This window comes from Terriglobus sp. TAA 43 (genome assembly GCF_000800015.1).
GTDB lineage: Bacteria > Acidobacteriota > Terriglobia > Terriglobales > Acidobacteriaceae > Terriglobus.
The window spans coordinates 2,478,088-2,535,758 of record NZ_JUGR01000001.1 but is presented as its reverse complement, the minus strand read 5'-3'; the positions used below and the strand labels follow the sequence as shown (position 1 = coordinate 2,535,758).

The following is a 57,671-nucleotide window of genomic DNA, read 5'->3' as shown; positions in this document are numbered from 1 at the left end:
CAATGCGCGAACCGTTGTAATCCAGCACCTGCTCCTGGTCGCCAAAGCCCGCAGGCCATGCCAGCAGAGCGCGCACCGGAGAGCCGTTCACCTTCGCAGTGACAGTGGCCTTCAACACGTAGGTGCTGTCAAAGCTGAAGGTCTTCTCCACATCCACGTTGCCCTGTGTGTAGTGGTAGGTCAGTGTCTGGGGAGCGGTTAGGTTGCCCGTGGCAGAAGGCACAAACAGAGCCTGCTTCAGGCCAGCCGTGGTGCCCGCGTCATAGGTGTGCAGCGACATGGGGAAGCCAAACTCGTGGCTCGCCTTCGCGTTCACCAGGTCCAGCGGAGCGCCGTAACGGCTCTTGAACTTCTTCAGAACCCACGATCGAACTTCCGCGCCGCGGTTGCTGAAGGTGATCTTGTACAGTTCGTTCTCAACGGTCGTGGTCTGCTCAGCAGCAGCGGAAACCGTGTTGCTGGCGCCACTGGCCGCAGGAGCCTGCACGGCGTTCGCGTTGAAGTCAGCTTTGCTGCCCGTCGGCGCACTTACCGGCGCGCTCTGGCTCTGTGTCTGCGCCGTGGGCGGCTGCAGCGGCTGCTTCTGCTTCGATTTATAGAACTGAAGCCCGGCAAATACGCCGAACATGACGACCAACATTACGAGGAAGGTGGTGTTGCTCTGCGAGCCGCCGCCTCCCTGATTAGGGTTCTTGATCTCTGCCACGTTTTCCTGTCTGGTTGGCGCGCCGGGTTCCGCGCCAAAGTATCCATTTCTCATTCTAAATCGTGAGTAATTCCCACGCTTTCCCCCGTCTAAATCATTGACGCGTGCTATGAAAGAGGCAGCATGAGCGTGATCCTCGTCGTCGGAAGCATCAACCTGGACCTGGTCAGCACCGTGGACCGCATCCCAACTCCCGGTGAAACGCTGCTGGGAAGCAGTTTTGCCACCATTCCCGGCGGTAAGGGAGCCAACCAGGCCGTCGCCGCCGGACGGCTGGGCGCTGCCGTCCACATGATCGGCCGGGTCGGAGCCGACAGTTTCGGGGAACTACTGCGGAATGCTCTCATCGTGGAAGGAATCGACACCTCCACCGTCGTCACCGTGGCAGGGCCCAGCGGCGTGGCCGCCATCACCGTGGCCGCCGACGGCACCAACAGCATCGTCGTCACGCCCGCAGCCAACGCCACCCTGCAACCCGCGGACATCGCCGCCGCACGATCCGAAATTCGCAAAGCCTCCATCGTCCTGGCCCAGTTGGAAACGCCGCTGGAGACCGTCACGGCGCTCGCAAAGGAGTGCTGCGAGGCGAAAATCCCCTTGATCCTCGACCCTGCACCCGCACAGCCGCTTCCGCTCGAGCTGCTGCGCTCCGTCACCTGGCTCACACCCAACGAATCAGAGACGCGCACCCTGCTCGGCCGCACCACCGTCATGACAGAAGCCAAAGCCGCCGAACGACTGCTGGCTCTGGGCGCGCGTAACGTCATCCTGAAACTCGGTGCGCGCGGAGTCTATCTGGCAGGCGCGGACGTGCCGACCCCTGCGTTCGTTCCCTCGCCCGACCTTCGCGCTGTCGACACCACCGCCGCGGGCGACTGCTTCAACGGCGCCTTCGCCGTCGCTCTCACCGAAGGCCGCGCGCCGGTAGAAGCTGCCGCCTTCGCCTGCGCCGCCGCGGCACTTTCCATCACCCGGACCGGAGCGCAGACAGGCATGCCCTACCGCTCCGACGTGAATAAGCTGCTGCGCTCGCTTGCGTAATCCGAGCGGCTATTCCTGAACCCTCATGCCGCTGGGCGCACCCAGCGTCGCATAGCTCAAAGCACCCAGCAGCGTCACCGCGGAACACACCGCAAACGCCAGCGTAAAGCTGTGCGTGCGATCTACGATCATCCCTGTCACCACTGGAGCCACCGACGCAATCAGGAAGCTGGCGAAGTTCTGCAGCGCACCCAGAGCAGAAACCAGGTGCGACGGGCTAACAGCCTGCACATAGCCCCATCCGCTGGTGCCGCCAAACTGAATAAACCCAAACGCAACGCTGATGCTGATCACCGCAGCGGGCAATGAATACGCATGCGACGCGAAGAACGACGCGGCTGCGCTCAGCACCATGCCCACAATGATCTGTGTGCGATGAATCGAGGTTAGCTTGTAACCGCGTGCAGCAAATGCATCGGCCAGAAAGCCGCTGGCCAACATGCCGAACGCACCGGCAAGAAAAGGAATCGCCGCAAGCCACCCACTCTGCGACAGCGACAGATGCCGCTCCGTCTGCAGATATCCCGGCAGCCACGCAATGTAGAGCCACGCGGTGTAATTCACACCGCCAAAGCCCAGCATCATGCCCCACACCGTGCGCTGCGTCAGCAACTCACGATAAACGCTGCCCGTGGGAATAGCTGTGAGCGTTTCATCGCTGTACATCGTCGCCGCACGCGGACGATGCAGCAGCAGCCACAACACCGCAACGACCAATCCTGCGGCACCCAGCACCTCAAACATGCCGCGCCAGCCAATGCGCAACATCAGCAGCGTAAGCAAAGGTGGCGCAGCAGCAAGCCCAAACGTCTGCGACGAACTCATCAGCGCCGTGGCGCGTCCGCGAGTACCGCGGCTGAACCATTCCCGAACACTGCGAATGCCGCTGGGATAAAACGGAGCCTCACCTGCTCCCAACAGAATGCGCAGAATGATGAACACGGGAAACGACGTAACGAAGCCAGTCAGCAGTTGCGCCAGGCTCCAAACCGCAAGCCCAATGCCCAGCATCATCCGCGTCCCCAGCCGATCCAGCCACGCCACCAACCCAAGCTGCGCAAACCCATACGACAACGAGAAGGAAGACAGCAGCCAACCCATCTGCGCATTGTTCAGGTGCAGCTCACCGCGCACAACGGTGTTCGCAACCGACAGCGACGAGCGGTCAAAGAAGTTCACGATGCCCGCTGTAAAAAGCAGGACGAGCGTAATGCCCTGATGCGCACGAAGGCTGCGTTCCCTGGTTGCAAATGCGGTCAAAACGGCAGCCTCGTCTACGTTGGGGTCGAATCCACCCTAACGCACAGCGCGGTTCGCGTACAACGTAGACACGTAACCAGCGCCAAAACCATTGTCGATATTGGTCACCGTAATGTTGGGCGAACAACTGTTCAACATGCCCAGCAGCGCCGCCACACCACCAAAGGCCGCACCATAACCAACGCTCGTAGGTACCGCAATCACTGGCACGGCAACAAGCCCACCCACAACAGAAGGCAACGCACCTTCCATGCCTGCACAGCAGATGACTGCATCCGTCTCGCGAATCGCATTCAGATGCGCAAGCAACCGATGCAATCCCGCAACACCAACATCCGTGAATCGTGAAACCGTCGCACCAAAGAAATCCGCAGTAATGGCAGCTTCTTCTGCAACACTCAGATCGCTCGTGCCCGCACAGACAACGGCAACACGTCCGCCGCTCTTCTTCGCACCCTCGCCACACGTAATACAGCGAGCGCGTGCGTGATACTTCGCATCGGGAACCAGCTTCAGCGTCGCTTCAAAAGCAGCGGCATCCGCACGAGTAGCCAACGCGGGCGTCCCGCTGGCATGAATACGCGCAAGAATAGCGGCGGTCTCTTCCGAGGTCTTTCCCGCAGCAAATACCACTTCCGGCAGACCACTGCGGAGCGAACGATGATGATCCACCTTCGCGAACTCAAGGTCTTCAAAAGGCAGTGAAGCCAACTTGTCCGCAGTCTGTTCCGCGGTCAGCTTGCCTGCTTCCAGTTCACGCAGCAGATGAAGAAGTGCATCACGCTGCATGATTAGCCTTCAAGAGCGAATCAATGGACAACAGCGCATTCATGCTGCCGCTGCGATAGCCTTCCGTGTCCAGCGTGACATACGTGAACCCCGCAGCCTTCACTGCCGTGGTGATCTGCGAAAGCATATCCAGTGACAAAGCCTTTACCAATTCACCGCGCTCAATCTCTACACGCGCTAACTCGCCATGGTGCCGCACACGTAGCTGACGGAACCCAAGCGTTAGCAAAGCCTCTTCCGCTTCTTCCACTTGTCGCAAAGCTTCTGCGGTCACAGGGCGACCATACTCAAGCCGTGAAGACAAGCAAGCCGATGCAGGACGGTCCCACACTTCCAATCCAAAATGCTGCGCCAACGCGCGAATCTCCTGTTTACCCAGTGAAGCATCGGCAAGCGGAGCCACCGCATGATGATTCGCCGCAGCACGCTGTCCCGGACGAAAGTCACCACTGTCATCGCGGTTGCGACCGTAGGCAATCGTCGTAATGCCGGTCTCGCTCAACATGCGTTCCATCGTGAGAAACAGTTCGTCCTTGCAATGGAAACAGCGCGCACCATCGTTACGCACATACTCCGCGCGATCCATCTCGCTGGTCTGCACCACGCGCAACGGAATGTTGTTGTCTTCTGCGAACTTGATTGCGAAAGCAAGATGCGTACGCGGCAGCGAAGGCGAATCGGCAATCACGGCAACCATCTTGTCGCCAAGAACCTGGTACGCCTCCCAGGCAAGATACGCGGAGTCCACACCACCGCTGTACGCCACGGCCATGCGATCATACCGGCGCAGCTCCGCGTGCAACTGTTCACGAAGCTGCGCCAGTGCGGTATCCATCGTTACTTCGCCTCAGGCAGATCGCGCGAAAGGTCCTTGCGCGACGGGTTATCCAGCTTTTCCTTCGTAGCCCACAGACCCGCAGAAGGTGTGCTGATGTAGAACACCTCTTCGCCATCCGGCATCGTGTTCCAGCCTTCCTTCATCACTGCAGGGTCATAGCGCTTCTGCATCTCTTCGCAGTCCGCGTAACCATAACCCACCTGCTCAATCTCTTCCTTCGTGAGATGACCCGGCGCGTACGTAATGTGAAAACGGCCTTCGCTGCTGCCGTGAATCAAGTGAGCTACACCATGCGGAATTTCCTGCATGTCAGCTTCTGTCTTATAAAGAGCCAGCGTGCGCGGCGTTCCCTTGTAGCCATACTTGCGGATCAGCGCATCCACTTCCGGCTGCTCACCAAAGCGCTCCACACCAGGCGCAATGATCAGCAATTCACCACCATCGGCAATCACCATGCGCGTACGGTAAACAGCCTTGTTCGCCACCCACGTCGCGCGGAACTCATCCGCCTGCATCACCGCAACGACCTTCTTGATCGGCTTATCGAACAGCGTAATGTTCTGTTCGCGGCTCTGCTTTGCAGCCTGCAGATACGTATCCAGATCGTCGCCCACAAAGATGCCGCTGGTCACCAGCTTATTGTCCGCATCGCGCTGCATCACAATCTGCAGATACACGTCAGGCAGATTGTGCAGATGCTCGTTCTCGCTCCAGTTGTAGCAGGCGCGCAGCGGAGTAATCAGGCAGCCAAGGTTGTTCTCAATGCCATACACCGCAGCCGCAATATGCGACGCGCAGATAGTGTCCTTGCCACCCAGACCGATGTAGTAGTTCTTGTTGTGATTCGCAAAACCAAGCACTTCATGCGGCACCACGTGACCCAGGTTAATGATCAGGTCCCACTGCTCATCCATCAGCTTGCTGTTCAGATCAACGGGAATATCCCAGTCCGCCGCGCCGTCCGTGGTTTCCTTCACCAGCGCAGCAGGAATGGTCGCCACCTTGGTCACACCGTTGCGCCAATCGTGCGGGAAGATGCGGTCATTCGGAATCGATCCGAACATCCACTTGTTCTCCGCCTCGGTGTGCGGCACATGCTGGCCCAGCGTGGGAATCACTTCCACATGCGCGTCCGGCAGCGCGTTGTAAACATACTCGGTGATCCAGCCAACGCCGGAGTGTGCGCGAGTAAGATCGGGCGGCAGCAGCAGAACGCGCTTCAGATCCTTGTTGATGCGTGTGCGCGCTTCACTCAAAAGGCGGTCGCAGGCTTCCTTAATCTGTGCGTCCGAGACGTGCGGTGCTTGTACGGTAAACCAGGCCACGGTGACTTTCCTTCAGCGGCGAATGCCGCACTTTCCAACTGATTTGGAGAGCTCGGTGGAAGCCGAGCCCCTTCAAGAAATGTTCTTTCTCAGCAATACGAAACGCGGGAGAAAGAGGTTCCGTCTATCCCAGGAACAGGTGCTTGATGTGACGGTCAAAAAGATTCGTCGTTACATTGCGCGCCACAACTTCTTCATTCGCTTCCAGCGCATCAATGTAGCGATTGCCCATCTTCGCCGCCACCTTAAAGCCAACATGCAAAAGCTGGCGCAGGTCTGCGTTGTACTGCGGATCACCCTCAACATGACGCAACGCGCGAACATACTGCTCGCTCGTCCATCCGTTCACCGTCTCCGGCGTCGGCAGGTTTTCCGTCTTAATGTCGATCACTGTGGAATACGGAGCGCAAAGCTCATCCGCATGCGCAAATGCTTCTGCGTACACTTCCTTCGCAAGCGCCAGCGCATCGCCACCGGCCTCCGCCAGTCCAATCAATTCTTCCAGCCACGTCGTGCCGGCAGTCTTCACATGAACGCCCGCGCCCGTGTCTTTCAACGACTTGCGAATCGGCTCATAGATGCTGAACTTATCCGACCCCGAATGCACACTCAGCTTCAGATTCGCTGGCAGCCCATACGTCTTTACTGCATACGCAATGGTCGCAATGTCCTCGCGGAACTCCTTCTCAAACTGAGCCACATTGCCCACATAATCCACACCCTTGTTGAAACGGCCTGTGAACTTCGGAGCAATCGTCTGAATGGGCAGCTTCTCATCCGCAATCGCGGCCAGAATAATCAACAACTCTGGCGGCGTCTGTGGATTCTCGGTCTCATCCATTGAGATTTCCGCAACGAAATCCTCAGAACCTTTCTTCGCCACCACTGCCTTGTAGATCGCAGCAGCTTCCTGCACAGCAGCCAGGAAGGTCTTCGCAGTCTTCTCAACAAACGCCTTGTCCAGCGAGAACGGCTTCTCAATACCCGGGATGGTGATCTCACCAATGAGTTCCGGATGACGTTCTACAAACTGCGCAATTTCGTTCTCATCGCTCTTCTGACCAATGTTGTCCGCCACGTCCAGCGTGAAGAAATCGCACGGCGCAACAAAGCGTTCATAGGTCTTCAGATTGATGTGATCCGCATCGGCGAAGTAGGGCTTCGTCCAACCCAGTTCCTTCACGGCAACATCAATCGCAGCACGCGTCTGGCTGGGCTCCGAACCAATAATCAAATGCTCACGGTTCGACTTGTTCCACACCGGCGTAATATCCGCACCGGCTTCAGCGGCCATGATGCATGCCTGCAACTGAGCCTTTGCCTGATGTGCGAAACGATCGCCCATACCGAGCGAAAATTTAGGTAGCTGCATGTTTCCTCTCCCGGCTATTCAGCTCTTAGCCTTTAGCTCTTGTTGTCTGCGCTCATCCGTTCTGCGCATTGATTGAACACGTTCTTACGTAAAAGATTACTGATTCACACCACTTGCAAGAAATCCACCGTCCACCACAATCGTGTGTCCGTTGGTAAAGCTGGCCGAATCACTTGCAAGATAAATCGCTGCGCCAACAAGCTCTTCCGTCTTACCAAAACGATCCATCGGGCAACGCATACGCAGTTCCTGTCCTCGCGGCGAACCATCCAGCAGCGCCGCGTTCAACTCAGTGCGGAACACACCCGGAGCAATGCCGTTCACCGTCACGCCATGCTTTGACCACTCCACAGCAAGTGAACGCGTCAACGAAAGCACAGCAGCCTTGCTTGCTGCATAGCCTGCCACTTCGCTCAACGCAACAAAGCTGTTCAACGAAGCAATGTTGATGATGCGGCCATACTTCTGCTCAATCATCTGCTTGCCAAACACCTGGCAGCTACGCAGCATGCCGGTCAGGTTGGTATCCATGATCTGGTTCCACTCTGCTTCCGGATACGTCAGTGTCGGCTGGCGCTTGATAATGCCAGCAGAGTTGATCAGAATATCGACCTTGCCAAACTCCTTCAGCACAGCAGCCAGCAGGGCTTCAATCTGTGCACGGTCGGTCTGGTCGCACGTTTGACGGATAGTTTTGCGACCTATCGATTCAATCTCTGCGGCAACGTCATTCACCTGCTCTGCGCGACGTCCGGTGCTCACCACATCCGCACCAGCCTGCGCCAGGCCAATCGCCATCGCACGGCCAATACCACTGGTGCCACCAATTACGACCGCAACACGGCCTTCAAGACTCAAAGGATGTTTCATGCTCCCAACCTCTCCGTGGTAACAGGTACGTCCGCTCGGCGCAGGCCGGGCGCAAAAATCTGCAGGCAAACAAACGCAACCATGTAAATAGAACCCGCAAGGATAAACAGTGTGTTGTAGCTGCCGGTCAGTTGCAGAATGCGTCCTGCCTCAACCGATAGCAGCGTGCCAAGAATGGAACCCACCATGCCAGCCAGGCCCACTACAGAACCAACAACGCTGTTCGGGAAAACGTCAGAGGCGCAGGTGTACACATTCGCGCTCCAACCCTGATGACCAGCAGTTGCCAGGCTCAGCAGCGCCACTGCAGTCCACATGTCGTTCACATGGCTGATGTACAGCATGGGCAGCGAAAACAGCGCGCAGAAGAACATGGCGCCGTAGCGTGCCTTCGCACCGCGCAATCCAAATTTCTCGAACAGCGCGGGCAGCCAGCCGCCCAAAATACCGCCAACGGTTGAAGTCAGATAGACCACAATGATGGGCAATCCAAGGTTCTTCAGGTCAACATGAAAGCGCGAATCCAGGTAGCCGGGAATCCAGAACAGATAGAACCACCAGATAGGATCGGTCAGACCCTTGCCCAGCACAATGCCCCACGTCTGGCGATACGTCAGCAGCTTCAGCCACGGAATATTCGCGGCATCCATCTGCTCAGCGTTTTCTTCGTAGATGTGGCGCAGCTCTTCGCCCGTAAGCGTCGGGTGTTCCTTCGGCTTGCGATAGTAGAACCACCACCAGATGATCCACGGCATACCAATTAGTCCCGTGAAAAGAAACGCGGCATGCCAACCGTAATGAATGGTGATCCACGGAATCGTGAGCGGGCAGATGATCGCTCCTGCTGTCGCACCGGCATTAAAGATGCCCGTAGCCAGCGAACGTTCACTACGCGGAAACCAATCGGCAACCGTCTTGATCGCAGCAGGGAAGTTACCGGACTCACCAAGACCAAGCGCAACACGCGCAATGCCGAAGCCGGTTACCGTGCTGACAAAAGCATGTGCCAGCGCAGCCAGACTCCACACCGCCATCACCAGGCTGTAGCCCAGGCGCGTCCCAACCTTGTCGATCAATCGTCCAACGCCAAGCAGGCCAACGGCATAGGCCACCTGGAACATCGCAATGATGTTGCCGTAGCCCTCTTCGCTCAGGCCAATGCTGTGTTGCAGCGTAGGCTTCAACAGGCTCAGGACCTGGCGGTCCATATAGTTGATCGTGGTTGCCACAAACAACATGGCGCAGATTGTCCAGCGGACATTCCCCACGTGCGTCCGGCGTTGGCCGGGCGACAGGTCAGCAGTCGGTTCCAAGGGGCTCACTCGCGCTCCGAAAAAGGGCGTTCAGATATGCCGGACAAGCTTACAGTGATTTGCGCGTTATTGGCACGCCCTTTATAAAAACGCTTCGATAAAGATATCAGGCTGCAAGTGGTCTGACCACTCTGTATGTGTACGCCTGCTCTCGAGCCACTGTCAAACGTTTTTGACTACATTCAGCTTCACAATGCCTCGTTCTGTGTGCAGAATGGGTGCTGACCATGTCAAACACCGCTCACCGTCCCCCAGCCGCCGACCGCCAGATCGCTATGCGAGTGGTGGAACGCATCCGCGAGGCGCTGCAGGATGGCACATGGAAATCAGGCGATAAACTACCGCCCGAACGCGAATTCGCAACAACCCTCGGCATCAGTCGCTCCAGCCTGCGCTCTGGCCTGGGCTATCTCGCGGCGATGGGCCTGCTGCAGGTGCGGCATGGTGTGGGCGCATTTATCTCGGAAGCTCCCACGCAGTTCGGTGCGGCATCGCTGCCGTTTCTTGATGCCCTGCACGGTTACGACATCCATCAGCTGTTCGAAGCGCGGCGCATTCTTGAAGGCCACATCGCATCGCTCGCCGCCGAACGCACCACAGAACGCCACCTGCAGCAGATGGCTGAAGAGCTGGAAGAAATGGAAGCCTCCATCGACCAGCCACACGAGTACCTCATCCACGATGTTCGTTTCCACCGCATCGTTGCGCAGGCCGCGGGCAATTCCATCCTGGCCGCCATCATGGAAAGCCTGACCGGCGCGCTCTACGAAGTGCGTCGCTCCACCACCGAGCAGATAGCCGATCTGAACGTGACAACAAAATTCCATCGCGACATCTACCGCGCCATCCGCAGCGGCAACTCGCGCACCAGTCGTGCAGCCATGGAAAAACATCTCACCAACGCAGAAGCCGACGACGACCTGCCTCCCAAGCCCAAGGCAAGAAAGCGTACCCCGGCAAAATCCAAAGCCAAAACGAGCACTCCAGCGTCACGAAGCTGACCCGTCGAAAGAACAAAAATGATAGCCCGGGCCTAGCCGGGCTATCTTGCATTGCAAAAGACGAACCTACAGCCGGTAAGCCTTCTTCACCAGGTTCACCGTCAGATCCTGAGCCAGCTCAAACGCCTCATCCTCTTCAATACGGTGTTCCGCCACCAGCCGCGCCAGGAACGCGCAGTCAATACGGCGAGCTACATCATGCCGCGCCGGAATGCTCAGGAACGCGCGCGTGTCATCGTTGAAGCCAACCGTGTTGTAGAAGCCTGCGGTTTCCGTAGCTGTTTCGCGGAAACGCATCATGCCTTCCGGGCTATCGTGGAACCACCACGGCGGTCCCAGGCGCAGCGCGGGATAGTGTCCGGCCAGCGGTGCGAGCTCACGGCTGAAAGCGGTCTCATCCAGCGTGAACAGGATCACGGTCAGGTTCGCCTCATTGCCAAACAGGTCCAGCATCGGCTGCAGAGCATGCACATAATCCGTGGCGGTAGGAATGTCCGCACCCATGTCGCGGCCAAACTTCTCAAACAGAATCTGGTTGTGATTGCGCATGCTGCCCGGATGAATCTGCATGACGAGCCCGTCTTCGACAGACATCCGCGCCATCTCCGTCAGCATCTGCGCACGGAAGACTTCTTCATCATCCTCATCCGCTTCGCCGCTCAGGATCACATCGAAAAGCTGCGCGCACTCTTCCGGATCAAGGTCGGCAGTGCGCGCCGTCGGATGCCCATGATCGGTAGCCGTCGCTCCCAGCGATTTGAAGAACGCACGACGATTGCGCAGGGCATTCAAATAGCCTTCCCACGTCTCGGTGTTCTCGCCAGTAATCTCACCCAGCTTCGCAATGTTCTCGCGGAAGCCCGCAAACTCAGGATCAACAACCGAATCCGGACGGAACGTGGGGACAATGCGTCCCTTCCAATCACCCTTGCGCAACGTCTGAATATCCGTCAGCGGATCAATCGCAGAGTCAGTCGTCGCCAGCACATCAATCTTGAAGCTCTCAAACAACGCACGGGGGCGGAACTCCGGCGTCTGCAGCTTCTCAGCAATGGTGTCGTAATACAGGTCCGCCGTCTTTGAAGACAGGCGCTCCGTCAGACCGAACTGCTCCTGAAACGCATAGTCCAGCCAAAGGCGCGAAGGCGTTCCGCGAAACAGATAGTAGTGGTCCGCGAAAATCTTCCAAACCTTGCGAGGATTCTCAATGACCGCCTTGCCAATCTCCAGGTCTTCCAGCTTCACGCCCTGGCTGTACAGCATGCGGTGGACATAGTGATCCGGCTGAATAAACAGCTTCGACGGATCAGGAAAGGCATCATTCGTGGCGAACCAACCGGCCTGCGTGTGTCCATGCGGGCTTACGATCGGCAGATCGCGCACCGTCGCAAACAAGCGTTGCGCAATGGAACGAGTGGTTGGATCTGCCGGAAAAAGGCGGTCGTCGTGCAGCAGGGGCATCGAGGTGGTCCTCCTGGAATATTCGCGGCGGCAGCCTCACCGTCACGCGGGCCATACCATCATCCTCCCAAAAACGTTTCGATACAAACACAACAGATTTTTGTGAAAACTATAGTGGATCATGGAACCATGCCCGCCCATGAGGAAGCCGTCGTCCGCCAGCAACTCCGTTCCCTGTTTGACACTGCCGTAGCGGCCGCCAATCCTCACGTCGTCCTCGCATCCTCTCTGCCTGAACCGCCCAAAGGCCGGTGCATCGTCGTAGGAGCAGGCAAAGCCTCCGCCGCCATGGCCGCCGCCGTCGAAGAGGCATGGCCGCAGGTCCCAATGGAGGGCGTCGTGGTCACCCGCTACGGCCACGCCGTCCCCCCCCGCCACATCCGCATCGTGGAAGCGTCGCACCCAGTACCCGACGCAGCCGGTATGCAAGCCGCCGAAGACATCCTCGCCGCCGTCCAAAATCTGTCACCCGACGACCTCGTTCTGGCGCTCATCTCCGGTGGCGGATCAGCCTTGCTAACGCTGCCCGTCGAAGGCGTCGCCCTCGAAGACAAGCAAGCGGTCAACGCAGCGCTCCTCGCATCCGGCGCACCCATCCACGCCATGAATACCGTGCGCAAAGCGCTCTCCCGCATCAAGGGCGGCAAACTGGCGCAGGCCGCTGCACCCGCCCGCGTGGTCACACTCGTCATCAGCGACGTCCCCGGCGACGACCCGGCCATCATCGCCTCCGGCCCCACCGTCCCCTCCGGTACCACCGCAGCCGACGCATTGCGCATCATCCGCGAATACAACATGGAAGTCCCATCCAGTGTGCTCAGCGTGTTGGAATCGCAAAGCGAAGAAGCCCCCAAAAGCTTCCAGGCAGACGTCCGTATGATCGCCTCGCCGCTCCAGGCCCTCCAGGCCGCAGCCGCCAAAGCAAGAGAATTCGGCTGGAACCCATTGATCCTGGGCGACGCCATCGAAGGCGAAAGCGCGCAGCTCGGCACAGTGATGGCTGGCATCGCAGCATCCGTTCGCCATTACGGACACCCCATCGTAAAACCGGCCGTCCTTCTCTCCGGCGGCGAAACCACGGTGACGCTGGGCCGCGAAAAGCCCGGCCGAGGCGGCAGAAACACCGAATTCCTACTCTCACTCGCCATCGCCCTGAAAGGCGCGCCCGGCACCTATGCCATCGCAGGCGACACCGACGGCATCGACGGCTCTGATGACGCCGCCGGAGCCATCGTCACCCCCGACACGCTCACTCGGGCAAAGCAGGCATCTGCCATCGCGGCTGACTTCCTTCGCCGTCATGACAGCTATTCCTTCTTCGCTACCATCGACGACCTCGTCATGACCGGCCCCACCTTGACCAACGTGAATGACATTCGAGCGGTTCTAATCCTCTGACTCTGGTCTGACCTCTCGACAGATTTGATTCGATTCATTCGTTTTGTCGACAAAACAACCACATTTTCCCCATGCATCCGTTGAGGGCAGTTTCGTACCCCGGAACCTCTCCAAAAAACTTGCAAAAAGCATGTTTCTTTTCTTCATTTCGGTGTGATATAAGTCCCGCCGTCGAAGAGAACTCCGTTCGTTTGCACTGAAAGCCTCCCACGCTGATCGGGGAGAAGTGCATCGGCGGGTGTCCCAGCGGCAAAAAAATATCGCGGATTTTGAAACGTCTCAGATCGAAAAAGAATTAATCCGCGCAAACGTTGTCATAGTGCTGAACACGGAGAGGCCAACATCACCATGCATGGACCAAACAAGAACATAGGACCCCGCGTCCCCGCACCGGACTCCGGAACGACGAAAGAGTCCACCTTGAATCAGATCTCCCATAACGCCATCCTGCGTACATTCCGACGTAGCGCATTCGCCCTCATGCTGGCGGCCGCTCCCGTCGCCCTGCTTTCCGTAGGCGCACCTTCCGCATGGGGCCAGGCATCTGCATCCACCGACGCCGCCGGCACCGTTACGGACGCAACCGGTGCGAAGGTCCCGGGAGCCACGATCCACCTCATCAACAACGGCACGAAGGCCGAACGTACCACCAAGTCCAACGGCTCTGGCGACTGGTCCATTCCTAACCTGCCTCCGGCCAACTACAGCATCCGCGTAGAGAAGGACGGCTTCAAGACTTCCGTCATCCCGTCTTTGGATGTTCAGATCGGCCAGACTGCCAATGGTTCTGTAACGCTCGCCGTCGGCGGCACCAATGAAACGGTTGAAGTCAGCACGCTTCCGCCACAGCTCCAGACGCAGGAAGCCACAGTCGGCCAGGTCATCGATCAGAAGCAGATCAACGACCTCCCATTGAACGGCCGTAACGTGTTGCAGCTCGCCACACTGGCCCCAGGCGTCTCGCCGCCGCAGAGCGGTCAGCAGGGTGGTTCAGCCGCGCAGACCGGTACCGCGTCATCTTCCCGCAACCTGTACATCACGGTTGATGGTGGTCGCGGTAACTCGACCAACTACGTGCTCGACGGTACGTATGTCCGTTCGGTTCGCTTCAACAACATGTCGTTGCTGCCCAACACGGATACGCTGCAGGAGTTCAACCTCCTCCGCTCCACCTTTTCCACGGAGTATGGCCAGGGGCAGGCAGTGGTTTCCATGGTCACCAAGTCCGGTACCAACAAGATCCACGGATCGGGCTACCTGTTCGCGCGTAACGGTATCTTCGATGCCCGCAACTACTTCCAGCCTGTCTCCAGCGGACCCAAGCCGGACTTCCATCGCTGGCAGTTTGGTGGCACCTTCGGCGGGCCCATCATCAAGGACCATCTCTTCGTCTTTGGTGGTTATGAAGGTCAACGTTCGTCCAAGCAAAACCTCTACACGGCTCTCTTTCCCACGCAGACCGAACTCGCAGGTACGTGGGACGCCAACAGCACCCAGGTTCTAACGCCGAGCGGTGGTTTTGGTTATAGCCACGTCAACCCTACCGGTTTCGGCGTGACGAACAAGGTGGCCACAGTCCTGAATCCAACGTATCCGGCGGTGACTTCGGACGCGGCGACGATCAACGGCTCCGCGAACTACGGCCTCACCTTGCCGTTCACTGATAACTACGACTCGTACACTGTTCGCGGCGACTGGAACGTTACCTCAAAGAACTCTCTTTTTGGCCGTTACGCCAACTACAACGCTAGCCAGGTCACTCCGACGGCAACTGGCAGCTCCACGTCAAACCCGCTGCTGGGCCGCAACGCGGTCTTCGGTGATACGTACCTGGTCACGAACAAGATCGTGAACGAAGTTCGTGTCGGTTGGAACGAGTTCTACAACATCACCCTTGGTGTGTTGCAGAGTGCTGGTCCCAACGGTAACTGGGCATCCGCAGAAGGTCTGACCAACGTCACTGCTCTCACCTCGCCGCGTCAGAATGGCCGTGCAAGCTTCGGCATCGCCGGCTTTGGCAACGTGGGCGATGGATCGGGCGATCAGGGTGGTCATGAAAATGTGATCAGCATCGGCGACTCGATTTCCGATGTTCTTGGTAAACATACCCTCAAGGCGGGTTTCCAGTTCCAGAACCGCCGTCTCTGGCAGATTGCAGATAACAACTCTCGCGGCGCTGCTACCTTCGATAACTGCACCGTTGCGTCCTACGCGATCGATCCGACGACCGGTAAAGCTTATGTTCCCACTGATCCGAATGACACGTCCCATGGTGCATCCGGCGGCAACTGCCCGGTCGGTAACAAAGGCTTCAACCTCAATGGGACCTTCTACCTTTACAACAAATTCCAGAACTATGCTCGTGGCCTGTGTACCTCGGGTTGCAACGGCAACGCGGGTACTACCCTCGGACATTATCGTGACAACACTTATGGTGTCTTTGTCAGCGATATCTGGACGATCACTCCCAGGTTGACTGCAAACCTCGGTTTCCGCTGGGAATATAATCAGCCCTTCCACGAACAGAATGGCTTGGAAGGATCACTCGATCCAACCACTCATCTGGTTACCTTTAGCAAGATTCCGGCAAACATTCCTCAGGCGTATCTGAATGCGGGGATCATTGACACGCAGCACACGTATCAGCCGGGCATCATCCAGCCTTTCAAAAAGGGTTTCATGCCCCGTGTTGGTCTCGCGTATGAAGTTCATCCCGGAACCGTTGTCCGCGCCGGTTACGGTATCTACTTCGACAACCTGAACACCAACGAACTGCAGTTCACACGGTATGCAGCTCCGCTGTACTTCCAGCAGGCGTTCAGTAACGTAACTACCAATCAGCTCTATCCGGATCCGCTCACGACGACGCAGATTCCTTCGCCGTTCTCGATCTTCCCATTCAACAAGCAGCCACTCACCCAGGAATGGAACGCCAGTCTGCAGCAGGATCTCGGTCACGGCCTGTTGATGGAAATGGCCTATACCGGCAGCAACTCCCACCACATGTGGAAGCGGTATGACCAGAACATGTGTCAGCAGTATCCGTTCGTCGTCCCGACGAATATCTCCGTTTGCACCCGTGCTAACCCGAAGTTCGGCAACGGCATCCTGACCAGCTCCACTCTGGGTGCAGCCAACTTCAACGGTGGTTCCATCAAGGTAGAAAAGCGCCAGAGCAACGGCCTCTACTACCTCGGCAGCTACCAGTGGTCGAAGAACCTCGACAACATCTCGGGTGAGGCTGGCGCAAACGACTCGTCGTACGCAACCACCACCGCATTCGATCACTCTTACTCGAACTTCGACGTTCGCAACCGCGCTGTCATCTCGGGTGGATACGAACTTCCGTTCGGTAAGGGTAAGTCCTTCCTGCAAGGGAAGGCAGCCACTGCAGTGCTGGGTGGTTGGACCTTCCAGCCTGCAATTCAGCTCCGTACGGGTTACCCGTTCAACATCACGGGTTCGGGTTGCAGCTTCGCCTCTTACAACACTTGCCGTGCCTTCCTCGCGCCAGGCCGCACAGTTGCCAGTTCCTTTAAGGGTTCGAACCGCGGCATCAGCAGCTGGTTTGACCCAACCGCTTACTCGCAGGATCCAAACACGGCCACCGTCTGCGCGCCCGGCGCAACCTGCTCAGGCGTCGCTTCCAACGGACAGACTGTATCGCTCGACTGCACCAAGAGCGCTATCTACTGCTCTGCAACTCGTCCTCAGCCGTTTCTTCAGGGCTGGGCCACACGTAACACTGGCCGCGGACCCGGAACGGTATCGTTCGATCTCTCTGGCATCAAGAACATCCATGTGACAGAGCGCTTGAACCTGCAGTTCCGTGCCGAGGCCTACAACATCATCAACCACGGCATCTTCTCCAACCCCTCGGGCGCTCTGGCTACCCCGACTTCGGTGGGCAAGATCACCGGCACCTCGATGGACAACCGCAGTCTGCAGTTTGCCCTCAAGGCGATGTTCTAACCATTCACGTCATAACTCCTCAGGGGCTTGGCAGAAAATCTGTCAAGCCCCTTATTTTGCAACTCTTTCTGAATCAATCAATTAGACGTGGCATGTTTCCCGTTCCGGATGTTTACAATAGAAGAAGGTTCGGATCCGCAGACACCTGCGCCAGCCTCCCTCCTGCGTAACTCCAATGGAATGACGATTTTGCCCGTAACCCCAACGGGAAGACGATTTACGCCCACCCTCCGGCGTAAACCGTTTAGAAAGACGATTTTAGAAAAAACAGGGGGGAGGGGGTACCCATGCGCACTGCCATCGCCATTCTCTTTCTTGCAACGTCCGTTTCCATCGCCGCCCAATCTGTCCCGAAGGAACTGGAATCGCAACCAACGCGTCCGCCCGTCACCGGACCACACGGTGAAACCCTGATCGGCATGCCCAAGTTCCACGAGCCGCTGCCCTACGATATCGACGCACACACCGGCTACACCCAGATCTTCGACGGCGCCTCCCTCAAGGGATGGGACGGTGACCCCACCATCTGGCGCGTGGAAGACGGCATCATGATCGGCGAGACGCTGCAGGACAAGCCGCGCGGTAACAGCTACATCGTTTACACCGACAAGAAGACCAAGGACTTCGACCTGAAGCTCCAGATGAAGATAGAGAAGGGCGGCGGAGGCGGCATCCAGTACCGCTCCCACGCCGGGACCCCTTGGACGCGTCCACAACCAGCTGCAGCAGGCCCCAACGGCACACCAACCAAGTGGCTGCTCACCGGCCCGCAGGCCGACTTCTGGTTCCCTGTGGGGAGAGCCGCGCAGCAGCACACCGGCCAGTGGTACTCCGAGAACACCATGCAGGGCATCCTGGCCTACCGGGGCCAGGTAACTCAGGCCCTCCCCGGCGACGCCAACCGCCTAGTAGCCAACATCGGCGACCGCCAGGGCCTGGGTGGGTATGTGCGCACCAACGAGTGGAACGATTATGAAATCATCGCGCGCGGCGGCGTGATGATGCACATCATGAACGGCCAGTTGATGGCCATCTTCATTGACGACAACCCAAACGATGCCAACAACCAGATCGGCAACATCGGCTTCGAGATCGAGTCGCAACCGTGCAAGATCAGCGTGCGCGATATCTGGCTGCGCACCTTCGACCAATAAGCGTCGTATGCTGGTGCTCGTGTAGCGAACCCAAGTGTCGTCAGGAGAGGGAATGAACAGGAGAGACTTTCTGGGAGCGGCTGGCGTGTTGCCCTCCGCTCTCGTCCAGCATTCGCAGGGCATCACGCATGTAGACACCGTGCGCACTGGTCCGGCACTCAAGAGCTCCGTGGTGAAGTCCTCCAGCCTGCAAGCCACTGGCGATAGTCCCGGTGCGAAGGCGAAGACACACTTCAACGGCCCCACGCGACAGCTGGCAGCATTGGCATCAGGAATGGTGACTCTGGAACCCGGTGCACGCCCGCATCCGCCGCATCGTCATCCGGAAGAGGAGCTAGTGATCATCGCGGAAGGCAACGGCGAAATCGTAGTGGATGGTGTCACCACCCACGTAGGCCCCGGCGACATGATGTACGCCGAAGCCAATATGCTACACGGCATCGTCAACACTGGCACCACCCGCATGACCTTCTACTTCACGAAGATGCTCGCCAGGAATGCCTGAGCGATCGCAAACATTCAGTGATGTCGGGACTCATCAAGCCGCGGCCTTACGGCTTGTCGTGAGTTCACGCCAGTTGAAGTAGATGTCTGGGAAGAATAGATAAGCCGCGAAGAGGCTCACGAGGATCAGGAAGAATCGCTCATCGCTGAGATGTACCCACGCAGGCACAGGGTTTGCCACGCGCGTGAAGATGAAGTTCAGCGTGAACAGGTAAGAGCGCACCATCCATTGCCGATGCGCCTGTATCTGTCGATTGTGAGTAGTCTGATAAGCGGCGAAAGTGCATGCTGCCCACAGTAATCCGCCAACACCATTCGCAATGTTCGGCTCCAGAAGATATGCCGTGGGGGCCGCGACCGCAATGCAGATCACATACACGCGACCCATCACACGGTGCCGCAGCAAGTGCCGCTGTCGGAAGCGCGTAGAGAACAGGAACGGACCTAACACCGTCGCCGTTACTCCGGAGACGGCGTGCGGAATCAGGATCACGAGTTCTTTCAGAAATCGGGCCCGCGCATGAAGTGGATCGGAGCCAAAGAAGGTTGGATAGTCGGTGTAAGCCAGAACACTGAGTCCCATTAGACCCAGTAGTATCCAGAGATAATGATGCGGACGCAGACGACGTATCGGTGTTGCGTGAGCAGCCGATGCTGGAAGCGTCGCCATGAGAGGCAGCCTCGATTTGAAATGGCGGGGGCTGCCAGTGTAGCGCGGAATAGCTTGCTTCTTAGCTGTTTATTTCCAGTGAATGAGACCGTTCCATCAGAGATGGAAGGCGCGATCCGCACCCCACACCAACGCCAATGTCATCACCGCAATCACTACTTCGCCGATGACACCTACCATCAACGGGCGCACACCCTGCTTGCTCAGATCACGGAAGCTGGTACGTAAACCAACACCTGCAAAGGTCAGTAGAAACGCCCAGCGCGAGAGATTACCAAGCGCTACCAGGTTTGTCTTGGAGAAAAACTGAATGCTAGCCAACGTGGAAATCAGTAGAAAGCCAAGAACGAATTTCGGGAACTTCTTCCACAGAAACGCAACTTTGTTTTCTACGCCTGAAGCTTGTCCCTTCGATGCCCAGTAGATGGCGTAGCCAAGAACCACAAAGCCAATCATGGCGTTGCGACATGTCTTCACCAGAACAGCGACCTTACCCGCAGCATCGGAATACAGCGCGCCTGCAGCGGCGGTCTCCGCGGTATTGTCCACGGCGAGACCAGTCCACACACCGTAAGCCTGATCGCTCAGGTGCAGCGCATGACCAATGAGCGGAAACAGGAACAGCGATACCGCACCCAGCGCGAGGATCGCGGCAATGGCATAAGACGAATCTTCCTCATCGGCGTCAATCGCGCCCTGCGTGGCGATGATGGCCGACACACCACACACCGAAGCTCCGACGGACAACAACGAAACCAGCTTGGGCGCCAGACGGAACCGCTTGCCCAGCCATGTCATGAAAGCCAACGCGAGAATGATCTCAACAAACACCAGTACCAGCGCCAATCCACCAAGCTTCAGGATGTCGCCCATCAGAAAGCGCGCACCCAACAGCACAATGCCAAGCTTCAGCCAGAACTCGTAGGTGGCTACTCCGCTGCGAAAGATTTTCGGTACGCCAACAGTGTTGGAGATCAACAGACCGATCAGGATTGCCCACAACACATACTCGATGTTCGGCAAGACAAGATGGTGCGCCTTGCCGTAGCGAGCAATGAACTGCTCTAGAAACTTTCCTGCGTAGCCGACAGCAAATAGCAAAAGGATGCCGGGCAAAGTGCGGAACAGATTCACAAGCGGGCCAGAGGTATCAGGAACTGCACGAGTATTCGACAAGAGTGGTCTCCTGAACCTTTACCAGGGCACAACGTTGAGCACGCCGAAGCGAACCAGTAAAGCCAGCGCTAATGCAAGCAACACGGCCCAGGTGTCAGCAGAAATACGTTGTGAAGGAGTTGTCATGGGTTCTATGAAGATACGGCTGCCACCTAACGTTATGCAAACATCTTCACGCGGGAGGCAGGTTCATGCGCAGGCGATTCGGTCAGTAGTAGGCTTGCTGTCTAAGTCTTCACTCAGGGAGTGCTGCCGTGAATCGCAAATGTATGAGGTGGGTTTCATGCGTCGTAGCCGGATTATTTGCTATTGCACCTTCTGCTGTTGCTCACCGCACTCTGCCTGCAGATACGGCGCAGCCGGTAAACATCACGGTGAATCTCGACCAAGCCATAGGCGCGTACAAGCCGATTTATGCATGGTTCGGGTACGACGAATCAAACTTCACCACGATGCATGACGGTCGCGCTTTGATGAAGGAGCTCCACGATCTCAGCCCTGTGCCAGTTACGATCCGTGCTCATCACCTGCTGACCAGCGGAAGCGGTGTACCGGAGCTGAAGTGGAGTTCCACTGGCGTCTACAGCGAGGATGAGCACGGAAAGCCGGTATATAACTTCACACTGCTCGACGGTATCTTCGACGCGTATCGCGATGCGGGTGTGAGGCCGATGGTGGAGCTTGGCTTCATGCCGAAAGACCTTGCTGCAGATGTGCCGGGACGCTCCGAAGCCTACCAGGTGCACTATCCGGCCAGCACCATCAGCGGCCGCAGCAACAATCCTCCGAAGGATTATGTGAAGTGGGGTGAGTTGTGTCGCACCGTCACCGAGCATCTTGTGCAGCGCTATGGCCGTGACACCGTGCAGCAATGGTACTTCGAGGTATGGAACGAACCCGACATTGATTACTGGCACGGTTCGCCGCAGGACTACTTCAAGCTGTATGACTATGCCGTTGCTGGTGTTCGTGCTGCTCTTCCGAATGCAATCGTTGGTGGCCCTGCGACTACTGGTCCGCGCTCCGATGAAGCTTACGCATTTCTCAAGGGATTTCTGGATCATGTTCGCGATGATCGTAGCGCAGCCGATGGCAAGACCATCCCGCTGCAGTTCATCAGTTTTCATGCAAAAGGGCAGCCCGTTATTCAGAATGGTGAAGTCACGATGGGCATCCGCAGCGAACTGCGCGATGTAGACCGCGGTTTTTCACTCATCGCAAGTTATCCGCAGTTCAAGGCATTGCCCATCATTCTGTCTGAGGCTGATCCAGAGGGTTGCGCAGCTTGCTCCAGCAAAGTGAATCCTGCAAACAACTATCGCAATGGCACGCTATACCCAGCCTATACAGCAGCAGCGTACAAGCGGCTGTTCGATCTTGCGGACAAACATGGCGTCAACCTCATCAGCATGTTGAGCTGGTCGTTCGAGTTTGAGAACCGCGACTCGTTTGAGGGCTTTCGCGATCTTTCCACTAATGGTGTGGATAAGCCGATCCTGAACTTCTTCCGAATGGCTGCGAAGATGAGCGGCACACGCGTGTCAGCCACCAGTAGCGCTGAAGTTGCGCTCGATAAAGCTCTCGCTGATGGAGTTCGTGGTAATTCCGACATCGCAGCCATGGCTACCCGAGATTCTCACAGCGCTGCCACGATGCTGTGGAATTACAACGACGCTGCGGCATCTACAACGACAGCATCAATCCAACTCACGATCGCGCAATTGCCCAGCGCGGTACATGCCGTGCGCGTAACGGAATATCGCATTGACAGTACGCACAGCAATGCCTACACCGTGTGGCAGCAACTTGGATCTCCTGCTTATCCCACACCGGATCAGCTCCGCAAGCTGAAGTCTATAGATGGTCTTCAATCGATGGGCCCTGCGCATCGTGTCGCGGTGAAGAACGCAACGCTAACGATGAATGTTTCGCTGCCTGCTCAGAGTGTGTCGTTGTTTCTCTTTGATTGGTAACTAGTTATCGGAGGGCTTTTCGATGTGGTCGATTACGACCACGGGCACTTGCGCCTTGCCGCGCGTCAGTTTCAGCCCGAGCTGTTCCTGGATGGCTGTGAAGAAATCCGGATCGTTGCTGGCGCCGGATGCTGTTGTATCCATGTTCTGCGGAGCAAAATGCAGTTCGAAATCATATTGCCCCACATCGCCTGACTGATCTACCACTAGGCCGCCCGCAGGCATGCTCAGTAGGTTGCCGATAAACGAGACTGGTATGCCCTTTCCGGACATATGGCCGCGATCAAAGTTCGCTGAGCCATGCGCCGGATTCGCAGCCGTTTTCATCTTCAGGCCACCCTTCGCCACAGTCAGCAGAAACACACTGCGTTCCCGTAGTTCTGTGTGCACCTTCAAGTGAAAACGATCTTCCAGCAGCGCCTGGTCCATCAGCATTTCGCCGGTGTACTGCCGCGTGGCAAATGCCTTCGCGGTATCTGGAATGGAGAGGCTCGTGAGCTTCTTTTATGCCGCCGCATCCTCCGGGGCCACGCGCGCTTCCACGTCATACTTCGTATCCTTTGCCCAGTCAGGAAGACCCTCAATCAGGTCTTTCGTGGGAAAGATGGTGAAGGTATATGCCGCTGCAATGAAGAAGTCCATGGTCATGGCATGTTGCGATAAGCCATTCGCCACGTTGTGTTCGAAGCCATTGTCAGCATGCGCCGGGTCTGTGACATGAATGGAGGTGGTCTCCCACGGCACTGGCGCACCGCCCGGCGGTGTTGCCGATTGTTGCGCAGGAAGCGCGGCAGCGAACAGAAGCGGCAGCAGACAGACAAATCTCATGCCCATTGTTTTACAGGATGATGGCCGTCAATCGCCGTGGGCCGTGTACGCCGCGGATGCGCGTCATCTCAATGTCGCTGGTAGCGGATGGCCCTGCGATGGTGGTAATGGGCGAGGTGCGATGTGTGATGCGTTGCAGTGCTTCTGCAATCGTCTCCACTACCTGGTCGCGCCACAGCACGCAGATGTGATGGTCCGGTAGCAGCGTTGCAGCACGACGGCCCTGCTCATCGCCATGTTCAAGAATGATGGTGCCGCTCATCGCAATGGCCACGGTGCACGGCGTAAGGACAACGCGAGGTTCCTCCAACGGCTGCAGGGGCAGATCGAAATCACGGCGTACTTCCACATCATTCTGGGGCAGCCATTCCTGGGGAACGCCTGCGGGGACTAGGAGAAGCGTCTCGTTTGCCTCGCGCATGGCGTGGGCAACAGCGTTTGCAATACCTGCTTCATCCGTGAAGACAAGTTCCGAATCATAATCGCGTAGTCGGTCGTAGAACAGCTCCAACGTCTCTTCGCGATTCAGTTTCGCGGTGCGCTGATAGTTGCGCGGGATGCGTGCGTAAGCTTCTTCCGGCGAATCGTCGATCAGCGTTTCCACATCAGGATCAGCGGCAAGCTGGCGGCGAATTGTGTCCAGTACTGTAAAACGTGCGTCATTACTCATCGCCCACTCCACTGCTGCCATCTCCGCGATCCGTGTGGCTTCGCTTCCACCATTCGCGGAAGCTCTGCTTCGGCAATGCGCGAAGATCCCGATACTGCGTCCATCCTGCGGCCATGCCAGGAAGGTTCACCAGCTTGCCATCTTTTTCAAACAGACCTTGTCCGGTACGAGCAAGACGTTGTGCAGCTTCGTATTGCTTCGGATGTTCGAAGAGATGCGCGGCCATCTTCATGCCCATGCTCTCCTGCGAGAGCTTGCCTGACAGCGTGTTCTGATCCTGTGCAACGATCTTCCCGCGCAGATGAATCAGCGTCTCTGGAATGTTGATCTTTACGGGACATACTTCATAGCACGCACCACACAGCGACGAGGCGTAGGGCAATGAGCGTGAATACTTCATGCCATTCAACTGAGGTGAAAGAATCGCACCGATGGGGCCGGAATAAATGGACCCGTAGGCATGGCCACCTGTCTCGCGATATACAGGGCACTGATTCAGGCATGCACCACAACGGATACAGTTCAACGTTTCGCGTTCACGCACGTTGGCCATCATGCGTGTGCGGCCGTTGTCTAGCAGGATCACGTGAAATTCCTGCGGCCCATCGGCCGGAGTTACACCCGTCCAGATGCTGTTGTAGGGATTCATGCGCTCGCCGGTCGCGGAGCGCGGCAGCAATTGTAGAAACACTTCCAGATCGTCGAACTTCGGGATCACCTTCTCAATGCCGATAAGCGTGATCAGCGTCTTTGGCATGGTGACACACATGCGACCATTGCCTTCGGATTCAACGACGCAAACACTACCTGTCTCTGCAATCGCAAAGTTCGCGCCGCTAATGCCGATGCCAACTTCCAAAAACTTCTTGCGCAGATAATGGCGCGCTGCTCCGGTTAAATCCTCGGCCTCAGTGCCAAGTTCCGTAAGCCCCATATTCTGCAGGAACAGTTCACGCACCTGATGGCGATTCTTGTGCAGCGCCGGAACGACGATGTGCGATGGTTCATCTTTACCCATCTGCACAATCATGTCGGCCAGATCGGTCTCCCACGGCGTTATGCCTTCGCGCTCCAGAGCACGATTCATCCCGATCTCGTCGGAGGTCATGGTCTTCACCTTGATGACCTCAGGATGTTCCACCGCGAGTCGCTCCGCTGCTTTACGGATCAGGCGGATGGCGATGGTGTTCGCTTCATCGGCATCGCGAGCCCAGTGCACCTGTCCACCAGCGCGGATGCAATTGCGTTCAAACTCTTCCAGATAATGCGGCAGGTGCAACAGCGTATGTGTCTTGATTGCGTGCGCGGATGTGCGCAGATCCTGCCAGTCCGGCATCTCTTCCACGCGAAGCGCGCGCTTGTTACGGATGACATTCGTGGCATGGCGCACGTTGCGCCGCGTCTGGTCGTCCTGCAGCAACTCATGCGCAAGGATTGGGAACGCGGGTTTCTCTGCGGTGTGACCCACACGAACGCTCATGCGGTGGCTCCTTCCCATGCCAGTGCTTCAGCGGTCAAAGGATTCTTGCGTGTGCTGTTCAGAATTTCGGCAAGATGCACCGGACGAATGCGATCGCGCGAACCCATCTCGCGATGCAGGCCACCATCAATCTGCATCAGGCAGGAATTGTCCAACGCCGCCACAAACTCTGCATTCGACTTCTTCACACAGCCGATCTTGTCCGCCAGCATGGCTGAAGACACTTCCGCATTCTTCACCGCAAAGGTTCCGCCGAAACCGCAGCACTGATCGCTGCCTTCCATCGGCGTGTATTCCAGGCCTTCCACGCCCTGCAGCAAACGGATCGGACGGTCGCCCACGTTGAGGAGTCGGAGCGAATGGCAGCTTGGGTGATACGTCACGCGATGCGGAAAGTATGCGCCCACATCGGTGATGCCCAGCTTGTCTGTGAGGAGTTCGCTGAACTCAAACACACGCGGCAGAAAACTCTTCACGTCGCCCATCATGTGCAGGTCATTCGCGTCGTGCGCCATCAGTTCATAGTGGTCGCGCATCATGGCCACGCAGCTTGCGCTGGGCACGACGATGGTTTCCGCATCAAGGAACTCATGCAGCAGCTTTCGCACAATGGGCAATGCCTCAGCGTGGTAGCCGGTGTTGTAATGCATCTGGCCGCAGCAGGTCTGGCTAGTGGGGAAAACCACCTCGTGGCCCAGGCGCTCCAGCAGGTTGACCACGGCCATGCCCGTGCGTGGGAACAGCGTGTCGTTGTAGCAGGCAATGAACAAATGAATGCGCAAGGCAGTTTTTCCCTGATATGAAACGATTCAGTCCGTACAGAATCTTTCACCAGCCATGCTACTACCGGATTGTGTCAGGCGGCTACGGCCCCGGTTTGCAACTTGCGCACATCCGGGACGCACGTTAGGCTCATGGCGTTCACTGACAGGGTATTTGCGCGCAGCGAAGGAGAAATGGATGCGTATCCATCACCGGATTTCTGTTCTTGTAGTCAGTCTTGGGGCCGTTCCTCTGCTTACGAGTGCGCAACAGCAACCCGCCGCTCCGACCGTACATGTCGACTGGACAAAGACCGTCACCGTATCGCGCACTACGCCCACCCTGCAGGTGGTTGTGAATCCGCAGTTGCTGCGTGGCGCAAAGTTGCACGACGGTTCCTTCGCTGCATTGAAGCTGCTGGGCGCGGATTATGTGCGGTATGTTCCGTGGCTTCCCTACCCCAGGCAGGCGGTGGCAGAGCTTGAGCCACCCACAAAAGAACAGACAAGCTGGGACTTCCAATACATTGACCCCACGCTGGACGACTTTATGCAGGCGACCGCGGGCCACAGCGTCATGTTGAACTTCAGCACCATGCCCGCGTGGTTGTGGAAGACGGAAAAGCCTGTAACGTACCCGACTGATCCCAACCAGGTTTTCTGGGATTACACCAAGGGGACGGAGATCGTAGATCCCACCTACAAGCAAGCCGCTGATTACTACGCGCGCCTGTTGAGTTGGTACACCAAGGGCGGACTCACCGATGAGAACGGCAAATGGCATGCCAGCGGCCACCACTACAGGATCGCGTATTGGGAGGTGCTCAACGAAATCGACTTTGAGCACCACTGGACGCCGGAGGGATACACGAAGTTCTTCGACGCCGTGGTGGAAGCCATGCGCAAGGTACAGCCGGATCTGAAGTTCGTTGCGATTGGCGCTGCAGCACCCCGCGATGACGGCGCTATGTGGGAATACTTCTTGAATCCGAAAAACCACAGGGCTAGTGTGGATGTGGATTTCATCAGCTATCACTTTTATGCGACACCGCCACGCGGCGAACCCATTGCAGCTATGCAGTACACGTTTTTCGATCAGGCCGACGGCTTTCTTACGGGCGCCAAGTTCATTGAGCAGATCAAGCAACGCCTGACACCCGCAACGAAGACCGATCTGAACGAACTCGGCGTAATCTTGCCCACGGACAACGACAGCAACAATGGCAAAGGCTCAGTGGCGGAACCTGAGGGCTACTGGAACCTTGCATCGGCGCTGTATGCGTATCTCTATGTGAAGTCGGCGCAGATGGGGATTGACGTGGTGGGCGAATCGCAACTCGTTGGTTACCCCACGCAGTATCCGTCCGTCAGCATGATGAACTACAACACCGCCCAGCCCAACCCGCGCTTCCGGACGCTGAAAATGCTACATGACAACTTTGGGCCCGGCGACAAGCTCGTTGCTACCACCAGCGCAGGTAGCGATATGACGGTGCAGGCGTTCGACATGTCGCGGGGCAAGAAGATTCTCGTGTTGAACAAACGCGCGGTTCCGCAGACGTTGAATCTTGGCACTGACACTGCAAAATCCATCACATACGTAGCGCCCAGCACAGGTGATAATCCTCCAGCAATGAAGGCCGTCAGCGGCAATGAGATTGCGCTGGAGCCTTTTGAAGTTGCCGTGATCGATGTACCGTAGCAACGGACTGCTTACAATGGACGGCAATGGAAACCACGGCCTTCGCCACTTACCCAAGTCTTCGTAACCGCTCCATCATTGTTTCAGGTGGTGCCAGCGGTATTGGTGAAGGCATCGTAGAGGCGTTCGCCGCACAGGGCGCGCAGGTGGCGTTCCTGGATATTCAGGATGAAGCAGCGCAGGCGCTCATCGAACGCATCGCATCCGCTCGCCACACCCAACCCACGTATTATCACTGCGACCTTACAGACGTCGCGGCATTACGCAGCGTTGCCGCTCAAATTGAACAAGCGCACGGCACTGTCGATGTGCTGGTAAACAATGCAGGTAACGACACGCGCCATCGCATCGAAGATGTCACGCCCGAGATGTGGGATGCGGCCATGCAGGTGAATCTGCGGCACCAGTTCTTCCTGTCGCAGGCAGTGTTGCCGTCCATGCAGCGTCAGAAGCGCGGATCGATCATCAACCTCAGCTCTATCTCGTGGATGATTCCGTCCACAGGACTGCCCGCGTACGTTACGGCAAAGGCTGCGATCGTTGGCCTCACACGGACACTGGCGCACGAAGTAGGCAAGGACAACATCCGCGTGAATGCCGTGCTCCCTGGAGCCATTCTTACTGAACGGCAGAAGCGCCTGTGGATGACACCCGAGTACACCGCAGAAGTCATGTCGCGGCAGGCGCTAAAACGCCATCTTTATGCTGATGACGTTGCCCGCACGGTGTTGTTCCTTGCTGCAGATGACAGCTCAGCCATTACGAATCAAAGTTTCGTTGTCGATGGCGGTTGGGTATAGCCAGAGTCCCGACTATACCCCGCAACCGAAGTAGTTCCTCATCCGAATGTGAAAGAGAAAGCTTGCACGCCAGGGTCAAGGAACTCAATCGCAAACGTGTGATCGGTAAGCGCACCATTTTGGCGAATCAGTTGATACAGTCGATGCTCCATCACTACGCCATTGCCCTGAGCGTCAGTATCCACGCCGTGATTCGCGCCTAAGGGCTTGCCATCCATGGTCACGCGATAACGGACCGGTTTGCCAGCGGTACCGGGCCCAAGAACAAGATGCAGATCGCGCGCATGGAAGCGGAAGACAATCTTCCCGCCCGCAGATTGCAGTACTGCGCTCTGGCCATGATCGTTCCACATACCCACCAATCCCCAGTCGTTCAATTGCAATTTTCCGGGCTCAGCATACAGGTGTTCTGTATCGCGCTTGATGCCTCCCGGTGAAGCAAAATGTGCGGCACGAGCATAACCAACATAGGTCTCGGGCGATTCGATCTCATTCGTATTCGCAGCGGCCTGCACACCCTGCCCATGCACATTTGCGATACCTGAGGGCATGGACGTTGCATTGGCTTCCTTCAGCAGTTGTTGAATCCAACGCTCAGACTTGTCATATTCGCCCTCGCCGAAATGTTCAAAGCGAACCTTACCCTTTGCATCGATGAAGTAATGTGCGGGCCAATACTGATTGTGGAATGCCGTCCAGATGGCGTAGTTGCTATCGACGGCGACGGGATACGTGATGCCGAACCGCTGCACGGCTTTCTCCACGTTCGGCTGCAGCTTTTCCTCATCAAACTCGGGACTGTGGACACCAATAACTACCAGACCGCTGTCTTTGTACTTCTCAGCCCAGGCGCGGATGTAAGGCACGGCACGGATGCAGTTGATGCAGGAATAATCCCAGAAGTCGACGAGGACCACTTTGCCTTTGAGGTCTTTCGCTGTCAGAGGCTTCGAGTTGATCCAGCCAGTGGCCTTAGCGAGCGAAGGGAGCGGTGTGCTGCCCACGATGCTTGGCGCGTCCAGTTCCTGTGCGTGTGCCGTTGTAAACACGCCAAGCGCCAAAGTAAACGCGGTACTAATAACTGCAAGTCGAAACATGCTTCGCAGCGAAGAACTTAACATCGGTCTTGATCCTTATTGCCGTTCAAAATATCTACTCAATAGGTTGGATCGGACACACGCTACCTCACATGTGCGTGACTCCAAGTGGTTTACCGAAGTGTGCGGTCCGCTTCTCGAATCGGCATATCGTTGATGCTGGCCTCACGCCGCTGCATCAGCCCTGACGGTGCAAACTCCCACAACTCATTTCCATAGCTGCGAAACCATTGTCCGCTATCGTCGTGCCATTCGTAGTGAAACTTCACCGCCATCCGATTGTTCCGAAATCCCCAAAGCTCTTTCTTGAGTTTGTAATCAAGCTCGCGGTTCCACTTGCGGCGCAGAAACTCCACCACTGCCTCACGCCCGGTCAGAAACTCCGCACGATTTCTCCACTGCGTGTCCTCGGTATATGCGGCAGCAACCCTTTCAGGATCGCGGGTATTCCAGAGGTCTTCTGCAATCTGCACCTTCTGCGCAGCCAGGTCTGGATCAGTGAACGGCGGAACGATCAGTGTGCTCATAATCTCTCCTGCGGAATGAGATGTCGGATCAGGACAGAAGACGCATAAACGAGCGTGCGAATACTTAAGTTTAAACTTGACAAATATTCCTTCACGTCGCGTAATGGTAAAGCAATGACTTTACTAATTCAGGAGAATTGCAATGAATAAGGGCGCAATTACGCTCGGCACGTTCACCATCGAAAGGCACTACCCACATCTACCGGAAAAGGTGTTTGACGCATTTCGAGATCCCGTTAAGAAGCGTCGTTGGATGGGAGGCGAGGACGATCCGAATTCCGCGGCGCGCAAACATCACGGACAGGACTTTGAAATTGTCAGCTTTGAGATGAATTTCAAGGAGGATGAGTTCGAGCGGTGGACCTTCCGCGTTCCGGGAGGCGAACTGATGCGCAACGACACCCGCTATCACCGGATCATTCCCAACCACAGCATCGTCTTCGTGTACACGATGGATTGTGGCGACCACCGCATGTCTTCTTCGCAAAACACCGTTGAATTTATTCGAGAAGGACAGGGCACCAAGCTTGTATTCACTGAGCAGGGCGTATATTTCGACGATCCAGAAGCTGGTCGCGGTCGCGAAATAGGCACAAACGACGTCCTCAGCAAACTAGGTGAAGAATTGGATAGGAACGGCTAATGGGAACCGCACACGATTATGCTCGCGTCTTCAATGCGCTTGGCGATCCGACTCGGCGGGTCATCGTCGAGCGCGTGAGTGAGGGGCCTGTTTCGGTCTCTGATCTTGCGAAGCCACTCAAGATGACCTTGGCAGCGGTCGTTCAACACATCCAGGTGCTTGAGGCCAGTGGTCTTGTCCGCACAAGGAAAGTCGGTCGTGTGCGAACCTGCTCGCTCCGGGCGAAAGGGTTTGCTCCAGCGACTGACTGGATGGCTGCCCGTAAGTCTCTCTGGGAGAAGAAGCTCGACCGATTGGGAGCACTTCTTGATGAAGAGGAATAACGAGAAAGCGCATCACGCCACATGCGAAATCGCGGTAGTGGCATGATGCGCCTTCTGTGTGTTTTTCAAACGCTGTCGATACCGATCGACTACGCGCTGTAAGCCGAGACCCTCTGCGTCTGCGTGCCCAGACCTTCAATACCCAGCTTCACCACCTGTCCGGGCTTCAGATACACCGGTGGCTTCTGTCCCAGGCCCACTCCCGGCGGTGTGCCTGTGGAGATGATGTCGCCCGGCTGCAGGCTCATGAACTTGCTCAGGTAGCTGACGAGATGGGCCACACCGTAGACCATCGTTTTCGTTGATCCGTCCTGGTAGCTATGGCCGTCAACTTCAAGCCACATCTTCAGGTTCTGCGGATCGGGAACTTCGTCCTTCGTCACCAGCCATGGGCCGATGGGACCGAAGGTGTCGGCGCTCTTGCCCTTTACCCACTGGCCGGTGCCCTCAAGCTGGAAAGCGCGTTCGGACAGATCATTGATCACGCAGTATCCGGCAACGTAATCCAGCGCGTCTGCTTCGGAAACGTAGCGGGTTTCACGGCCAATGACCACACCCAACTCAACTTCCCAGTCGGTTTTCTCCGAATCCTTCGGGATGACGATGCCGTCATCTGGGCCGCAGATAGACGATGTGGCCTTCATGAACAGCACGGGCTCCTTAGGCACTTCCATGCCCGATTCGGCGGCGTGGTCGGCGTAATTCAGGCCGATGCACAGGAACTTGCCCACGCGGCCCACGCAGGCCCCCATGCGTGTCCCGGCAGCAACGACGGGCAGGCGGTTCAGGTCCAGCGCAGCCAGCTCCGCCAGCGCCTCCGGACGCAGGGTATCGCCAGCAATATCCGGCACAATGCCGGTCAGATCACGCACGGTTCCATCCGGAGCCACAACGCCGGGATGCTCTTGTCCCGGACGGCCATAACGAACAAGTTTCATGGTCGGTCAGCTTTCCTCTGCCAACCAATGTACTTTGCAACGGCATGGCCTTGCTCACGGTCACCATGAAAGCGCAGGGAATTTGTCCGGCCCCGCGGACGCGCCGTAGAAATTTGCGCGTAGAATTGAGACGATTCAAAATTCACACCGCGACCGTGGCCAACTCCACTTTCGCTGTGCGATGATGCGGCGTCCGCGGACTTTTGGGTAAAGACGGCGTGGCCTTCTTTGCCAGTCTGACGGCGCTTGGAATGTTGAGAAGGGACCTCATGGAAAGCACTGCAAAGCTGAAGTTTCTGGAAGACCGCTGGGACGACGCCGTTGCGTCAAAGCTCGATCCTGCGGAACTGCTCCGTTATCGCTCGAACCTGCTCGGCTCGGACCTGCGCTTGACCAACTTTGGCGGCGGCAACACCTCCTCGAAGCTCGATGAGATCGATCCGCTCACCGGCGACACGGTGAAGGTGCTGTGGGTGAAGGGTTCCGGCGGCGACCTGGGTTCCATCAAGCGCGCGGGCTTTGCCACGCTGTACCTCGACAAGCTGCTGGCGCTGGTGAAGCGCTACCGCGGCGTGGAGCTTGAGGATGAGATGGTGGCCATGTACCCCCTCTGCACCTTCAACAACAACCCCACACCCGCGTCCATCGACACGCCGCTGCACGGCTATCTGCCCTTCCCGCATGTTGACCATCTGCACCCCGACTGGGGTATTGCCCTGGCTGCGTCGGCCAACGGCAAGGACAAGATGGAGCAGTTCAACGCAGAGTTCGGCCACAAGATCGTGTGGGTTCCCTGGCAGCGGCCGGGCTTTGAACTGGGCATGATGCTGGTGAAGGCAGTCGCTGACAATCCCGGCTGCGACGGCATCGTTCTGGGCGGGCACGGCTTGTTCACGTGGGGCGAAACGCAGCGTGAGAGCTATCTGAACACCGTCACCATCATCGACCAGATCGGTCAGTTCATTGAAGCGCACAACCTGAAGAAGGGCGCACCGGCATTCGGTGGAGCGAAGCATACAAACCACGCCGAGCGCGAGGCTCTGGCAGCGCAGTTGATGCCGATCATCCGTGGTGGCGTCTCGCAGAAGCAGCGCCTCATCGGCACCTTCAGCGACAAGGAAGATGTGCTGGAGTTTGTGAACTCCGAGTTCGCAAAGAAGCTGGCGCACCTGGGCACCTCCTGCCCGGACCACTTCATCCGCACCAAGATTCGCCCCATGTACGTCGAGTGGGACGTGAAGGGCGGCGACGTGGAGGGTCTGAAGAAGGCCATCGCTTCCACTCTGGAAACGTATCGCAAGGAGTACGCGCAGTATTACTCCAACCATGCTCTGCCTGAGTCGCCCAAGATGCGCGATCCCAACCCGACGGTAGTTCTGATTCCCGGCGTGGGCATGTTTAGCTTCGGCAAGAACAAGGCAGAAAGCCGCATCACGGGCGAGTTCTATACCAACGCCATCCACGTGATGGGCGGCGCAGGCCAACTGGGCGAAGGCAAGTGCCCGCCGGTGCTGCCGCAGTCTGGTCCTGCTGCGGACACGTCGGCGTTCGCAACGGAAGAGAACTACGTTGCACTGCCGCCCAGCGAAGCTTTCCGCATCGAATACTGGGCGTTGGAAGAAGCCAAGATTCAGCGTCAGCCACCCGAGAAGGAACTCAGCCGTCGCATCGTGATGGTTGTCGGTGGGGCTTCGGGCATCGGTCGCGAGACGGTTCTGCTTGCAGCACAACGTGGAGCACACATCGTCGTTGCCGACCTCACGCAGGAAGGCGCAGACAAGGTTGCTGCGGAGGCGCAGGCGATTGCTGGCAAGGAAGCGGCCATTGGTGTCACCATCGACATCCGCAACCGCGAGAAGATTCGTGAAGCGCTGAACAAGGCGGTTGCAGCTTTCGGTGGTCTCGACATCCTGGTGAACACCGCGGCTATCTTCCCGTCGTCACCCACGGGCGCTATCAGCGACGCGCAATGGGGCACCACGCTTGAGATCAACGTGACGGCCAACTGGCTGCTGGGCGATGAAGCGAACAAGGTCTTCAAGGCACAGGGTCTGCAGGGTTCGTCCATCGTGCTCACCAGCTCGGCCAACGCCGTCGTACCGAAGAAGGGAAGCGAGGTCTACGACATCTCCAAGGCGGCGCTCAGCCACTTGGTACGTGAACTTGCCATCACCTTCTCGCCTGACGTGCGTGTGAACGGCATCAGCCCGGCGACGGTTGTGAAGGGGTCGACGATGTTCCCACGTGACCGCGTGAAGGCTTCGCTTGCCAAGTACAACATCGCCTTTGAAGAGAACGATAGCGATGACGACCTGCGCAACAAGCTGGCGGAGTTCTACGCACGTCGTACGCTGACGCATGTCCCCATTGATCCGAAGGACAACGCAGAGGCAATCCTCTTCATCGGCGGCCCCAAGGCTCCGGTGACCAGCGGCCACCTCATCCCTGTGGATGGCGGGCTGCCGGAAGCCTTCCTTCGTTAGTTCGGAGACCTAACCAAAACGAGGAGCGTGGCCATCTGCCACGCTCCTCGTGTCTGTTCCCCTTATGGAGAAGCACCAAGTGACACCCACCGACACACGCGCACTCGTCGCCATCGACCTTGGAGCGGAAAGCTGCCGCGTCTCGCTGCTGCGCTGGACCGCGAATGGCCCGCAGAGCACACTGGTGCATCGTTTCCTGAATAACGCGGTGGAAACTTCAGAAGGGCTCCGCTGGGACATTACAAACATTGAAGCTGGCCTTATCGAAGGCCTGAAGAAGTGCGCAGACATTGCCACGGAAGGCATCCGTTCCATCGCCGTCGATGGCTGGGCAGTAGACTATGCTCGCCTCGACGAAAACGGCGCGGCCATTGGCGATCCGTACTGCTATCGCGATGTGCGCAATATTGCCAGCGAGAGAGCTGTTCACGAGATTCTCCCCGCGTCGCAGATGCGCGTGCTCACTGCCATCGGCATCATGCGTATCAATACGCTCTACCAGCTTTACGCGGACAAGATGGCGGGCTTGCCGCAGACACGATGGCTGCATCTTCCTGAGTACATTCTCCATCGGTTGGGTGGTCAGGCGGTCAGCGAATACACCAATGCCACGCATACGCAGCTCATTGATCTGCACCGTGGCGAATGGGCCACTGGCATCTTTGAAAAGCTCGATCTTGATCCTGAGATGGCTTCGCCCATCGTGCCGCCAGGAACCATCGTAGGCAAACTTGCCGGGCCGCTTGCATCGCTGCCTGCATTCCGCGATACGCAACTGATCGCGCCCTGCTGCCATGACACAGCGTCGGCCATCGCAGGCATTCCCGACGCTGCAGAGGATTGGGCCTACATCTCCAGCGGTACGTGGTCGCTGGTGGGAACGTTGTTGAAAGAGCCGAACAACTCGCAACCCGCACGCGACGAAAACCTGACCAACTTTGGTGGCGCGGGTGGACGGATCCTCTTCCACAAGAACGTGAACGGCATGTGGTTGCTGCGCAACTGCCTGGACGCGTGGCGTGCCGCCGGACGTGACTGGAGCTTTGAACAATTGCTGCCGCTGGCCGAAGCATTGGGCAAACCGCAATACCTCATCGATGTGGACGCGCCAGACCTTCTGCTGCCCGGCGACATGCCCGCGCGCATCAACCGGCAGCTTGAAGAGAACGGCCATCCCACACTTTCGCCTTATCCCGAAGATGCACCGGGGATGACCGCGCTCATCCTGCACAGTCTCGCCTTCCGCTATGCAGAAGTACTGGATGCCATCGCATCCATCACCGGCAAGAAGCTGAAGAAGGTCTACATCGTGGGCGGAGGCAGCCGCAATGAAGTGCTGAACCGCCTAACGGCGCAGGCGACCGGACTGGAAGTTGTCCGCGGCGCCGTGGAGTCGTCCACGCTGGGCAATTTCGCCGTGCAGATGGCCGCATTGGAAAACTCCGCCGACGCACAAAGCATTGCGGAATGGGCGTCTGCACTGCGGACAGCCTTCTAAAAGCGAAAACCAATGAGGTGCGAACGCCATGTTCGCCCTTCTTTCGAGCACCAAATGTGGCTTTGGTGCTCTGAGACGCTACAATTCCCTTCTGAATGGCACCTACGCAAAAAGAGCTGGCTAAGCTGGCAGGCGTCTCCGCCGGAACGGTTTCGAATGTTGTCAACGGCGTCCCGGGCGTCAGTGAAGCAGCGCGCCAGCGCGTGCTTGCGGCCATCCGTGAACTGAACTATCAGCCGAACCTGATCGCACGCAGCCTCCGCACCAATCGAACGCATACCCTCGGCATTGTTGTGCCGGACATCACTGTGCCGTTCTATCCGCACATTATTCGCGGCGCCGAATCCGCTGCGCGTGAAGCGGGTTACTTCCTGATGGTGCTCGATAGTGAAAACGATCAGGAACGCGAAGGCGCCATGCTGGAACTGCTGCGTTCACAGCGTAGCGAAGGCACCCTGCTGGTAGCCGCGGGTGGCCACGGTTGGACAAAGGAACAGGCCACAGCTGTGACCGCACAGGCACCGCTGGTCTGTCTTGATCGTCTGCCGGAAGGGTTGGCTGTAGATTCCGTCTGCGTAGACGATGCGCGCGCGGCGGCCATGGCCGTCTCGCATCTGGTGGAGCGTGGACATCGTGAGATCGCCGTCATCACCGGCCCACCCACGCTGCGCAACGAACAGGCGCGCCTTCGCGGCTACCGCACCGCCATGCAGCACCATGGTCTTCAGGTTCGCGAACGTCTCGTCTGGCAGGCCGGTTTCCAGCAGGGTGAAATCGCGCGCGTCTGTCAGGAAGGCCTGCTCGGATCTCGGGAACGTCCTACCGCCATCTTCGCCACCAACGGCGTCACCGGGCTGGGTATGTTGAAGGCGCTGTATGCGCTGGGGCTGGAAACACCGCGTGATGTGGCAGTGGTTTGTTTTGATGAACTCAACGGCGAGGACTTTTTTCGTCCCGGCATCACCACCATTGTTCAGCCCGCAACAGATATCGGCGCACGCGCCGTCCAGGTTCTTTTGCGTCGCATTCGCAATAGCGGCGAAGCCCCGTTGCCGTTGGAAACAGTTCGCCTGCCAGCGACGCTGGTGGTGCGAGAATCCAGCAGCGAACCCCATGCAGAGCGCGGAACGGCGCGTCCCCGTAGCAAAAAGCGCGGATAAAACGCGATACACTGGACGCGTCGGAATAACCGCTGCAATCTTACCGTGAAGTTCTCCGCTTGCTTGCCAGGCGGAGGCATGGTGCATTGCATCGCTTGGCCCGCTGACCGCAACGCACGTCCGCGCCCCGGGTCTTCATTGTTTGTAACTTCTTTTTACGGGTGACTGAGAACACATGAAGCATGCAAAGCCGGTACTACTTAGCTTGACGTTTGGCCTTCCGCTGCTGGTCTGGGGCGTTTCTCTGGGCAACGCGGTTTCCGCTCAGTCTGCGGCAGACCAGATGCCCGCCGGTCCCGGTAAAGACATTACCGTGGCCACCTGCACCAAGTGCCACTCCATCACCAACATCACCGGCCAGCACAAGGACCGCGATGGATGGACCGCTACCATCACCAAGATGGTGGGCTACGGTGCTACCGGCTCCGATGAAGATTTTCAGGCCATTCTGGACTACGTCACGAAGAACTACGGTCTGGATAGCGCTGGCGCGGCCGCACCCGCTGCTGCTGCAGCACACAAGATTGCTGTGAACACAGAACCGGCAACCCAGCTTGTTACAGATCTGGGACTGACCGACGACGAGTCGAAGGCACTCGTGGCCTATCGCGATAAGAACGGTAACTTCAAAACGATTGATGATCTGAAGAAAGTGCCGGGCATCGATGCCGCGAAGTTCGATGCGCACGCTGCCGATCTGCAGTTTTAATCAAAACAAGCGAGTAAAAGAAAGGCTCGGCATATGCCGAGCCTTTTTGTATGGGGTGAAAAATCGTGATCTCTAAGCGCCTGAACCTGCTTTGAAGATGTCTTCCGCGTAATAGTTCTCCACCTTCGCCTGATCGCGCAACATTTCGATGTAAGCGCTGCGCAGTAGCTGGCTACGGGTGTTGCGAATCTGATCGCGAATGCTCTGTTGAACCGCAGGATTGTTAAGATCGCGCTGCCCTGCTGCTTCGCGGCTTACCAGATGGATGATCCAATACCCAACCGGTTCTTTTGATCCGGGACGAGTAATTGGCAGGATAGGCGTGTTCTCACCAGCCTTCAATTGGCTCACAGCGTTCCAGATCTGCGGATCCTGCCGTAGTTGGGATTCAGGAACGAAGCCCATGTCCCCGCCATTCGAAGCCGTCTGCGCATCCTCGGAGTAGTTCGCTGCAACCGCACTGAAGTCCGCACCACTATCCAGTTGCGCCTTCAGAGTGGCAATCTTCTTGCGCGCATCAACATCGTTGTTTGCCTTGCTACCCTGCAGGTTAGGCGAAGCCGAACCCTGTGGCAGAGGCTGGCTCGATACCATCACTTGCGCCAGATGAATCTTGTTTTCAATCAGGTTGTAGTCCGCTTTGTGCGAGTTGTAAAAGCTGGAAACTTCGCCGTCGGTCACATTGATTTTGCTGTTGATCTCTTTATTGAACAGCTTTTCCAGCGTCAACTGCTTACGCAGGTCGCGGCGAACCTCATCCAGCGACCGACCACTTTCCTTGAGCATCTGGTTGAACTGCTCTTCGGTGTAGTGGCTCTTCATCTCCGTCAACTTGGCGTCCACTTCTTCATTAGTGGCCGTCAGGTTCATCTTGGCAGCGCGCTGTTCGGTAATCTCCGCATCGATGAGCGTGCGGAGGATGGTCAGCTTGTCGCTCTTTGCCTGTTCTTCCGTGATGGGCTGCTGGTCCTGCTTGCCGCGCTCCTGATCGTCGTAGGTGCGGTCCAGCTCAGAACGCATGATGGCATGGCCATTCACGCTGGCGACCACGTCCGCTCCGTGTTCCTTCTTACACCCTACGGTGGCAACAACGGTGAAAAGACTGAGGGCAGAAAATACCCAGGTGGCGCGATGTGCGGTCTTTAGAAGCATCCGGTGCAATGGTAACGCCTTCGCGCCCGGAGCGCACGATTGCGGCAGAAGCTGTGCAGATTCACGAAACATTATTTAGCCGCCGGAGATTCGGTGGAGGCCGCGGGAGCGTCCAGCGAAGGTAGTGGAACTGCCGGTGGAGGCGTGACTCCCTGAGCCAGCAGGGCGTCATCCACGGCACGATAGACAAACTCGATTGGCACCGCGCCGGTGATCATTTCGCCATTGATGAACAGGGCTGGAACGCCGTTGACACTCAGGCCCTCGCCTTCCTTCATATAGGCCTTCACAGCGGTTTCATCCTGCTTCTCCACGCAGGCATTCAGGCGTTTCATGTCCAGCTTCTGCTTTGCCCCTTCATCCAGCGCGGCGCGGTCCAGTTGCTTCAGAGCCACGGGCAGCGTCTTGTTGTTGTCCTTGGTCTTTGCGTCGGGATCAATGCCGATCGTATCCAGATGGCTGTGCATGTCATCCACGTAGTTCCAGTAGGCTTTGTCGCTCTGGTCTGCCAGGCAGTCGGCGTTTACTGCGGCGTGCAAGCCCCAGGGATGAATCTGGGTTAGAGGGAAGTCCTTATATACGATGCGGACGTTGTTGCCATACCGATTCGTGATGGCCGGAAACATCTGTGCATGCATGCGCGCGCAGAAAGGGCATTCCAGATCGTCATAGACCACGATCTTGACTGGAGCTTTTTCGCTGCCGCCGCGTGCAGGACGGCCTGCATCGCTGGTCAGGGTCGCGGGATCTTTCGACAGGTCGAACGTGTTCATCTGCGCCAGCGACTGATTGTCTTTGCTGATGAGGAAGGCCATGGGCTTGAGGGGCTTGCCATATTCGCCAATGGACACCGTGATCTGGTCGTAGCCGGAAACGGGGCTCGGGTGGCGATCGTTCACCTTCACTTCATAAGTAAAGGGCAACTGTGCCTTCGTGCGGATGAGCAGAGCGATGCGACGCGTTAATTCCGGTGACATCTTCATGGCATCCGCGCCCGCTTGGGCACGGCAACCGCTGCTAAGAATGGTGCTGGCAGCCAGCAGAAGAATTGCGGAAAGACGCGTAGTGCGAGGGAACATCGACATCCTTTCATTATCTCAGGCCTGTTAGACGAACCACTTTTCACAAGGGCACAACGGTGGGATGGTAGCCTAAGGCGAAAGATCGGAGTCTTTACGCCATCATGAATGACGCCTTGAAACCGACCGTGTCCCTTGGAGAGCGCGTGCGCGCTCACATCGCTATTGCGCGGTTGGATCACTCCATCAAAAACCTTTTCGTCCTTCCGGGCGTGATTGTCCCCCTCAGCTCATACCCCGCGCTGCTCGATCGCGACCTTATTGTTCGGTTGGTGCTGGCGTTCTTTTCCATCACATTGGTGGCGTGCAGCAACTACGTCATCAATGAAGTGCTGGATGCGCCTTTTGACCGTCTGCACCCCACTAAAAAGAACCGTCCGGCAGCGCGCGGCCTGGTGAACATCCCCGTAGCCTATATTCAGTGGCTCTGCATGATGCTGGTGGGACTGGCCATTGGCTGGTTCTTCATCGGCAAAATGTTCACCCTGGTGGCACTGATCCTGTGGATCATGGGCTGCCTGTACAACTTCCCGCCGGTTCGCACCAAAGACAAGCCTTACGTGGACGTGCTGACCGAGTCGGTGAACAATCCTCTGCGTATGTTGTTGGGCTGGTATGCAGTGACGTCCGTGCTGGTGCCGCCGGTTTCGCTGCTCGTCGCATACTGGATGATCGGCTGCTACTTCATGGCGCTGAAGCGGTTCAGCGAGCTCAACGAGATCGGCGACCGCGCAGTGGCTGGATCGTATCGCAAGAGCTTCCAGCACTACACACCGGAACGCCTGCTGGTGTCGGTGTTGTTCTATGCGTCGACTGCCATGCTCTTCCTGGGTGCGTTCATCATCCGTTACCGCATGGAATTGATACTTGGCTTCCCGCTGGTGGCCTTCACCATGGCCATCTATCTGCAGATTGCGTTCAAGCCGCAGTCGGCCGTGCAAAATCCGGAAAAGCTGTACCGTGAACCGTTGCTGATGGCGTCGTTCGTTGCCACGTCGCTGGTGATGGCGATTCTGCTCTTCATCCGCATGCCGCGGCTTGAGGAATTCTTCAATCCCACGCTTCCCTCTTCGCCTGCGGTGACCGCACCCGTTCCCCAGGCGCAGTTGCGAAATGATATGGGCTTCAACGGCGAGGTGGCATGACAGCAGCGTCTGAGACCCGATTCAGCCGCACCCTGCTAGTTGTTCTTCTCATCCTTACGGCGGCCAGCGCGCTCGCCTGGGGTCACTATCGTCCGCCTGATCAGGATGAATGGTTCGTCTTTCAGACGGACACAGTCTCTTCCATCAGCAAGCTTGTCGAAGTCCAGCGACATTACCCCATCTCGCTGGACCCGCTCTTCTACCACCTGCTGGGTCACGCATCGACGTCGCTCTTTGGCGCAACAGCGTTTGCTATCCGCCTGCCTTCGTTGCTTGGTTTTTTGCTGATGCAGATTTGCCTGTATGCCGTAGCGAAACGCATCGCGGGAAACTTCACAGGACTCGTTGCTGCGGCTGTCCCTGCAATTACTACAACGCTCTTTTACGCACAGCAAGCGCGACCTTACGGTGTTCTCCTTGGCCTCGGCGCTTTGTTGCTACTCGCCTACCAGCACAGCACACGCGATACGCGGCGGACCTATTGGTTGATTGCCCTTGCTGCATCACTGGCACTTGCGTTGAATACGCATTATTTCGCGATCCTGCTTCTGCTGCCGCTGTATACGGCTGAACTCGTACGCATCATGCAGCGTCGTCGTATTGACTGGCCCATGATCTTCGCCATTGTGGTCGGCTCTGCAGGGGCTTTGCTTACGTTGCCGTTTCAAAAGGGCGCAGGAGAATTTCGGAAGCACTACTACAACGTGGGCAAGATTGGGCTACATGCCATCACGCAGTCGTACCGTGCACTCTTCATCAATTACACGACGTATTCGTTGCGGACGCAGCACATCCTCATCGCGCTGCTCGTGGTAGCGGTGCTAATTTTTGTTGGCGCGCTCCTGGTGCGTTTTCGCGCGAACGATCCGAACGTGCCGCTGGCGGAGAAGGCATTCCTTCTGGTGCTTGCGATACTTCCCTTCTTCGGTTTTCTGCTGGCACGCTTCGTGACGCATTCCATTGAGGTGCGTTACATTCTGCCAGCAATACTGGGACTTTCCGTTCTCATTGCAGTTGCGGTCACACCGCTCGGGCGCAATGCATTTCGTGCGCGTGCTCTGGTTGGAATCGTGTTGGTGCTGGTTGTCGGCGCGGGTTTTTCACGTGCAGCAAATGCGCGGCTGCAAAGACCGACGCGTGAGATGTTGACGATTGCACACGCGGCGGAGCAGCCCGGGCCGATCTACATTCAGAACATGGGCCATTTCGATGAGTTGGGAAATGCTATCGCGGATCCCACGGTGCGCAGTCGCATTGCTGTCGTCTACTCTTCGCCGCTTGAGATTGCACTCGCGCATCACGATACGCAGTCGCTGACCGCGGAACATATGCGGTATTTCACCGGCTACCATGTCGAACGATACGAAGATCTCCGCAGCCAACCCGGTCCTCATTTGATGATTCTGTATCGCGCTGGCGGATGGGATTGGCTGGGTGCAGCATTGCTACAGGACCATGTCACAATCACACCGCTAGGTCCCGCATTGGGAGGCGAGCTCGTTTCCGTCACCTTCGCTCAGAGCTCTCAACCTTGATGCTTCTGAAAAAGACACGCAACAACTGGTAGGAAAAAGTGAACCGCGGCAACTGAACAGTTGCCGCGGTTCGCTTTGTTTGACGAGTGACTACGCTTCCACGGTCTGGGCCTCGTGTCCGGTGACATTGAACGCCAGATGTTCTCCCTTTGCTTCCACTAGCACGTGGTCGCCGTGGCGAACTTCACCATTGAGGATCTTGATAGCCAGTGGATCCTGCACCAGTCGCTGAATCGCACGCTTCAACGGTCGCGCACCATACGCTCGGTCATACCCCGTTGCGAAGACCAGATGCCGTGCTTCCGGCGTCAGTTCCAGCGTGATCTTGCGATCCTTCAGCAGGTTCTCCAGCTCATGCAGACGCAAATCAATGATGCGTGTCAGTTGATCCTCGCCCAGCGCATGGAAGACAACGATATCGTCCACGCGATTCAGGAACTCAGGACGGAAGTGTTTCTTCAACTCTTCCAGTACACGTCCTTTCGCATCATCAAAGCCTTGCGGACCCTCTGCCCATGCGGTTGTTAGAGCGCTTGCACCAATGTTGCTGGTCAAAATAAGTACAGTGTTTTTGAAATCCACCGTACGTCCCTTGCTATCGGTTAAGCGGCCATCGTCCAGAACCTGCAGCAGCACGTTGAACACATCGGGATGCGCCTTTTCGATTTCGTCGAACAGCACAACCGAATAAGGCCGGCGACGCACCGCTTCGGTGAGCTGGCCACCCTCGTCGAAGCCGACATATCCCGGAGGTGCGCCAATCAACCGCGCCACCGCATGCTTCTCCATGTACTCGCTCATGTCGATGCGCACCATCGCCTGGTCGTCATCGAACAGGAACTCAGCAAGCGCACGCGCAGTCTCCGTCTTACCCACGCCCGTGGGCCCGAGGAAGATGAACGAGCCAATCGGTCGTTTCGGATCACTGAGACCTGCACGCGAACGACGGATTGCATTTGCAACAACCACCAGTGCTTCGTCCTGACCGATGACGCGCTCTTGCAGACGCTTCTCCATCTGCACCAGCTTCTGCACTTCGCCTTCAAGCATCTTGCTGACAGGGATGCCGGTCCACCGCGAAACAATCTCCGCAATGTCCTCTTCATCCACTTCTTCTTTCAGCATGCGTGCGGAAGCGCCTGCCTTGATGGCATCCTGCTCACTTTCCAGCGACTTCAGTTCTGCTTCAGCCTTCGGAAGATCACCATACTGAATCGCAGCCGCACGCTCATAGTTGCCGCGACGCGTCTGGTCTTCTGCTTCAAAGCGCAGATTCTCCACCAGCTTCTTCAGGTCGGTGATGCGGCCAATTGCTTCGCGCTCATGCTGCCACTTTGCGCGCAGACCACTCGCCTTCTCGTTCAACTCGGCAAGTTCACGCTCCACATCTTCCAGTCGAGACTTGCTGTTGTCATCTGTCTCGCGCGCAAGCGCCGTCTTCTCAATCTGAAGACTCATCACGCGACGATCAATCGCGTCGATCTCTTCAGGAACTGAGCCGATCTGGATTGCCAGCGAAGCCGCGGCTTCATCCACAAGATCAATCGCCTTGTCTGGCAGAAAGCGATCGCTGATGTAACGATGCGAAAGTTCTGCCGCAGCAATAATGGCGGAGTCCTTGATGCGCACGTTGTGATGCGCCTCGTACTTCTCCTTCAATCCGCGCAGGATGGCGATGGTGTCCTCAACGTTCGGCTCACCTACATACACCTGCTGGAAACGCCGCTCCAGTGCCGCATCCTTCTCGATGTACTTGCGGAACTCATTGAGCGTGGTCGCACCAATCGCACGCAGTTCACCGCGCGCCAGCGCAGGCTTCAGCATGTTGCTTGCGTCGACAGCGCCTTCACTCGCACCCGCGCCGACAAGAGTGTGAAGCTCGTCGATGAACAGAATGATCTGCCCATGCGACTCTTCGATCTCCTTCAGCATCGCCTTCAAACGCTCTTCAAACTCGCCGCGATACTTCGCACCAGCAAGCATGCTCGCAAGATCAAGCGAGATGAGACGCTTGTCTTTCAATGATTCAGGGACGTCACCGCTCACAATGCGGCGCGCGAGTCCTTCCACAATCGCTGTCTTACCCACACCGGGTTCGCCAATCAGAACAGGGTTGTTCTTCGTACGACGCGAGAGTACCTGCACCACGCGACGAATCTCTTCATCGCGGCCAATAACGGGGTCCAAACGTCCTTCGCGCGCCTGCTTGGTCACATCCTTGCCGTACTTTTCCAGCGCCTGGAATTTGCCCTCAGGATTCTGGTCCGTCACGCGCTGCGTTCCACGTACGCTGGTCAGCGCCTTCAGAATCGCATCATGCGATGCACCGAGCGCGTTCAACGCGTCACGCGTCGGGTCGCCCTTCTGCTGCGCCAATGCCAGCAGAAGATGCTCCGTCGAAACAAACTCATCCTTAAAGTTGTCGGCTTCCTTGAACGCCTGCTCCAGCACCTTCGTCAGCGCCGCACCAGCATTGGGGTTCTGCTGCACTCCCTGGATCTTCGGCAAACGCTCAATTGCGGCATTCACGTTCGCCAGCAGCTGCTGCGCCGGCACGCCAATTTTCTCCAGCACTGGCAGCACGATGCCTTCACGGTCTTCCAACAGAGCCGCCAACAGGTGCAGCGGCATCACTTCCGGATTGCCGTTTTCCGCGGCCATCTGCCCAGCGGCCTGCACCGCCTCCTGGCTCTTGACCGTCATCTTGTCCCACTTGATCGCCATCGAACTGTCTCCTGTTACTCGAAATATTAGGCGTTACTGTCCCCGGAAAAATCGGGGTTGCCGGGACAATTCACGGCAACCCCACAGCACTCAACGCGACCTGCTCACCTCCGCGGAGTGCAAACTGCATCGCCGTCTTACGCGGCTTTCTGCTCGGCTGAGGCGGGCTGGTTTTCCTTCGCCTCAATCTGATTTGCAGCGACCGAAACTTTGATCTGTTTCGGCTGTGCGGTTGCCTTTTTCGGCAACTCAATCACCAACACGCCGTTCTCGCTCTGTGCCGTCACCTGCTCCGTGTCTACCGATTGGGGCAGGGTAAAGCTACGTACGAACGACCCGAACCGGCGTTCGATGCGGCGGAAGTTGTCTTCCTTCTGCTCACCAGCCCAGGCACGTTCGCCCTTTACGGTCAGCACGTTGTTTTCCACGCGCACATCCACACCCTCGGGCTTGATGCCGGGGATCTCGAAGGTCAGCGCCAGTTTCTGCGCGTCCTCATAGATATCGACCGCCGGAACGAACGAACCAGCTTGCAGGCTCTCGCCCTCCGTTGTTTGCGGACGGGAGAAGTCATGAAAGATGGAGTTCAGCCGGTTCTGCAGCGCGGCTACATCGGAAAACGGTGTAAAACGGGTGATCGTCATTTCTCTATCTCCTTAAATCTGCATAACTTGCGAGGCCAGTAGCATCTCACGGGGAGTCGGGCCTCTGTACTATCTGATGCAGATAGTAGCATGAAGTTGCAGATTATATGAGCGCGATACGCTCATATATAGAGAAAAATTTAACGGCTGGCAGTCCTGAATAACTGCCAGCCGCCACATCCCCCGGGAAGGTTTTGTTTTCTTACAGTTTGAAAATGGAGTTGGAAAAGGGGGTTGCGGGTGGGGGAGCGTCCTTATCGTACTGAATTGGTGCAAACGGACGCGGATGTTCATCGGTTGCGTGTTCTTCGTGCTTGGTTGCGGTCACCGTATGCAGCGAGTTGTGCTTTTTGCCGATTTTGCGCGACAGATGGCTGTGGTTGGATGAGTTGTGCGAGAGAAAACTCATGGGGATAACCTCCTAACGTCCTCGATCTACGTCAGAGGTGCTCGTCTGAGCGGGTCCAAGAGGGTGCGGTCGAGAGCGGCAATACCAACCGGGGTCGGCCAGGCCCAGAGGGGCGGGCTGAAGGCGAATGACACCTCCCTGCCGCGCAGCATACGCCTGCCGCGCGATAATCGGCAAGCCGTACCCGCTATTTTCCGACTTTTGGAGGATGTTCCCGTTCTACTTACGGCTGGGCAGGGGATCCTTCTTCACTTTCACCACAAAATAGGTGAAAGAACCACCTTCGGGAATGATCAGTTGGTGAGCGATCTCTGGATCAATGTGAGCTACCGCACCCGCCTTCATAACCTTGGAAACACCGCCAGCCACGCCCGTCCCCTTTTGTTCGCCGGGGGCCGTGGTCCTCGCGTTTTCCAGGTGCCCTCCGCTTACCAGCGTTGCCTCACCCGCAACGGCGACGAACACATCCACCCAATCGCGGTGCTGTTCAGCTTCGCCTGTCTTTGCGCGTGTCGTAATTCCCAGGGAGTGGTTTCCATATCCGCCCAGGGGTTGCGGATACACGCCCATCTCTGCCTTTGCCGCGTCTGTTGTCGTGGCTTTGGTCCAGTTCTGCATTTGTTGGTCGGTGAATACTTCCGCGGAGGTGAAGGGTTCACCGGTCAGCTTGATCGTGCCTTTCTTTCGAAAGCCTGCAATGCGATGAAACGTCAGGTAGTTCGCATCGTGAAAGTTGTGTGCGGTCCCCTGGTCATCGTCGAACGCCGTGCGTGAGGCTACGATGATGTCGCTGCCATCGAACTGCCAATCGACATACTGAAAGCCATGCACACGCGACTCGGGGTGATGCAGCACAATCTCGCGAGGCGTCCATTGCGTCAGGTCGGGGGAACTCATCAGGGCCAGGGTATTCCGCACACTTGCAGGGGAACTCACGGCCATGGCTTCTCCCGGCAGCGCGGGGTTTGACAGCGTCCAGTACAGCTTCGACACAGGATCGAAGCGAATGGAAAACTTCGTTGCGCCACCGGGAAAGTTCACAAAGCGATTCAGCTTCATGCGGTGGTCGGTGAGTTTCAGCACGGCGGCGCGCGACGCGTTGTTCACGCGCAGAATGTCCAGCATCGAACCGTCACGGTCAACTACGGCATTGCCTTCCAGCCACGTATCGCCGAAGTCGCCTACGGGAAATGACAGCCGATCTGCCATGGTCCAGCTTGTGGGTTTGGTGAGATCGCTGTCCACGGACGCCCACATCATGAATGCCTGGAAGGAACCCCACGGCCCTTTGGGGTGGAATTCAAACGCTCGGTAGATCTTGCCGTCATGAATCACCACAGGCACCGGCGCCGTATGGTATCCCGTGTCTTCCGTAAGAAAGTGGGTATCGCTCCATGTTTTGCCATTGTCGTCTGACTCGCGGATGACGATCCGACCGTACTCGTAGCTGGTGCCCATCAGATAGATGTGGTTCTTCAGCACAGACAGGTTCGACCAGAACTGATCTTTTACCTCGGCGACTTTCGTCCACGTTACGCCACGGTCATGAGAAAGGAAGATTCGCGATACGGCAGATACGGTGCTGGTGGATCCGGGGCCGAACAGGTCATGCGACGCGATGTAGTCACCATTCGGCGCAATGACAATAGAAGGGGAACCAACATATTCGCGGCTCGCAACCGGCTGATGGTCAATCACCACGCCCGGGACTTTTTGGCCAAAGGCAGTGGTGCTCAGGACAAGAAAACCAAGCAGGGCGCGAGTACGGAATCGCATGACGGCTCCTCAAACAAATAAGCGGCCCTCTTAAGAGAGCCGCTGCAGACAATAGAAGTGAGAGTACCGCCTCTTGGGACAAGAGGCTATGGTAAGCAGAACAAAGCTGTCCTTACTGGTTGCCCAGGAGCTGGAGAAGCTACAGGATGTAGCGGCTCAGATCCTGGTTCTTCACAATTCCTGCTACCTGTTGCCGAACGTATTCGCGGTCGATCAGCACCACGCGTTCCACGCCGCCTTCCACCTGCCGTTCCAATACTGGCAGAGGATGTGCGTTTTCCGGCTGTGCGGCGCCGCGGGGCTGCTGCACGGTGCTGGGTTCCACCTGGGCGACGACGCCGTTCACGGCAGGCTGCGCGTTCTTGATCAGGTCCGGCGCCTGGAAGCTGATCTCATCCAGAACGCGTTCCATGATGGTGTGCAGGCGGCGCGCGCCGATGTTTTCAGTGGTTTCGTTCACATTGAAGGCAAACGATGCCATCTCTTCCAGTGCATCGGGCTGGAACTCCAGCTTCAGGCCTTCGGTTTCCAGCAGAGCGATGGACTGTTTCACCAGCGACGACTTCGGCTCTGTCAGGATGCGGATGAAGTCTTCCACGGTGAGCGACTGCAGCTCCACGCGAATAGGGAAGCGGCCCTGCAGTTCGGGGATCAGATCGCTGGGCTTGGAAACGTGGAACGCACCCGCCGCGATGAACAAAATGTGATCCGTTGAAACGAAGCCATACTTCGTGTTCACGGTGGTGCCTTCCACAATGGGCAGAATGTCGCGCTGCACGCCCTCACGACTGATATCGGGACCATGGCCGCCTTCGCGTCCGGCGATCTTGTCGATCTCATCCAGGAAGACGATGCCCGAATCTTCCACGCGCTCGATGGCAGTGCGTGTCACCAGATCCATGTCGATCAGGCGGCCTTCTTCCTCACTGATGAGGTACTCGAAGGCTTCGTTCACCTTCATCTTCTTCTTGCTCTTGCGTGGCCCAAAGAGTCCGGGAAGGATGTCCTTCAGATTGACATCGGCATCTTCGGCACCGCCCACGCCTACGATTTCAAACTGTGGCTGGTTGCGATCGCGCGCATCCAGTTCCACGATCTGGTCGTCCAGCTTTCCTTCGCGAAACTGCTGGCGGAGCTTCTCGCGTGTGCGCTCCTGTGTATGCGGTTCTTCCGGTTTTGGTTCAGCCGACGCATCAAAATCAATCGCAACGGCAGGCGTTCCCGCAACATGGACGGGCTTGTCCTGCGCAGCTTTCAGCGTTTCAGGAGCAGGCGGCAGCAGCAGGTCCAGCAAACGCTCTTCGGCGTTGCGTTCTGCCTTGTCCTCCGTCTCTTCCAGCTTCTCTTCGCGCACCATTTCAATGGCGGTTTCAACCAGGTCGCGCACGATGGATTCCACATCGCGACCCACGTACCCCACTTCAGTGAACTTGCTGGCTTCCACTTTTAGAAACGGCGAATTGGTTAACTTAGCTAACCGTCGCGCAATCTCTGTTTTACCCACGCCCGTCGCGCCAATCATGATGATGTTCTTCGGCATGATTTCGTCGGCAAGCTCAGGAGGCAGTTTCTGGCGACGCTGACGATTGCGCAGTGCAATGGCTACCGCGCGTTTCGCAGCGTACTGGCCCACGACATACTTATCCAGCTCCGCAACGATCTCGCGCGGCGTCATCTCTTCCAGCGCGACGGCCTGGTCTTCTGCAATTCCGGGAAGGTAAATGGCCATTAGAGCTCCTCCACGGCGATGTTGCTGTTTGTGTAGATACAGATCTCTGCGGCAATCTTCATGCCTTTTTCGACGATTTCGCGTGCGGAAAGGTCTGTGTTTTCAAGCAATGCCTGTGCTGCAGCCTGCGCGAACGATCCGCCAGAGCCGATGGTCATGATGGCGCCATCGCCGGTCATGTCCGGTTCAATGACGTCGCCATTGCCGCCCAGCAGGTACATGTGTTCCTTGTCGGCGACCAGCAGCAGCGCTTCAAGCTGGCGCAGCATCTTGTCTGTACGCCAATCCTTGGCAAGCTCTACAGCGGCGCGCGGCAGATTTCCGGCAAACTGCTCCAGCTTGCCCTCAAAGCGCGAGAACAGCGAGAACGCATCCGCCGTCGATCCCGCGAATCCGGCCAGCACCTTGTCCTGATACAGCCGACGCAGCTTTTTAGCGCCTGACTTCATCACGGCTGAGCCAAGAGTCACCTGTCCATCGGCGGCCATGACGACCTTTCCGTTGCGACGAACGCAAAGGACGGTTGTGGACCGAATGCGGCGTCCATCTCCCGTGTCGTACGGGTGCATCGCGGGCTGTGCGGAGTGCGTGGTTTCTGTCATGGAATCGCTGCGTAAAGACAGCTCAGAACGAGTGCCAGAGGAAGTGTGCATCACTCACCAGTATACGCCCGCAACAGCCCTAAATCACTGGCTCCGCCTCGCCGTGAGTCACCTTCCGCGCCAGCACCATCAGCACCACCACCAGCAGCAGCGCGCTGAAGTACATGTAGCTCTGGATGATGTTCCATCCGTGATACGGCGCGGCCTTGTTGAACGCCAGCCACGCATTCATGGTGAACAGCGACGCCACGCCCAGCAGCCAGGGACGCTTCTGCTGCCAGCATCCATAGGCGAACCATACCCACGCGAACGCCCCGCAAACGATGCCGTAGTGGTGCTCCCAGGCCATGGGGGAAGCGGCTACGGACACAATGCCCATCGCTGCAAGATCAGCCGCGGATGCGCGCAGCTTACCCCACGGAAACAGCAGCACTGCGCCCATTAGCACCAGCGCAGTCGTAACCGTCGTCAGGTACACCCAGCGGATGTACGGCGTGTAGAGCAGGGGAGTGTAGGAGATATTTTCGCCATTGCCGATGGCGCGGTTCAGCGTGCCGAACATGCTCTGGTTGCCGTAGTGAGACTGCGCCTTCTTGCTCAGTCCCGCCAGCACGTGCAGGAAGTCCAGGTTGTTATGAACTCCGAAAACAATCACGGAAAGCAGCAGAAGTACTGCCGATGTGGCCAGAAATGCAATCGTAGCGTTCCAGCGCTTGCGCACGGCCATCCAGATCAACAACAGTCCATACTGAGGCTTCACAAAAGCCAGCAGCGCGCCTACAACTCCTCCCGCAGCTTCTTTACCCTCAGACCACAGCAGAAGCAGTAACGCGAATTCAAACGATAGGTACGTCTGCGCATTGCCCAGGGAGTAGCCCTTCAGCAGCGGATAGCAGAAGAGCACCGCTGCGAATACGGCGACAATGGTTTCCCATGTCATGCGTACGCCGCGCGCTTTCAGATAGCGGTGTCCCATTGCCAGCGCCACACCCGCGATGCCCACCAGCGCCAGCCAAGAAGTGATCGCAAGAAATCGCAGCATGGCAACATCACCCATGCCCAGCTTCTTTAACGCCCAAAGCGGCAGAATGCTGGCCAGCGAGTAGATCAGCGTGTCGTACAGCGGTGCGTAGTAGATGGGCAGCGTGGGGTGTTGCAGGAAGTAGTCCACGGACCGCATCATGGGCAGCCAGGAATCCGTCCATGTGTGAACGGTCCAGAAGTCGTGCAACATGCCGCCGAGTGTGCCGGGGTTACCCCATCCAAACAGCTTGAACAGAATGCGAGGAACGAAGTTCGACAATACAAGACTGCTCATTACAAACAGCAGCAGACGACGGCCATGCGCAGGATCACTGTGACGTGGACTCATTCCACTCCAGTACAGCACGGACGCCGCAGCTTTGCCACGCCCATGGGTCCTCATGCGTTGTCGGTCTGAAAGGTGATCCTATTCGTCGGGACGTACGTATTCCTGTTTCGTTCCACGCTCCGACAGTCGTACACGCATGCGGCAAAAATTGCACCGCCATGGATATTGGCCGAAGAGTGGCCAGAAATAGCGCTCTAATAGGCCGCGGCGCTTGCTTCGCTTCAGCATGCCGCGCTGACACATCGTGCAACTACGATCGTTCATGAATCACCGGAAAAGAAAGACGTACTCCAAGCAGCAGAAAAGTGGTGCAGGGCGCAGCAAGAACAAGGACTCTTTTAGGTCGAGATGATTTTAATGATCGTTACGCACGCTTGGTTGGGAAATATCGTGCCAATGACAAAGAAAAGACTTCGGTTTCCCGAAGCCTCTCTTTGACTGATACTGCCGCTGGTATTACGAACGATAGGCAGGTGGCTGCGGATTGCGGTGATAGAACTGCACCTGGTGCCAGTAGGGATAGGGCTTCGGTAACTCGCTGGCTTGGTCCAGCTTCGCTACCTGCTCTTCCGTCAACACGAAGCTGGCGGCTTCCAGATTGCCTTTCAACTGCTCAGCGTTGCGCGCGCCGATAACCAGGCTGCTTACCGTTGGTTTACGCAGGAGCCAGTTCAGAGCGATCTGCGGCACGGTCTTGCCGGTTTCAGCGGCGATGGCGTCCAGAGCGTCTACCACTTTGTAGAGATATTCATCGTCCACCACAGGGCCACCGGCGGTGCCCTCTTTGGCGCGGGTGCCAGCGGCAGGTGGATGGCCACGACGAATCTTACCCGTCAGGCGTCCCCATCCCAATGGACTCCAGATCAGTGCGCCGACGCCTTCCTTATCGCCCACCTGCATCAGTTCCCACTCGTAGTCGCGGCCAATGAGTGAGTAATACACCTGGTGCGCAGCGTACTTTGCCCATCCATACTTTTCGCTGATGTCCACAGACTTCTGCAGCGCCCAGCCGGAGAAGTTGGAGCAGGCGATATAGCGAATCTTGCCTTCGCGCACGAACTTGTCCAGCGTGTTCAGCGTCTCTTCAATCGGCGTTAGACCATCGAACGCATGCATGTGGTAGACGTCGATGTAGTCCGTCTGCAGGCGCTTCAGGCTGCCGTGAAGCTGCTTCGTGATGTTGTAACGGCTTGATCCGCTCTCGTTCGGTCCGGGGCCAAAACCGAAGGTGGACTTCGTGCTGATCAACACGCTCTCACGCGGCAGATGCTTAATGGCCTCACCCAGAATCTCTTCTGAGCGGCCTTCGGAGTACACATCGGCTGTGTCAAAGAAGTTCACGCCAGCGTCCATGCACTGGTCAATCAGTTGCCGCGCTTCTTCAACGTCCGTGGAACCCCACGTCTTGAAGAACTCGTTCGCACCACCAAAGGTCCCGGTGCCATAGCAGAGCACGGGAACCATCAGACCGCTGTTGCCAAGCTGTCGAAATTCCATATTTCCCTCAGATGCCTCATCCATCTCGAAGTCGCAGAAGACGCCTCTCAATGTATCGCCATGGCGCGCCAGCATTGATAAAAAAATCGCGCAGAGTCAGGCTTTAGATCGCGAGCAAGTGCAATGCGTCATCCACCGCATCGCCACCAAAGCTGTGCAGCCACTGCACGCGTGTGTCGCGACGGAACCACGTACCCTGCCGCTTACTGTAGTTGCGATGGCCAGTTTGCGCCTTCTCAATGGCTTCGGCTTCAGTCATTTCGCCACGCAATACTGCTTGTGCTTCTGCATATCCCAACGAACCTAATGCGCGACAATCGGTTCCGTACTTCGCCACCAGTCCGCGTGTTTCCTCTACGAGTCCATCCGTAAACATCGCTGCACAGCGCACGTTGATGCGTTCGTACAGCGCGGCGCGATCCGGAGCCAGCCCCATTTGCACCACACGAAATCCTTCCAGCGGTGAAGGGGAGCGGGCTTGCCACGTATCGCTCATCGGCCTGCCTTCAAGTACGGAGACCTCAATCGCACGAATCAGTTTGGGATGGTCGTTCTCATGAATCCGCGAAGCTGCAGCGGGGTCCAGTCTTCGTAGGACACGCATCAGTACGGATGGTCCGCGACGTTCCATTGCCGCACGCAGCCTGTCGCGAAGAGATTCATCGCGTTGCGGTACCGGGCTGAAGCCATCCAGCAGCGCGCGCAGATAGAGCCCTGTTCCACCGACCACGATGGGGACTTTGCCGCGACTGGCAATGTCCTGCACTGCCGCACGCGCAGCTCGACCGTATTCGCCTGCAGTGTATTCCACGTTGGGTGACACCACGTCGATCATGTGATGCGGCACTCGCGCGCATTCTTCTCGCGATGGCTTCGCTGTCCCTAGCTCCATATCCTGATACACCGCCACGGAATCGCAGGAGACGATTTCACCATCCAGCTTTTCCGCCAGCGCAAGCGAAAGTGCCGTCTTGCCACTGGCAGTAGGGCCGACGATGACGGGCAGCAGAGGAAGTGTGCTCACGGCAGCATTCCCCCACGCCACGCACGCAGCACCACGATAACCAGCATGACTACGCCGACCGCGATCGCTGCCGCCAGTTGCAGCCGTTGTAGTCGAGCCTGTTCCTTTGTTTGCATCCTTCACCAACATAAAGCCGGTGAAGGATTTGCGCGCGGGAGTATGCCTTACACGGTTTGGTCCGTCGCGTGGTCCACTTTCTCGTCGCGGTAAAACTGGCAGCCAAAGAGACGGAAGTCCTGCGCGTTGTGCAGGCGGAACTGCTTCTCCTGCAGACGACGCGGCAGACGCAGCCGGAACAGGTCCACACCGTCTGCATCAGCCAGCAGCATGGTGGGGCGTGTGTCGCTGGTGGACTGGTTGGCGAACTCCACGTTCGTCAGTTCCAGGTTGCGGATGTGTCGCGCGTACAGGCCGCTGGCCGGGACATCGCCGAACATATTCGGTTCGGGATAACCCTGTGGAAGTTCCTGTGGAATGCCATCGGGCCCCAACGGTGCAGGTCCGGCCTGCCCATAACCGGATGAGGCATGCCCCTTGTCGATGGCGCTCATCTGCACATTCGAGGCTGCGGCAACACTCTCAATAGGCGCGTGATGGAAGTAGCTGTCCGAGAGCTTCACATCTTCAATCGCGTGATCGGGAATGCCCGCAAAGATGCTCGGCATGGGATCGGCGTCATGGCTGGTGACGTTGCTCATCAACACGCGCTTCAGCGTGCCAACGGGAATCTCTTTCGGTCCGCGCATGCGCGATTGCAGGCGCAGGAACAGCGGTGCACCACGCACACCGCGCATCGTGATGCCGGTGAAGGTAATGTCTTCCAGGTTTGCGCCATCGGCGGTCTCAAGCGCGAAGCCGCGGCAGGTGTCGAAGGTGCAGTCGGAGATGGTGATGTTGCGGAATCCGCCATTGGATTCCGTCCCGCACTTGATGCGGCCATGACCGTAGAAGCGGACGGGGTTCACGTGCGGCTTCCACGTGCCATCCAGTACGGTGCCGACCTGATAACCGCCGGTGACGTAGCAACCCGTGATGGTCACATTGATGGTGTCGCGGCGATAGCCCAGTGCATAGCTGCTCTTGGGGCAGATGCCGTCATCCTGCGGCGAGTTCACGGTGCAGTTGCTGATACGCACATTGCGGCAGCAATCCACGTCAATGCCATCGCGGCTGGTATCGATCTTCAGGTTGTCGATGGTCAGGTTGTCCACGCCCGTCACCAGAATGCAGAACCAACCACCGCGCAGCACGGAGAAGTCGCTCAGGATCACGTTGCGGCAGTTCTTCAAGGCAATAGCTTTATTTCCCACGCCGGGTGACGTGCTGGCAGGCAGGTCGACTTCTGCCTTCTCGCCGCGCGCCAGCCCCTTACCCCAGATCAATCCCGGACCAAAGATGCCAATGTCGTGCAGATCCTCGCCCCAGATCAGCGAGTTGTGCCAGTGGTTATGGCCGTAGTCCTGAAACTTCTCGATGGTCGGATTCTGCGGTTCAGCAGCGTCGTATCCGCCGGTTTTCAGGCCGTCCATGGGAACGGTGGCGGCAAGAATGGTCGCGCCCTGTGAGAGATACAGGGCGACATTGCTTTTCAGGCGGATGGAGTAGCTGGCATACACGCCCGCCGGGAACATCACCGTGCCGCCGCCAGCGTTGGCAGCCGCTTCAATAGCCCGGTTGATGGCGGGTGAGTCGATGGTCTGGCCGTCGCCCGTGGCCCCAAAGCGGCGCACGTCATAGTAGACCTCGCGCGCGGCCGTGGCAGCTCCCTTACGCGGCTGCGCCTCCATCGATCCGGCGAGTGTGACCGCGCCACCGGCCATGCCCAACCCGGCCATCTTCAAAAACTCACGACGAAACTCCTGCACGTTTTTCATCCCCATAAACTCGTCTGCGTGGAAAGCAGCATTAGTTTAGGCGAGAGTCATGACGCGGACATGATGGTAATGCCGAAACCTGTAAGCGGTAACCTTTCGGTTGCCGCCAGCCGATAGACGAAAGTGGGAGCGCGGACGCGGCCCCCGTGCTGTGGTAGCCTGAAAACCGAACAGGGGCGAGCGGAGCTGCACAACGGCGGCACATTTCCACTCGCTAGAAAGCGTTTAACGAACCGCCAGAGCGCGCAGCGTCCTGCCAACCAGAGGAAAGCGCCATCGCAATGAGCAGTGCATCGTCGGCCAGTGTGTATGACCTGATCGTGATCGGCTCCGGCCCCGCCGGACAACGCGCTGCCATTTACGGCGCAAAGCTCGGCAAGAGGGTCGCCCTCGTCGAGATGCGCGAAGTGGTGGGCGGAGCCTGTATCAACACCGGAACCATCCCCAGCAAGACAATGCGCGAGGCGGTGCTGCACCTCTCGGGCTATAACTACCGCTCTATCTACGGCATGAACTACCGTGTGAAGGAGCGCATCACGATGGCCGACCTGGCCTTCCGTGTGCAGCACGTCATCAAGACCGAAATTGACGTTACCGAAGCTCAGCTTTCCCGTAACAACATCGAGATGTTTACCGGCGTCGCCTCCTTTGAAGACCCGACCCATCT

47 protein-coding genes and 1 pseudogene (2 of these 48 only partly in view) are annotated in these 57,671 nt (G+C 57.4%); 18 read left to right on the top strand and 30 right to left on the bottom strand.

Annotation, left to right across the window (positions count from 1 at the left end):
• Positions 1-706 carry the start of a membrane protein insertase YidC gene (gene yidC, locus M504_RS10835; protein ID WP_047494486.1) on the bottom strand. The gene continues 1,082 nt to the left of window position 1, outside the view, so the window shows 706 of its 1,788 coding nt (coding positions 1-706); its start codon is at positions 704-706; its stop codon lies beyond the left edge, outside the window.
• Positions 707-829: 123 nt separating this feature from the next.
• On the opposite strand from yidC, the gene rbsK reads away from it, so the two are divergent.
• Entirely contained in the window at positions 830-1,747 is a 918-nt protein-coding gene (gene rbsK, locus M504_RS10830; RefSeq protein ID WP_047491125.1) for a ribokinase, read from the top strand.
• Positions 1,748-1,756: 9 nt separating this feature from the next.
• Here rbsK and M504_RS10825 read toward each other — a convergent pair whose 3' ends face one another.
• From M504_RS10825 to M504_RS10795, 7 genes are all read right to left on the bottom strand, one after another.
• A complete protein-coding gene (locus M504_RS10825) occupies positions 1,757-3,007 on the bottom strand; it encodes an MFS transporter (RefSeq protein WP_047491122.1) in 1,251 nt (416 codons plus the stop codon).
• A 36-nt stretch (positions 3,008-3,043) separates the two neighbouring features.
• Positions 3,044-3,796, bottom strand: coding sequence for a nickel pincer cofactor biosynthesis protein LarB (gene larB / locus M504_RS10820; protein WP_047491118.1), 753 nt, complete (start codon positions 3,794-3,796; stop codon positions 3,044-3,046).
• Positions 3,786-4,631, bottom strand: a complete 846-nt coding sequence (gene larE, locus M504_RS10815; RefSeq protein ID WP_047491113.1) for an ATP-dependent sacrificial sulfur transferase LarE — start codon at positions 4,629-4,631, stop codon at positions 3,786-3,788. Before larE ends, larB begins: the two co-directional genes overlap by 11 nt.
• A gap of 2 nt (positions 4,632-4,633) precedes the next feature.
• A complete protein-coding gene (locus M504_RS10810) occupies positions 4,634-5,959 on the bottom strand; it encodes a lactate racemase domain-containing protein (protein ID WP_047491106.1) in 1,326 nt (441 codons plus the stop codon).
• Between the two features lie 124 nt (positions 5,960-6,083).
• The gene (locus tag M504_RS10805; RefSeq protein WP_047491103.1) at positions 6,084-7,331 is read right to left on the bottom strand and encodes a tagaturonate epimerase family protein; all 1,248 of its coding nucleotides are present in this window, start codon (positions 7,329-7,331) and stop codon (positions 6,084-6,086) included.
• 96 nt (positions 7,332-7,427) lie between these two features.
• On the bottom strand, positions 7,428-8,201 hold the full coding sequence (locus M504_RS10800; RefSeq protein ID WP_047491100.1) for an SDR family NAD(P)-dependent oxidoreductase: 774 nt from the start codon (positions 8,199-8,201) through the stop codon (positions 7,428-7,430).
• Positions 8,198-9,523 (bottom strand): MFS transporter, encoded by a 1,326-nt coding sequence (locus M504_RS10795; RefSeq protein ID WP_232296246.1) that lies wholly within the window; start codon positions 9,521-9,523, stop codon positions 8,198-8,200. The genes M504_RS10800 and M504_RS10795 overlap by 4 nt, the downstream gene beginning before the upstream one ends.
• Positions 9,524-9,741: 218 nt before the next feature.
• Here M504_RS10795 and M504_RS10790 point away from each other — a divergent pair, with 218 nt between their 5' ends.
• Entirely contained in the window at positions 9,742-10,515 is a 774-nt protein-coding gene (locus M504_RS10790) for a FadR/GntR family transcriptional regulator (RefSeq protein ID WP_052200626.1), read from the top strand.
• Between the two features lie 66 nt (positions 10,516-10,581).
• On the opposite strand, the gene uxaC is transcribed toward M504_RS10790, so the two are convergent.
• On the bottom strand, positions 10,582-11,976 hold the full coding sequence (gene uxaC / locus M504_RS10785) for a glucuronate isomerase (protein WP_047491095.1): 1,395 nt from the start codon (positions 11,974-11,976) through the stop codon (positions 10,582-10,584).
• Between the two features lie 129 nt (positions 11,977-12,105).
• On the opposite strand from uxaC, the gene M504_RS10780 reads away from it, so the two are divergent.
• From M504_RS10780 to M504_RS10765, 4 genes are all read left to right on the top strand, one after another.
• Positions 12,106-13,374, top strand: coding sequence for a glycerate kinase (locus tag M504_RS10780; RefSeq protein ID WP_047494477.1), 1,269 nt, complete (start codon positions 12,106-12,108; stop codon positions 13,372-13,374).
• Positions 13,375-13,722: 348 nt separating this feature from the next.
• Positions 13,723-17,346 carry a TonB-dependent receptor gene (locus tag M504_RS10775; protein ID WP_047491092.1) on the top strand — a complete coding sequence of 1,208 codons (3,624 nt, stop codon included), beginning with the start codon at positions 13,723-13,725 and terminating at the stop codon, positions 17,344-17,346.
• Between the two features lie 287 nt (positions 17,347-17,633).
• Entirely contained in the window at positions 17,634-18,500 is an 867-nt protein-coding gene (locus M504_RS10770; protein ID WP_047491089.1) for a DUF1080 domain-containing protein, read from the top strand.
• A gap of 52 nt (positions 18,501-18,552) precedes the next feature.
• A complete protein-coding gene (locus M504_RS10765) occupies positions 18,553-19,005 on the top strand; it encodes a cupin domain-containing protein (protein WP_047491086.1) in 453 nt (150 codons plus the stop codon).
• Between the two features lie 33 nt (positions 19,006-19,038).
• Here the strand turns inward: M504_RS10765 and M504_RS10760 are convergent, their stop codons facing one another.
• Positions 19,039-19,674 carry a DUF2306 domain-containing protein gene (locus tag M504_RS10760; protein ID WP_084214267.1) on the bottom strand — a complete coding sequence of 212 codons (636 nt, stop codon included), beginning with the start codon at positions 19,672-19,674 and terminating at the stop codon, positions 19,039-19,041.
• A gap of 96 nt (positions 19,675-19,770) precedes the next feature.
• Positions 19,771-20,850, bottom strand: a complete 1,080-nt coding sequence (locus tag M504_RS10755) for a YeiH family protein (RefSeq protein ID WP_052200624.1) — start codon at positions 20,848-20,850, stop codon at positions 19,771-19,773.
• Between the two features lie 269 nt (positions 20,851-21,119).
• Here M504_RS10755 and M504_RS10750 point away from each other — a divergent pair, with 269 nt between their 5' ends.
• Positions 21,120-22,823: a beta-xylosidase gene (locus M504_RS10750; protein ID WP_047491084.1), complete on the top strand. Its 1,704-nt coding sequence runs from the start codon at positions 21,120-21,122 to the stop codon at positions 22,821-22,823.
• On the opposite strand, the pseudogene M504_RS10745 reads toward M504_RS10750, so the two are convergent.
• The 4 genes and pseudogenes from M504_RS10745 to M504_RS10725 all read right to left on the bottom strand — a co-directional run bounded on the left by M504_RS10745 (position 22,824) and on the right by M504_RS10725 (position 26,583).
• A pseudogene (locus tag M504_RS10745) lies at positions 22,824-23,465 on the bottom strand (TIGR03435 family protein). It lies immediately after the preceding gene.
• Positions 23,466-23,661: 196 nt separating this feature from the next.
• Positions 23,662-24,321 carry an LUD domain-containing protein gene (locus M504_RS10735; protein ID WP_047491073.1) on the bottom strand — a complete coding sequence of 220 codons (660 nt, stop codon included), beginning with the start codon at positions 24,319-24,321 and terminating at the stop codon, positions 23,662-23,664.
• On the bottom strand, positions 24,314-25,801 hold the full coding sequence (locus M504_RS10730; protein ID WP_047491070.1) for a LutB/LldF family L-lactate oxidation iron-sulfur protein: 1,488 nt from the start codon (positions 25,799-25,801) through the stop codon (positions 24,314-24,316). The genes M504_RS10735 and M504_RS10730 overlap by 8 nt, the downstream gene beginning before the upstream one ends.
• The gene (locus tag M504_RS10725) at positions 25,798-26,583 is read right to left on the bottom strand and encodes a (Fe-S)-binding protein (RefSeq protein WP_047491067.1); all 786 of its coding nucleotides are present in this window, start codon (positions 26,581-26,583) and stop codon (positions 25,798-25,800) included. The genes M504_RS10730 and M504_RS10725 overlap by 4 nt, the downstream gene beginning before the upstream one ends.
• Positions 26,584-26,761: 178 nt before the next feature.
• On the opposite strand from M504_RS10725, the gene M504_RS10720 reads away from it, so the two are divergent.
• Positions 26,762-28,264: a glycosyl hydrolase family 39 gene (locus M504_RS10720; protein ID WP_047491064.1), complete on the top strand. Its 1,503-nt coding sequence runs from the start codon at positions 26,762-26,764 to the stop codon at positions 28,262-28,264.
• A gap of 26 nt (positions 28,265-28,290) precedes the next feature.
• Positions 28,291-29,064 (top strand): SDR family NAD(P)-dependent oxidoreductase, encoded by a 774-nt coding sequence (locus tag M504_RS10715; RefSeq protein WP_047491060.1) that lies wholly within the window; start codon positions 28,291-28,293, stop codon positions 29,062-29,064.
• Between the two features lie 38 nt (positions 29,065-29,102).
• On the opposite strand, the gene M504_RS10710 is transcribed toward M504_RS10715, so the two are convergent.
• A complete protein-coding gene (locus M504_RS10710; protein WP_232296245.1) occupies positions 29,103-30,161 on the bottom strand; it encodes a thioredoxin family protein in 1,059 nt (352 codons plus the stop codon).
• 113 nt (positions 30,162-30,274) lie between these two features.
• A complete protein-coding gene (locus M504_RS10705) occupies positions 30,275-30,688 on the bottom strand; it encodes a nuclear transport factor 2 family protein (protein ID WP_047491057.1) in 414 nt (137 codons plus the stop codon).
• A 142-nt stretch (positions 30,689-30,830) separates the two neighbouring features.
• Here M504_RS10705 and M504_RS10700 point away from each other — a divergent pair, with 142 nt between their 5' ends.
• Together M504_RS10700 and M504_RS10695 are read left to right on the top strand one after the other, a co-directional pair.
• Positions 30,831-31,331 (top strand): SRPBCC domain-containing protein, encoded by a 501-nt coding sequence (locus M504_RS10700; protein WP_052200622.1) that lies wholly within the window; start codon positions 30,831-30,833, stop codon positions 31,329-31,331.
• Complete coding sequence (locus M504_RS10695; protein WP_047491052.1) at positions 31,331-31,654, top strand: helix-turn-helix transcriptional regulator; 324 nt, start codon at positions 31,331-31,333, stop codon at positions 31,652-31,654. The genes M504_RS10700 and M504_RS10695 overlap by 1 nt, the downstream gene beginning before the upstream one ends.
• An 89-nt stretch (positions 31,655-31,743) precedes the next feature.
• Here M504_RS10695 and M504_RS10690 read toward each other — a convergent pair whose 3' ends face one another.
• Positions 31,744-32,592, bottom strand: coding sequence for a fumarylacetoacetate hydrolase family protein (locus M504_RS10690; protein WP_047491049.1), 849 nt, complete (start codon positions 32,590-32,592; stop codon positions 31,744-31,746).
• 269 nt (positions 32,593-32,861) lie between these two features.
• Here M504_RS10690 and M504_RS10685 point away from each other — a divergent pair, with 269 nt between their 5' ends.
• The 4 genes from M504_RS10685 (at position 32,862) to M504_RS10670 (ending at position 38,442) form a co-directional block, all read left to right on the top strand.
• Positions 32,862-35,075, top strand: coding sequence for a bifunctional rhamnulose-1-phosphate aldolase/short-chain dehydrogenase (locus tag M504_RS10685; protein ID WP_047491046.1), 2,214 nt, complete (start codon positions 32,862-32,864; stop codon positions 35,073-35,075).
• A gap of 79 nt (positions 35,076-35,154) precedes the next feature.
• Positions 35,155-36,573: a rhamnulokinase family protein gene (locus M504_RS10680; RefSeq protein ID WP_047491042.1), complete on the top strand. Its 1,419-nt coding sequence runs from the start codon at positions 35,155-35,157 to the stop codon at positions 36,571-36,573.
• Between the two features lie 95 nt (positions 36,574-36,668).
• A complete protein-coding gene (locus M504_RS10675) occupies positions 36,669-37,733 on the top strand; it encodes a LacI family DNA-binding transcriptional regulator (protein WP_047491040.1) in 1,065 nt (354 codons plus the stop codon).
• A 175-nt stretch (positions 37,734-37,908) separates the two neighbouring features.
• The gene (locus M504_RS10670; protein WP_047491039.1) at positions 37,909-38,442 is read left to right on the top strand and encodes a helix-hairpin-helix domain-containing protein; all 534 of its coding nucleotides are present in this window, start codon (positions 37,909-37,911) and stop codon (positions 38,440-38,442) included.
• Between the two features lie 72 nt (positions 38,443-38,514).
• Here M504_RS10670 and M504_RS10665 read toward each other — a convergent pair whose 3' ends face one another.
• On the bottom strand, positions 38,515-39,666 hold the full coding sequence (locus M504_RS10665) for a SurA N-terminal domain-containing protein (RefSeq protein ID WP_232296244.1): 1,152 nt from the start codon (positions 39,664-39,666) through the stop codon (positions 38,515-38,517).
• Positions 39,666-40,679 carry a thioredoxin domain-containing protein gene (locus M504_RS10660; RefSeq protein ID WP_052200620.1) on the bottom strand — a complete coding sequence of 338 codons (1,014 nt, stop codon included), beginning with the start codon at positions 40,677-40,679 and terminating at the stop codon, positions 39,666-39,668. Before M504_RS10660 ends, M504_RS10665 begins: the two co-directional genes overlap by 1 nt.
• A 98-nt stretch (positions 40,680-40,777) precedes the next feature.
• Between M504_RS10660 and M504_RS10655 the strand changes: the two genes are divergently transcribed.
• Positions 40,778-41,818 (top strand): UbiA prenyltransferase family protein, encoded by a 1,041-nt coding sequence (locus M504_RS10655; protein ID WP_084214264.1) that lies wholly within the window; start codon positions 40,778-40,780, stop codon positions 41,816-41,818.
• Positions 41,815-43,353 carry a glycosyltransferase family 39 protein gene (locus M504_RS10650; RefSeq protein ID WP_047491035.1) on the top strand — a complete coding sequence of 513 codons (1,539 nt, stop codon included), beginning with the start codon at positions 41,815-41,817 and terminating at the stop codon, positions 43,351-43,353. Before M504_RS10655 ends, M504_RS10650 begins: the two co-directional genes overlap by 4 nt.
• Before the next feature lie 90 nt (positions 43,354-43,443).
• On the opposite strand, the gene clpB is transcribed toward M504_RS10650, so the two are convergent.
• The 10 genes from clpB to M504_RS10600 all read right to left on the bottom strand — a co-directional run bounded on the left by clpB (position 43,444) and on the right by M504_RS10600 (position 57,010).
• Positions 43,444-46,077, bottom strand: a complete 2,634-nt coding sequence (clpB, locus tag M504_RS10645; protein ID WP_047491033.1) for an ATP-dependent chaperone ClpB — start codon at positions 46,075-46,077, stop codon at positions 43,444-43,446.
• 137 nt (positions 46,078-46,214) lie between these two features.
• Positions 46,215-46,721 carry an Hsp20/alpha crystallin family protein gene (locus M504_RS10640; protein ID WP_047491029.1) on the bottom strand — a complete coding sequence of 169 codons (507 nt, stop codon included), beginning with the start codon at positions 46,719-46,721 and terminating at the stop codon, positions 46,215-46,217.
• A 202-nt stretch (positions 46,722-46,923) separates the two neighbouring features.
• On the bottom strand, positions 46,924-47,130 hold the full coding sequence (locus tag M504_RS10635; RefSeq protein ID WP_047491026.1) for a hypothetical protein: 207 nt from the start codon (positions 47,128-47,130) through the stop codon (positions 46,924-46,926).
• A gap of 219 nt (positions 47,131-47,349) precedes the next feature.
• The gene (locus M504_RS10630) at positions 47,350-48,906 is read right to left on the bottom strand and encodes a sialidase family protein (RefSeq protein ID WP_052200619.1); all 1,557 of its coding nucleotides are present in this window, start codon (positions 48,904-48,906) and stop codon (positions 47,350-47,352) included.
• A 139-nt stretch (positions 48,907-49,045) separates the two neighbouring features.
• Entirely contained in the window at positions 49,046-50,635 is a 1,590-nt protein-coding gene (gene hslU / locus M504_RS10625; protein ID WP_047491023.1) for an ATP-dependent protease ATPase subunit HslU, read from the bottom strand.
• Entirely contained in the window at positions 50,635-51,204 is a 570-nt protein-coding gene (gene hslV / locus M504_RS10620; RefSeq protein ID WP_047494454.1) for an ATP-dependent protease subunit HslV, read from the bottom strand. The genes hslU and hslV overlap by 1 nt, the downstream gene beginning before the upstream one ends.
• Before the next feature lie 112 nt (positions 51,205-51,316).
• The gene (locus tag M504_RS10615) at positions 51,317-52,609 is read right to left on the bottom strand and encodes a glycosyltransferase family 87 protein (protein ID WP_047491019.1); all 1,293 of its coding nucleotides are present in this window, start codon (positions 52,607-52,609) and stop codon (positions 51,317-51,319) included.
• 456 nt (positions 52,610-53,065) lie between these two features.
• Entirely contained in the window at positions 53,066-54,106 is a 1,041-nt protein-coding gene (locus tag M504_RS10610; protein WP_047494453.1) for an aldo/keto reductase, read from the bottom strand.
• Positions 54,107-54,209: 103 nt separating this feature from the next.
• Positions 54,210-55,130 carry a tRNA (adenosine(37)-N6)-dimethylallyltransferase MiaA gene (gene miaA, locus M504_RS10605; RefSeq protein WP_052200841.1) on the bottom strand — a complete coding sequence of 307 codons (921 nt, stop codon included), beginning with the start codon at positions 55,128-55,130 and terminating at the stop codon, positions 54,210-54,212.
• A gap of 164 nt (positions 55,131-55,294) precedes the next feature.
• Entirely contained in the window at positions 55,295-57,010 is a 1,716-nt protein-coding gene (locus M504_RS10600) for a glycoside hydrolase family 28 protein (protein WP_232296243.1), read from the bottom strand.
• Between the two features lie 275 nt (positions 57,011-57,285).
• On the opposite strand from M504_RS10600, the gene sthA reads away from it, so the two are divergent.
• A protein-coding gene (gene sthA, locus M504_RS10595; RefSeq protein WP_047491017.1) for a Si-specific NAD(P)(+) transhydrogenase crosses the window boundary here: on the top strand, positions 57,286-57,671 show its 5' portion. Its footprint extends 1,027 nt past the window's final position; the window shows 386 of its 1,413 coding nt (coding positions 1-386); the start codon lies at positions 57,286-57,288; the stop codon falls past the right edge of the window.

Coding starts and splice junctions, on each gene's coding strand:
- M504_RS10765 (WP_047491086.1), top strand. CDS start 18,553: ATGAACAGGAGAGACTTTCTGGGAGCGGCTGGCGTGTTGCCCTCCGCT.
- M504_RS10780 (WP_047494477.1), top strand. CDS start 12,106: ATGCCCGCCCATGAGGAAGCCGTCGTCCGCCAGCAACTCCGTTCCCTG.
- hslV (WP_047494454.1), bottom strand. CDS start 51,204: ATGCACCCGTACGACACGGGAGATGGACGCCGCATTCGGTCCACAACC.
- M504_RS10630 (WP_052200619.1), bottom strand. CDS start 48,906: ATGCGATTCCGTACTCGCGCCCTGCTTGGTTTTCTTGTCCTGAGCACC.
- M504_RS10750 (WP_047491084.1), top strand. CDS start 21,120: ATGAGGTGGGTTTCATGCGTCGTAGCCGGATTATTTGCTATTGCACCT.
- clpB (WP_047491033.1), bottom strand. CDS start 46,077: ATGGCGATCAAGTGGGACAAGATGACGGTCAAGAGCCAGGAGGCGGTG.
- M504_RS10615 (WP_047491019.1), bottom strand. CDS start 52,609: ATGAGTCCACGTCACAGTGATCCTGCGCATGGCCGTCGTCTGCTGCTG.
- hslU (WP_047491023.1), bottom strand. CDS start 50,635: ATGGCCATTTACCTTCCCGGAATTGCAGAAGACCAGGCCGTCGCGCTG.
- M504_RS10660 (WP_052200620.1), bottom strand. CDS start 40,679: ATGTCGATGTTCCCTCGCACTACGCGTCTTTCCGCAATTCTTCTGCTG.
- M504_RS10635 (WP_047491026.1), bottom strand. CDS start 47,130: ATGAGTTTTCTCTCGCACAACTCATCCAACCACAGCCATCTGTCGCGC.
- M504_RS10655 (WP_084214264.1), top strand. CDS start 40,778: ATGAATGACGCCTTGAAACCGACCGTGTCCCTTGGAGAGCGCGTGCGC.
- M504_RS10705 (WP_047491057.1), bottom strand. CDS start 30,688: ATGAGCACACTGATCGTTCCGCCGTTCACTGATCCAGACCTGGCTGCG.
- M504_RS10770 (WP_047491089.1), top strand. CDS start 17,634: ATGCGCACTGCCATCGCCATTCTCTTTCTTGCAACGTCCGTTTCCATC.
- M504_RS10695 (WP_047491052.1), top strand. CDS start 31,331: ATGGGAACCGCACACGATTATGCTCGCGTCTTCAATGCGCTTGGCGAT.
- M504_RS10720 (WP_047491064.1), top strand. CDS start 26,762: ATGCGTATCCATCACCGGATTTCTGTTCTTGTAGTCAGTCTTGGGGCC.
- M504_RS10710 (WP_232296245.1), bottom strand. CDS start 30,161: ATGTTTCGACTTGCAGTTATTAGTACCGCGTTTACTTTGGCGCTTGGC.
- M504_RS10675 (WP_047491040.1), top strand. CDS start 36,669: ATGGCACCTACGCAAAAAGAGCTGGCTAAGCTGGCAGGCGTCTCCGCC.
- M504_RS10670 (WP_047491039.1), top strand. CDS start 37,909: ATGAAGCATGCAAAGCCGGTACTACTTAGCTTGACGTTTGGCCTTCCG.
- M504_RS10610 (WP_047494453.1), bottom strand. CDS start 54,106: ATGGAATTTCGACAGCTTGGCAACAGCGGTCTGATGGTTCCCGTGCTC.
- M504_RS10760 (WP_084214267.1), bottom strand. CDS start 19,674: ATGGCGACGCTTCCAGCATCGGCTGCTCACGCAACACCGATACGTCGT.
- M504_RS10650 (WP_047491035.1), top strand. CDS start 41,815: ATGACAGCAGCGTCTGAGACCCGATTCAGCCGCACCCTGCTAGTTGTT.
- M504_RS10805 (WP_047491103.1), bottom strand. CDS start 7,331: ATGCAGCTACCTAAATTTTCGCTCGGTATGGGCGATCGTTTCGCACAT.
- M504_RS10775 (WP_047491092.1), top strand. CDS start 13,723: ATGCATGGACCAAACAAGAACATAGGACCCCGCGTCCCCGCACCGGAC.
- uxaC (WP_047491095.1), bottom strand. CDS start 11,976: ATGCCCCTGCTGCACGACGACCGCCTTTTTCCGGCAGATCCAACCACT.
- M504_RS10715 (WP_047491060.1), top strand. CDS start 28,291: ATGGAAACCACGGCCTTCGCCACTTACCCAAGTCTTCGTAACCGCTCC.
- M504_RS10640 (WP_047491029.1), bottom strand. CDS start 46,721: ATGACGATCACCCGTTTTACACCGTTTTCCGATGTAGCCGCGCTGCAG.
- M504_RS10790 (WP_052200626.1), top strand. CDS start 9,742: ATGTCAAACACCGCTCACCGTCCCCCAGCCGCCGACCGCCAGATCGCT.
- M504_RS10700 (WP_052200622.1), top strand. CDS start 30,831: ATGAATAAGGGCGCAATTACGCTCGGCACGTTCACCATCGAAAGGCAC.
- larE (WP_047491113.1), bottom strand. CDS start 4,631: ATGGATACCGCACTGGCGCAGCTTCGTGAACAGTTGCACGCGGAGCTG.
- M504_RS10685 (WP_047491046.1), top strand. CDS start 32,862: ATGGAAAGCACTGCAAAGCTGAAGTTTCTGGAAGACCGCTGGGACGAC.
- rbsK (WP_047491125.1), top strand. CDS start 830: ATGAGCGTGATCCTCGTCGTCGGAAGCATCAACCTGGACCTGGTCAGC.
- M504_RS10800 (WP_047491100.1), bottom strand. CDS start 8,201: ATGAAACATCCTTTGAGTCTTGAAGGCCGTGTTGCGGTCGTAATTGGT.
- M504_RS10730 (WP_047491070.1), bottom strand. CDS start 25,801: ATGAGCGTTCGTGTGGGTCACACCGCAGAGAAACCCGCGTTCCCAATC.
- M504_RS10600 (WP_232296243.1), bottom strand. CDS start 57,010: ATGGGGATGAAAAACGTGCAGGAGTTTCGTCGTGAGTTTTTGAAGATG.
- M504_RS10665 (WP_232296244.1), bottom strand. CDS start 39,666: ATGTTTCGTGAATCTGCACAGCTTCTGCCGCAATCGTGCGCTCCGGGC.
- M504_RS10735 (WP_047491073.1), bottom strand. CDS start 24,321: ATGAGTAATGACGCACGTTTTACAGTACTGGACACAATTCGCCGCCAG.
- M504_RS10690 (WP_047491049.1), bottom strand. CDS start 32,592: ATGAAACTTGTTCGTTATGGCCGTCCGGGACAAGAGCATCCCGGCGTT.
- larB (WP_047491118.1), bottom strand. CDS start 3,796: ATGCAGCGTGATGCACTTCTTCATCTGCTGCGTGAACTGGAAGCAGGC.